The sequence below is a fragment of the Azospirillum sp. A23 genome (assembly GCF_042938965.1).
GTDB lineage: Bacteria > Pseudomonadota > Alphaproteobacteria > Azospirillales > Azospirillaceae > Azospirillum > Azospirillum melinis.
This window is the reverse complement of record NZ_CP170667.1, coordinates 2,230,001-2,283,713: the sequence shown is the minus strand read 5'-3', so window position 1 is coordinate 2,283,713 and position 53,713 is coordinate 2,230,001. Positions and strand designations below refer to the sequence as shown.

Sequence of the window (53,713 nt, the reverse complement as noted above, 5' to 3'; positions counted from 1 at the left end):
CCGGGCGGGGTGGTGCCGCCCGTATCGGCGGCGATCCTATGCGGAATTCGCGCAAGGCGGGAGTATCGATTTAAATTTGTCGCGAATTGCGGAGATGTGGCTGCGGAGAATGCGCAACAGGAGAAACGAGTGCGGGATCGGGCCGAGAGACTCAGGGCGATAGGGTTTGGGCGGCGCCGAACAGCACGAACAGGGCGAACAGCAGGGCGAACAGGCCGGCGATGGTGGTGAACTCCAGCAGAGCCTCCACCAGCCGGTTCTCGTGATCCCGCCACCGTGCCCGCTTGCCCGATCCGGGAGCGGAGGCGATTCGGGCCGGCCGCTTGTATTGGAGGCGGTCGGCCGTATGAGTCCCGGTCCAGCCGTCCGCCCGCCGCTTCGCCATCATCGCGCCCTCCACCTCTCCAGTGCCGATTTCTCTAAAATTTTAGGAAATTCCGGCGGGTGGCGCTGTGACGGCAATCACAGGCGTGACGTGCGGGAGGCGAGGGGGCAATTGGGGGATCGCGTGGAGTTGCCGGTGTTCGGTTCCGTCCTTTCGCTGTCCCGGCGATGCGTCCGCTGCCGGAAGGGTCGGCTTCTTCTGTGACCGTTCGAAGAAATTTGCCCGCACCGGCTGTCTGCCGCAATGAGGGGATATGATTTGAAATCAATGTGTTATAGACGGGGCTGGAGGAGTGTTGCAGGCATTTGCGGCAAATTCCGAAACGAGCCTCTTGAATCCACAATCCGCTTCGATTAGCTGTCTGGCACTCGCCGGGATGGAGTGCTAACAGCCGCCGCCCGCGCCAATTTCCGTCAGAACCAAGCCTTGATCCAAGGAGGCATTCCATGAAGTTCCGCCCGCTGCACGACCGCGTCGTCGTCAAGCGTCTGGAGTCCGACACCAAGACCAAGGGTGGGATCATCATCCCCGACACGGCCAAGGAAAAGCCGCAGGAAGGCGAGATCATCGCCGTCGGCCCGGGCGCCCGTGACGAGTCGGGCAAGGTCGTGGCGCTGGACGTCAAGGCCGGCGACCGCATCCTGTTCGGCAAGTGGTCGGGCACTGAAGTGAAGATCGAAGGCGTCGATTACCTGATCATGAAGGAATCCGACATCATGGGCGTCATCGAGGCCTAAGTCCTCCGCCTGTACCCTTCGAAATTTACACGTTAAAGGAATCGAGACATGGCTGCCAAAGACGTCAAGTTCGGCCCCTCCGCGCGCGAAAAGCTGCTGCGTGGCGTTGACATCCTCGCCGACGCCGTGAAGGTCACGCTGGGCCCGAAGGGCCGCAACGTCGTGATCGAGAAGTCCTTCGGCGCTCCGCGCATCACCAAGGACGGCGTGTCGGTCGCCAAGGAAATCGAGCTGGCCGACAAGTTCGAGAACATGGGCGCCCAGATGGTCCGCGAGGTCGCCTCGAAGACCAACGATCTGGCCGGTGACGGCACCACCACCGCCACCGTCCTGGCCCAGGCCATCGTCCGCGAAGGCGTGACCAAGGTCGCCGCCGGCCTGAACCCGATGGACCTGAAGCGCGGCATCGATCTGGCCGTCTCGACCGTCGTCGCCGACATCCAGGCCCGCGCCAAGAAGGTCACGACCAACGACGAGATCGCCCAGGTCGGCACCATCTCCGCCAACGGCGAAGCCGAGATCGGCAAGATGATCGCCCAGGCGATGGAGCGCGTCGGCAACGAAGGCGTCATCACGGTGGAAGAGGCCAAGAGCCTGGACACCGAGCTGGACGTCGTCGAGGGCATGCAGTTCGACCGCGGCTACCTGTCGCCGTACTTCGTGACCAACGCCGACAAGATGGTCGCGGACCTCGAGAACCCCTTCATCCTGCTGCACGAGAAGAAGCTGTCGGGCCTGCAGCCGCTGCTGCCGGTTCTGGAAGCCGTCGTCCAGTCCTCGCGTCCGCTGCTGATCATCGCCGAGGACATCGAGGGTGAGGCGCTGGCCACGCTCGTCGTGAACAAGCTGCGCGGCGGCCTGAAGATCGCCGCCGTCAAGGCTCCGGGCTTCGGCGACCGCCGCAAGGCGATGCTGGAGGACATGGCCATCCTGACCGGCGGCCAGGTCATCTCCGAAGACCTCGGCATCAAGCTCGAGAACGTCACGCTCGACATGCTGGGCACCGCCAAGAAGGTCGTGATCTCCAAGGAGACCACCACCATCGTCGACGGCGCCGGCGACAAGGCCGACATCGAAGCCCGTTGTGGCCAGATCCGCGCCCAGGCCGAGGAGACCACCTCGGACTACGACCGCGAGAAGCTGCAGGAGCGTCTGGCCAAGCTGGCCGGTGGCGTCGCCGTCATCCGCGTCGGCGGTGCGACCGAGGTCGAGGTGAAGGAGCGCAAGGATCGCGTTGACGACGCGATGCACGCCACCCGCGCCGCGGTGGAAGAGGGTGTGGTCGCCGGCGGCGGCACCGCCCTGCTGTACGCCTCCAAGGCCCTGGACGCCCTGACCCCGGTCAACGACGAGCAGCGCGTCGGCATCGACATCATCCGCCGCGCCCTGCAGGCCCCGGTCCGTCAGATCGCCTACAACGCCGGCACCGACGGCTCGATCGTGGTTGGCAAGCTGCTCGACCAGACCGACACCAACTTCGGCTACGACGCCCAGAAGGGTGAGTTCACCGATCTGGTCGCCGCCGGCATCATCGACCCGGTGAAGGTGGTTCGCACCGCCCTGCAGGATGCGGCCTCGATCGCCGGCCTGCTGATCACCACCGAGGCGATGATCGCCGAGAAGCCGGAGAAGAAGGCTGCTCCGGGCGGCATGCCGGGCGGCATGGGCGGCATGGACGACATGGGCTTCTAATAGCCTGACGTCCGACCGTCCTTCGGTTCGGAAAGGGGCGCCTCCGCAAGGGGGCGCCCTTTTCCTTTGCCCAGATGGCGGGGAGGGAGGCGGAGTGCCACCCCGTTCCTGAAATGGCCCAACCCTCAAATGTCAAGGCGAAGTCCGCCTTGCTTTGCCGCGGTCGCCTCCCAATAATCCGCCCCTCTCTTGCCGGGCACCCCAGCGTGGGGCGCCGGCCTCCTGACTTCCGTATTTTTAAACGAGGGCCTGTTCCATGCGCTCCTTCGAGGGCCAGCATTCCGACAACGTCGCCATCAAGCGCACCCGCGAGCAGAAGCAGCGTCAGCTGGTTCAGCTCAAGGAGCAGCTGGCGACGCTGAAAGCCCACGCGGCCCCCGCCATCCGTGAAGCGTTGGTCAAGCGCATCGCCGAACTCGACGCCGAGATGCGCCAGCCCGCCAAGCCTGCCCGCGAGGGCCGTGAAGGCCGCGAAGGCCGGGGTGGTGAAGGCCGCGAGGACGCGCCGCGCCATCCCCGCCGCGAAGCCCGCGCAAGCGTCTTCCGTGCCGAGGACAGCAGCGACCGCAGCGCCGCCGTGACCGCGGCTAGCGTCTTCGCCTCGCCCCGCCGCCGCAGCTGAACGCACGGGACAGCGCCATGCCCGCCGACCGCACCGCCTCCGTCAAGGGATCCCGTCTCGCCGATCAGGCCTGGCTGCTGATGATGCTGCCGCCCCTGTTCTGGGCGGGCAACGCGGTCCTGGGGCGTGCGGTCGCCGGGTCGGTGCCGCCCATCGGGCTGGCCTTCTGGCGCTGGTTCCTGGGCATGCTGGTGGTGCTGCCCTTCGCCTGGCCGCATCTGCGCCACGACATCACGCCGATCCTGGCGCGGTGGAAGAGCGTGCTGCTGCTGGGCACGCTCGGCATCGGCATCTACAACACCTTCCAATACATCGCGCTCAACACGACGACCGCGCTGAACTGCGTGATGCTGCAGTCGTCGATGCCCGTGATGATCGTGCTGATGAGCCTCGTCCTGTTCCGCGACCGGATCGGGGCGATGCAGGGGGTGGGGATCGCCGTCTCGCTGGTCGGCGCGATGACCCTGATCTCGCACGGCGATCCGGGAACCCTGCTGGGGCTGGAGCTGAATGCCGGCGACGTCTGGATGCTGGCGGCGGTGGTGATCTATGCCGCCTACACCACGCTGCTGCGCCGCCGGCCGGCGATCCACGGGCTGAGCTTCGTCGTCGTCACCTTCGCCATCGGTGCGGTGGAACTGCTGCCCTTCTATGTCTGGGAGAGCGTGAGCGGCCACCCGGTCCAGGCCAGCGGCATCACGCTGCTGGCGGTCGGCTACACCGTGCTGTTCCCGTCCATCGCCGCCTATCTCTGCTTCAACCGGGCGGTGGAGCTTCTCGGCCCCAACACCGCCGGCCTCGCCATCCATCTGGTGCCGGTCTTCGGCAGCCTGCTGGCCATCCTGTTCCTGGGCGAGCAGCCGCACCTCTACCATGGGATCGGCATCGCCCTGATCGCCGCCGGCATCCTCCTGGCGACCCGCCGCCGCGCCTGAGCGGCCACAGGGTTGCAGCCGGAAAGGCTGCGCGGAACGTTAAATTCCCACGAAGATAATTTTTGAACCCGGCGATCACAACAAACGATCCGAGCGGCTTTGCTTGTCTTGTGATAAAGTTTGGCCAGCGTTGCCTGTCGGCGGATAGGTCGTCCGGGTGCGGAGTTTGCGAAAATACTTGTGGTGTTCGCCGTTTGGTTTCGGGGTGCCCCGTGGGATAGCGCATTGATCGGCGTTCTTGTTGTGGTTTTCGCCGGTGTAGTATCCCTGGTATCCTTTTAGACATGCCCGCTATCCCTCGCGATTGCGGCGGTCAATAAGGGATGACCGCTAAAATGTCGGTCATGGCGGCGGTTCGGACACGGATCGGTCGTCATGGAGAGCCGGCGCTGTTCGCCGGCCCGATGTGGTGGAGGTCCCAAGATGCCCCTGCAAATTTCCGCGCCCGCTTATCCGCAAACCACCTGCCTCGTTCACATCGTCGATGGCGACCTGATGTCGCGCAGCACGCTTTCGCGGGCGCTGGGCGCGGTCGGTATCGCCTGCCGTGTCCACAGCACCGCCGCCGATGCGCTGGCCGTGCTGGGCACCGGGTCCTCCTGCATCGTCCTGCGCAGCGACCTGCCGGACATGACCGCCATGGAGTTCATGGCCGAGGCCTCGCTGCACGGTCACGACCTGCCGGTCCTGGTGATGACCGAGCAGGGCGACGTCGACGCCGCCGTCGCCGCGATGAAGGCCGGTGCGGTCGACTGCATCGCCCGTCCCTTCGCCATCCCGGCCTTCCTGGAGCGGCTGCGCGCCTGCCTGGCGTCCGGCAGCCCGCATGCCCAGCAGCGCGACCGCAGCCGCGACGCCGTCCGCCGGCTCGCCCTGCTGAGCCGCCGCGAGTCGGAGGTTCTGGAACTGATCGTCGAGGGCAAGCAGAGCAAGACCATTGCCTGGGAACTGGGGATCAGCATCAAGACGGTGGAGGTCCACCGCGCCCGCATCATGGAAAAGACCGGCTGCCGCTCCATCGTCGGCCTGGGCCGCCTCTGGGAGTCGGCGGAGATCCTGCGCGCACGCGACCTGCCGCATCCCATGTCCATCCGCCAGCCGGCCCCGGCCGCACTGATGGAGGTGGCGGCATCCTGATGCCGCCGTCCTTGCCGGATTGCGGCTCCGTCGGACACGGCCGGTCGAAAATTGCAGGCCGACGAGTGCTTTCCGTGGGCTTGACCGGAAGAGGATTGTAAAGTTCCGGGGAAGAGCAACCAGAGCGCTGACAGGAGCGGTTCTATGTTCCCCGATCATGGTCACCGTCGCATCGCCGTGGCGTCGCCCGACGACATCGCCACGGCGCGTCGGATCGCGGCGGAACGGGCCGACGGGGTGCTGCCGGTGGACGAGGCGGCGCGGCTGGACCGGCTGGTGGCCATGGTGGCCGACTATGCTCTTGGCCGGCCGGACGGGACCATTCTGATTGCCCGGATGCACAGCGGGGCCGGCGTCGAATGCCTGGCCTACGACCGCGATCCCGCCACCGTCGCGCTGACCCCGTCAACGCCGGACGGTGTTCTCCCCGCGCTTGACGCGGTGTTGGAATCCGTTCGCGGCGAGGCCGACCGTTTCCATGTTCATGCCACGCCGGGCATCGGGCTCGCGCTGCTGGCCCGTGTCCTGCGGCCGGGTACGGACGATGCGCCGCCGGCCGACGCCCTGGCCCAGGCCGGGGCGGTGACGGTCGAGCGGAGCGGCGGCGACGCCGCGCGCGGCGGTCCCTTCATCGACCATTGGTTCGTCAGCTGTGCCCCCGCCCGTGGCGGGGACGGTCCCTGCGGCATTGCCTTGATGGTCGACGGCGACACGGCCGCCGATGCCGGCCCCGCCGAGCCCCCCGTCAAAACCGACGCCGGTTCCGGTGCGGAGGACGGCAATGGGCAAGACGGCGCCGCGCAATCCCCCACCGTGCAATCCCCCACCGTGCAATCCCCCACAATAATGACGCCCGCCGTGGTGCGGCAGATGGAGGCGGTGGTCGCCGCCACGGTGCCGGGGCTGCCGGCTCCCGTCGTGGTCAACGCCATCCGGCGCGACCTGAAGGGGCGGCCCGAACTGGGGCTGTCCCACGACCGGACCCTGACGCGGATCGGGCGGTCGGCCGTCGCGGTCCTGCGCTTCGACGCCGGTGCGGTGGATTACACGGCGCTCGGCACCCTGGCCGGGGCGGTGGTGCGTCGGCAGGAGATCACGGCGCTCGGCGCCCGCTGGGCGATGATCGGCTTCAACCCGCTGGCCCCCGCCTCGGTCCATCTGCGCTGGGCACCGGGGGAGCATGTCGTGCTCTACACCGGCGGGTGCGCCCGGCTGCCCGCCCTGTTCATCCACCGTGACCTGCACGGGGTCGAGCCGACGCTGGCGGCGCTGGTTCTGCTGCGCGACGGTGCGGTGAGCGACGACGACCACACCGTGCTGGTGCTGCGCAACTGCGGCGACGGCGTGCCGGCCAACGCGGTCTGAGAACCGTCGGTTCCCTACGATCAACGCCAGCCGCGCGGCCCCCTGCCGGGCCCCCATCCGCGTCCCGGGCCCCAGCCGCGGTCGCCGTGCCAATGGTCGTGCCAGGGGCGGCGGTAATAGCCCGGCCCGACCACCACCGGCGGCGGCACGGCATAGACGGTCGGCGGCGGGACCATCACCGGCTCGCTGTAGGCGGGATAATAGGGATCGTAGGCGACGCAGCCGGTCAGGGCGGCACCCCCCGCAGCCAGGAGCAGGGCGGTCAGGATCCGGAGACGATTGGTGCGCATGGCCGTGCTTCCTGTCTGACGACGGACCGGCGTCGACGGTGAGGCCGGTCATCTGTACGAACACCGCAGCCCGGCCGGCTATTCCATACCTCTTTGGCGTCATGAGTCTCGAAGCCGTTTGGCCGGGGCTGCGTCCATCCCGGAATCCGATGGATGAAACAAGAACTATGAATTTCACATATCGGGGCGGCGCCGCCATCTTGTGTCTCGACTTCTTCCCCATTCAGAAGACCCATTTAGAAGACGAGGCCATCATGAAAGCCGTTGGTTTCCGCAAGTCCCTGCCCATCGCCGATACCGGCGCGCTGATCGACGTCGAGATCGACCGCCCGGCCCCCGCCGGCCGCGACCTGCTGGTCCGGGTGGAGGCGGTGTCGGTCAACCCGGTGGACACCAAGGTGCGCCGCAACGCTTTGCCGACCGAGGGCGACCTGCGCATCCTGGGCTTCGATGCCGCCGGCATCGTCGAGGCGGTCGGGCCGGATGTGACCCTGTTCCGTCCCGGTGACGCGGTGTTCTATGCCGGCTCCATCGACCGTCCCGGCACCAACAGCGAATATCATCTGGTCGACGAGCGCATCGTCGGCGCCCGTCCGGCCAGCCTGAGCGTTGCCGAGGCCGCCGCCCTGCCGCTGACCGCAATCACCGCCTGGGAAATGCTGTTCCACCGGCTGGGCCTGCCGCGGGATGGCGACGGGAAAAATGGGGGCGAGGGCAAGTCGCTGCTGATCGTCGGCGGGGCCGGTGGCGTCGGCTCCATCGCCATCCAACTGGCCCGCCGGCTGAGCAAGGTGCGGGTGCTGGCCACCGCGTCGCGTCCCGAGACCGCCGATTGGGTGCGCGACCTGGGCGCCCATGACGTGATCGACCACAGCCGGCCGATGGCGGAACAGGTGAAGGCGCTGGGGCTGGCCGGGGTCGATTACATTTTCTCCACCAACGCGACCGACCGCCATTTCCAGGATCTGGTCGAGCTGGTGGCGCCGCAGGGTCACATCGGCCTGATCGACGATCCGGAGCCCATCGACGTTCGCCTGCTGAAGCGCAAGAGCGTCTCGCTGCACTGGGAGCTGATGTTCACCCGGCCGCTGTTCCAGACCGACGACATGATCGCCCAGCACGAGCTGCTGACCGAAGTGTCGCGGCTGGTCGATGCCGGCACGCTGCGCACCACCCTGACCGAGACGCTGGGCCGCATCGATGCCGCCACCCTGCGCAAGGCCCATGCCCTGATCGAATCCGGCAAGGCCCGCGGCAAGGTGGTGCTGGAAGGCTTCTGATCCGTCCGGTGCGCCCGGTCTGCCGCCTTACCCTGCCAGGGCGAGTGGCGGGCGGGCCGGGCGCATCGCCGCCAGACTTTCCACAATGAAGCCGACCAGCGGTTCGGCGAGGCGGCGGTTGCGCGGCGTCTCGCCGAAGATCGCCATCTCGACGTCGCCCAGTTCGGGCAGTCCGTCCTCCACCCCCAGCCGGCGCACGCCCTCGGGCACCGAGGATTCGCTGAGCACCGCCACCCCCAGCCCGGCGCGGACGGCGGCCTGCACCCCCATGACGCTGGCGCTGGTATAGACCACCCGCCAGGACCGTCCGGTTTCGCCGAGCGCCGCCAGTCCGCGGTTGCGGAAGACGCAGGGCGCCGGCAGGGCGCAGAAGGGCAGCGGGCCGTCGGCCGGGATCTCCAGCCCGGGGGCGGCGATCCAGCGCATCGGCTCGGTCCAGATGGCCCGGCCGCGGGTGTCGCCGGCATCGCGGCGGGAGATGACGAGGTCCAGTTCGCCGCCATCCAGCGCCGAGACCAGATCGCTGCACATGCCCACCCGCACGTCGATGTGCAGCCGCGGATGCAGCTTGGCGAAGCGGCGCAGCACATGGGGCAGGTGGTCGGACAGGAAATATTCGGCCACGCCCAGCCGCAGCTCGCCCTCCGCCGCCGGTTCGGCGAAGCGGCGCACCGTCTCGTCGTTCAGGTCCAGCAGGCGGCGGGCATAGCCCATCAGCAGTTCGCCGTCATGGGTCAGCGCCAGCGACCGGCTGGTGCGTTCGAACACCCGGTGGCCGAGCATATCCTCCAGCTTCTTGATCTTGACGCTGATCGCCGACTGGGTGCGGCCCAGCCGCTCCGCCGCTGCGGTGAAGCCGCCGGCCTCCGCCACCGTGACGAAGGCGCGCAGCGCGTCGATCTCCAGGTCGGGAAGGGACATTGGCAATGCATTCCGTATGGTGATCGTTTCCTGCCATCCTATCGCAATTGTTCATGGATGGCGAGCGGCGCATCGGGACACGGCAATCGGCATATGGCGGGCGTGCCGTTGAAGCAGGCCGGGGGCGTTCTCATTGTCAGAGCCCTCCGGGCCTTGCCGCCCGGCGGCATGACGATCCTTGAGGAGAGAGACGCCCGATGACCCGTTTTTCCGCTCCGGCCGGCAGAGTGGCTTTCAAACATCTGGCCCTCGCACTTGCCGCTGCGGCTTCGCTCGCCGGCTGCCAGATGCCGGGCCTCACGCCGCCGCCGCAACAGACCGCCGCCCTGCCGCCGCCGGCCGTGCCCAAGCCGCCGCCGGAGGCCCGCGGCATCTGGATCGTCGGCAGTCCGGCCCTGCGCGGCACCATCGATCAGGCAGCCGCCAAATACACCGGCGGTCCCGACACCAAGCCGCATCTCGACGCCCGCGGCACCGCCACCGGCTTCCGAGCCTTCTGCGGCGGCGTCGGGCTGGACCATCCCGACATGGTGGCCTCAGACCGCCCGATCGGCGCGGCCGAGTATCAGCGCTGCCGCTCCGCCGGCATCACGATGACCGAATACGGCTTCGGGCCGAAGCGCTTCGTCTACGTCAAGGACTCGCACATGATGGCGGTTCCCGGCGTGAACGACTTCGTCGCCAGCTGGGGCCAGTCCGGCAAGCCGGTGAGCGCGCCGACCGCCGGAAGCTGAATGGCGGTAAGCGGAGTGGGCTCGTTGCCTTTTCCCTGATCGAAGGGCCGCTCCATGGGGCGGCCTTTTCCATTATCCTGGAAATTTGCACGGCAGGGAGCCGAACAAATAGGAGAGACAGCCAATTTAGTGGATTTTATTCCAGCATCATGGAATTCTCGGTCAGGGTGCCGCAGCAGCATCGCATCGGCAACGTCAGGCTCCGGAGAATCGAACCATGACTCACAGGATACGGGCGGCAGAGGAAGCCGACCTTCCGGCAATCCTCGCCATCCTGAACGACGCCATCCTCAACACAACGGCGGTGTGGAGTCTGACACCGGTCACACTGGACCAGCGCCGCGCCTGGATGGCGGATCACCAGGCGAAGGGAATGCCGGTTCTCGTGTGCGAACAGGACGGCGTGGTCGTCGGCTTCGCATCCTATGGTGAGTTCCGGGCTTGGGAAGGGTACAAGCACACGGTCGAGCATTCGATCTATGTGGACTCGACCGTGCGGGGCAGGGGGATCGGGCGAAGCCTGCTGGCCGCATTGCTGGACGATGCAAAGCTGAACGGCAAACATATGATCGTCGCGGGCATCGAAGCGGAAAACACCGCCTCGATCCGATTGCATGCCGGTTTCGGTTTTGTGGAAGCGGGCTGCCTGCGTCAGGTCGGCCGCAAGTTCGACCGCTGGCTCGACCTTCTGCTCATGCAAAAACACCTGGCTGGGTGACGCTCACCCCGCCGCGAACAGCCCGCCCTCGTCGGACGCGTCCGCCGCATTGTCGGCAGCATCTGCGGCGTTGGGATCGCCCAGCGCGGTTTCCCAGCCCAGCGCCGGCAGGGCGATGGCGCGGGTGTTGCCCAGGCCGCTGCGGCTGGCGATGAAGCCGCGCTGTTCCATGTAGGTCAGCAGGCGGCGGCCGCGCCCCTTCGACCGGCTGCCGCAGGCGCGCGCCACGTCGGCGTCGGATGGGCAGGGAGCGTGGTCGAGGGCGGCGCGGGCCAGCAGCAGGAAGACCGGCTGGATGTCCTCCGCCAGCGTCGCGGCGACTTCCGTCGCCCGTTGCCAGGCGGGATCGTCGCCGTTGCCGGCCCCGGCGCGGGCGGTCGCCAGACGGCGGCGGAAGGCGGGCAGGGCCAACCGGTCGCCATCCACCCCGCGGCCCCGGCAGCGCACCAGGAAATCCTGGTACAGAACGGCGAGCGAGCGGTAGGGTGCCTCCGGATCGGCCAGCACCTCGGCCAGCACCTCGCCATACTGGGCCTCGCGCTCGGCCGCCTGTTCGGCGGTTTCCTCCGGCTCCAGCGGCAGCAGGGCCGGCTGTTCGGCGGCGCTGTCGTCGACGGACGGCGGCGGGGCGGTGGGGCGACCGCGCGCCAGCTGCGCCATCAGGTCGGCGCTGGCCGAGGTGGAAGGGCGGCGCACATAGCGCGGCGGTTCCGGCCCGGTGGTGGTGAAGATCAGGTCGCGGGCGTCCTCCACCGGGGTTGTGGGCGGCGGCATCAGCTTCGGGCTGCCGGTGCGGCCTTGCGTTTCCACCGCGCCGATGCGCAGCGGCAGCGGCCGGCGCGACAAAGCGGGGCCGAGCGCGATGAAATGCCCGCGCTCCAGATCGCGGAACATCTCCGCCTGCCGGCGCTCCATGCCCAGCAGGTCGGCGGCGCGCGCCATGTCGATGTCGAGGAAGGTGCGGCCCATCAGGAAGTTCGACGCCTCGGCCGCGACGTTCTTCGCCAGCTTCGCCAGACGCTGGGTGGCGATCACCCCGGCCAGCCCGCGCTTGCGTCCGCGGCACATCAGGTTGGTCATGGCGCCGAGCGAGACCTTGCGCGCCTCGTCCGACACCTCGCCGGCCGCCGAGGGGGCGAACAGCTGCGCCTCGTCGACCACCACCAGCATCGGGTACCAGAAATCGCGGTCTGCATCGAACAGCCCGCCCAGGAAGGCGGCGGCGTGGCGCATCTGCATTTCCGCGTCCAGCCCCTCCAGGTTCAGGACGACGGAGACGCGGTGCTGGCGCACGCGGGCGGCGACGGATTGCAGGGCGGCCTCGCTGTGCGCGTCGGCCTCCACCACCACATGGCCGAAGCGCTCGGCCAGCGTGACGAAGTCGCCCTCCGGGTCGATCACCGCCTGCTGCACCCATGGGGCGCTCTGTTCGATCAGCCGGCGCAGCAGGTGCGACTTGCCGGACCCGGAATTGCCCTGGACCAGCAGACGGGTCGCCAGCAGCTCCTCCAGGTCGAGCGTCGCGGCGCTGCCCGCGTTCGTCGCCCCCATGTCGATGCCGACCTTCATCCCGCTCGCCTCCCGCTCACCCGAACCGCCCCCTTGCGAGGGAGGGCCTTCCTATAGCGCAGGCGGGCGCGGCGATACGAGGATTCGATTCGGGACAAGCCGACCAGGATCGGGCGATCACTCTCCGGTCGATTGAGCCGGAGTGGTGTGGATAAGCGCTCCGGTGGTGGGGTGGGTCTTGCGGCGGAGGGCGGTTTGACCATATCCTTGCGGACAGGAGGGTGCGGTGCCAGCCGCACCCCCCGTCCGGTCCGGTTACTTCAGCAGATCGAGGATCGCCTTGATCAACTGATGCACCAGGACCAGGAGTACGAGTGCTTTTTCCACTCCGTGCTCCCCGGTAGGTGGGACGCGGGCGGTGGCCGTTCCGCCGCCCGGTTCCAACCATCGCATGCATAGCGATGGCAGGGGGAGCGGGCAACTCGTATTCCACCACACCGTGTGTATGATCGGAATTCAATCAACCAGATTTTTCGGTCCGATCCGGTTCTTGCCTCTCAGGCGGGTGATCGTATTGCGCAACAACGTGACCCTGCGGTCATGAAACCGCAAACAAGCTCTGTTACAAGTGGATGCCGACCCCATGCGTGATCGGCGCTGGCGGACCGAGCGATGACTGTGCTGACCACCACAAAAGCCGGGTCCAAAACCGCAAGTCCGGAAAGCGACCGTGCCGAGTCCTATGGCGCGGGCTGGGACGCCGTCCCCTCCGGCCGGGACGAGGCCGCATCGTTCGATTGGGCATCGATGGTCGGCGCGCTGCGCTACGCCTTCCAGCCCATCGTTCAGCTGCGGTCCGGCCGCTCCCACGGCTATGAGGCGCTGCTGCGCGGGTTCGAGCGCACCGGCTTCGCCAACGCGGGCGAACTGCTGGACGCCGCCGAGGCCGCCGGCCTGCTGGCGACGGTGGAGACCGCGCTGCACGCCAAGGCGGTCGCCGCCTACCGTGCGCTGTCGGGCTGGAACGAGGCGAAGCTGTTCCTGAACCTTGACGCCCGGCTGGTCGGCCGACCCGATGCGCCCTGGCTTGCCCGCGACCCTGCCGCCTCGCGCAACAGCGGCATCGTGCTGGAGCTGTCGGAAAGCCGCCCGGTGCCCAGCGGCGTCGCGGTGGATGCGGCGGTCGACCGCTTCCGCCAGAGCGGGGCCGGCATCGCCATCGACGATTTCGGCGTCGGCCATTCCGGGCTGCGCACGTTGTACGAGGCGCGGCCGGACTATGTGAAGATCGACCGCTTCTTCATCGCCGGCATCGATGCGGACGCGCGCAAGCGGGCGCTGGTGGCGGCGCTGGCCGGCCATGCCCATGCGCTGGGCATCCAGATCGTGGCGGAGGGGGTCGAGACCGCCACCGAGTTCTACACCTGCCGGGATCTCGGCTGCGACTTCGCCCAGGGCTTCCTGATCGCCCGGCCGCGCGTCGACCTGACTGCCCTGCCCAACCGCTATCCGGTGGTCGAGGATCTGAACCGCAAGGACCGGCGCCAGCCCAGCGACTCGCACCGCCGCCTGTCGGAGGTGATCGAACGGCTGCCGCCGCTGCGGGTCGATTCGCGCAAGACCGAGCTGCTGGACTATTTCCGCCGCGACGGCAGTGCCGCCATCGCGCCCATCATCGACGAGCATGACCGGCCGCTCGGCCTGATCCGCGAGCGCGACCTGAAGCGCTTCGTCTATTCGCGCTTCGGCGGCGAACTGCTGCGCAACCGCGGCCTGGGCAATGGGCTGGACGATCTGGTCATCCGGTCGCCGGTCTGCGACATCTCCACCCCGCTGGACCGGGTGATCGAGGCCTTCTCCACCGAGTCGGCGGCCGACGGCATCGTCATCGTCGAGGGCGGGGCCTATGCCGGCGTGCTGTCGAGCGGTGCGCTGCTGCGGCTGGTGCATGAGCGCAACCTGGCGATGGCGACCGACCAGAACCCGCTGACCCGCCTGCCCGGCAACGCGGCGATCCTGCGCCACATCGAAGGGGCGCTGGCCGACCCGGGCTGCGGCCATGTACTGGCCTATCTGGATTTCGACAACTTCAAACCCTTCAACGACAATTTCGGCTTCCGCCAGGGCGACCGCGCCATCCTGATGTTCAGCGAGCGGCTGAAGGCCTGGGCCGGCAGCGCCGGGGCGGCCATCGACGCCGACGCCTTCGCCGGCCATATCGGCGGCGACGACTTCTTCCTGGGCGTCAGCGGCGGCGGGGAGGGCGAGGTGCTTGCCCGGCTTGCCGAACTGCTGGCCCTGTTCCGCTCCGATGCCGAAAGCCTGTACGACGCCGAAACGCGGGTCAGCGGCGGCTTCCTGGCAAAGGACCGCTATGGCGCGGTGCGGCGCTTCCCTCTGCTGGCGGCCAGCGGGGTTGCCGTGGTGATCCCGCCCGGCAGCCATGGGCTGACCCCCGACGCCATCAACGCCGCCATCGCCGATCACAAGACCGCCGCCAAGGGGGCGGAGGACAAGCTGTTCGTGGTGCGGCTGGGGTGAAAGCCGCTACTGCGGCCCCTCACGCATAATCCCGGAAGCTCTCCGCCGTGGCGCGGTCGTAGCCCTGGCTGGCGCGCAGGAGCTGCAACGTGTAGGGCTCGCGCGCGGCACCGCGGCGCAGCTCATCCACGCTCATCTCCTCGACCAGACGGCCGCGGTTCATCACCGCCAGCCGGTCGCACAGGTTGGCGACGACGGCGAGGTTGTGGGTGACCAGCACCAGGGTCAGGCCATGTTCCGCCCGCAGCCGGCGCAGCAGGTTCAGGATCTCCGCCTGCACCGACACGTCGAGCGCCGAGGTCGGCTCGTCCAGCAGCAGGACGCGGGGTTCCAGCACCAGGGCGCGGGCGATGGCGACGCGCTGACGCTGGCCGCCCGACAGCTGGTGCGGGTAGCGGAAGCGGAAGGCGGGGCCGAGCCCGACATCGCGCAGCACCCGGTCGATACGGGCGTCGGCATCGCCCAGCCCGTGGATGGCGATGGGTTCCGCCAGGATGCGGTCCACCGTGTGGCGCGGGTGCAGCGAGCCGTAGGGATCCTGGAACACCATCTGGCAGAGCTTGTAGAAGCCCTTCTGCCGCACCGGTCCCTGCTCCGCGCCGGCGACGGCGATGCGGCCGGTCCAGTCGTCGTTCAGGCCGCTGACCGCGCGCAGGACCGTCGATTTGCCGGAGCCGGATTCGCCGACGAGGCCGAAGCTCTCCCCTTCCCGTACCGACAGGGTGACGCCGTCCACCGCGGTGACGGCGTCGGCGCCCTGGCCGAAGCGGACCCGCAAATCCTGGATGTCGATCATCGTCCTTACGCCTCCAACCACATCGGATCGCGGCTCAGCACCGGCAGGTCGCCGGGCGGCTCGTCGATCCTGGGCAGGCTGGCCAGCAGGCCGCGGGTGTAGGGGTGCTGCGCCGCGTGCAGCTCCGACGCGCGGCAGCTCTCCACCACCCGGCCGGCATACATGATCAGGATGCGGTCGCAGAAGGAGGCGACGAGGTTCAGATCGTGGCTGACGAAGATCATGCCCATGCCGCGCTGGGAGCAGAGGTCGTCGAGGATCGCCAGCACCTGCATCTGCACGGTGACGTCGAGCGCCGAGGTCGGCTCGTCGGCAATCAGCAGGTCGGGGTCGGGGATCAGCATCATCGCGATCATGATGCGCTGGCCCATGCCGCCCGACACCTCGTGCGGGTAGCGGTCATAGACCCGCTCCGGGTCGCGGATGCGCACGGCGGCCAGCATTTCCAGCGCGCGGCGCTTCGCCTCGGCGGCGCCTGCCTTGCTGTGGACGCGGTAGGCCTCGGCGATCTGGCGGCCGACGGTCATCACCGGGTTCAGCGAGTATTTCGGGTCCTGCATCACCATGGCGATGCGCCGGCCGCGGATGTCGCGCATGCGCCTTGGCGACGCCGCCAGCAAATCCTCGCCGTTGAAGGCCAGCCGGTCGGCGGTGACCCGGCCCGGTGAGGGCACGAGGCGCAGGATGGAGCGGCCGGTCATCGACTTGCCGGAGCCCGACTCGCCGACGATGCCCAGCTTCTCCCGGCCGAGCGTGAAGGAGACGCCGCGCACCGCCTCGGCCATGCCGGTGCGGGTGGGGAATGCGACGCGCAGGTTGGAGACGTCCAGCAGGGGGGCGTCGTCCGCCATCTTTTTGTCGGCCATGGCTTCAGTCCCCCTTCGGGTCCAGCACGTCGCGCAGCCCGTCGCCCAGCAGGTTGAAGCCCAGGCTGACGATGAAGATGGCAAGGCCCGGCATGGCGGCGACCCACCATTGCTCCAGCACATATTGCCGGCCGCTGGCGATCATCGCCCCCCATTCCGGCAGCGGCGGCTGGGCGCCGAGCCCGAGGAAGCCGAGGCCGGCGGCGGTCAGGATGACGCCGGCCATGTCCAGCGTCGTCCGCACGATCAGCGAGGCGATGCAGAGCGGCATGATATGGCCGAGGATGATGCGCAGGCTGGACGCCCCTTGCAGCCGGGCGGCGCTGATGAAGTCGGCGCGGCGGACGGTCAGCGTCTCCGCCCGCGCGATGCGGGCATAGGGCGGCCAGGAGGTGATGGCGATGGCGATCACCGCATTCTCGATGCCGGGGCCAAGTGCGGCGACGAAGGCCAGCGCCAGGATCAGCTTGGGGAAGGCGAGAGCGATGTCGGTGATGCGCATCAGCACGGTGTCGACCCAGCCGCCGAAATAGCCGGCGGCCGTGCCGATCACCAGCCCGGCCAGCGGCGCCGTCGCCGCCACCAGCGCCACGATCATCAGCGTCAGCCGCGCGCCGTGGATCAGGCGGGACAGGATGTCGCGGCCGAAGGCGTCGGTTCCCAGCCAGTGGGCCGCACTGGGCGGCAGCAGCCGGCCGTTCAGGTCCTGTGCATAGGGGTGATAGGGCGCCAGCACCGGCGCCAGTGCGGCGACGACGACCAGGGCCAGCACGATCAGCAGCCCGGCGACGGCCAGCCGGTTGCGGCGGAAGGCGGTCCAGCCGGCCCAGGCGCGGCCCAGCCGGGCTTGCGCCCGCGACTGCGGCGTGTCGGTGGTCAGCCAGTCCCGCCAGCCGGTGGATTGGGTGTCGGTGCGCGCGGTCATCGGGCTCGCGGATCCAGAAGGCGGTAGAGCAGGTCGGACAGCAGGTTCAGCGCGATGAAAACCGTGCCGACCACCAGCGTCCCGCCCAGCACCGCGTTCATGTCGGCGCTGAGCAGCGAATTGGTGATGTAGAGGCCGAGGCCGGGCCAGGCGAACACCATCTCGGTCAGCACCGATCCTTCCAGCAGGCTGGCATAGGACAGGGCGATGACGGTGATCAGCGGCACGGTGATGTTACGCAGCGCATGGCCCCAGACAACGCGGGTTTCGGACAGGCCCTTCACCCTGGCGGTGGTGATGTATTCCTGGCGCAGCTGGTCCAGCATGAATCCGCGGGTCATCCGCGCGATGTAGGCGACGCAATAGAGGCCGAGGATCGCCGAGGGCAGGACCAGATGCCCGACCGCGTTCCAGAAGATGTCGGTCTCGCCGGCCAGCAGGGCGTCCACCGTGACGAGGCCGGTCACCGGATCGACCATCCCCTCGTAGAAGACGTCGACCCGTCCGGGCCCCGGCGCCCAGTCCAGCTTGGCGTAGAACAGCAGCAGCGCCATCAGCCCGAGCCAGAAGATCGGCACCGAATGGCCGAGCAGACCGAGCAGGCGGATGGCATGGTCGGGCCAGCGCCCGCGGTTGGTGGCGGCGAACACCCCGGCGGGAATGCCCAGCACCGCCCCGATGATGGCGGCGACGGTCGCCAGTTCCAGCGTCGCCGGGAAGACGCGCAGCACATCCTCCAGCACCGGCCGGGAAGTCAGCACCGAGGTGCCGAGGTCGCCTTGCAGCACGTCGCCGACATAGCGGAGGAACTGCTGCCACAGCGGCAGGTCGAGGCCGAGCTGCGTGCGCATCTGCGCGTAGCTGTCGGCATTCGCGCGGTCGCCGAGCGCCGACAGCACCGGATCGATCGGAACGACGCGGCCGATCAGGAACGTGACCAGCAGCAGGCCCAGCAGGGTGGCGGCCACCGTGACCAGCAGGGTCAGGCCGCGTTTCAGCGTAGGCAAGAGGACTCCCTCGCGATTGGACGCATCAGGGAATCACAGTCGGGGCTTTGTGGAAAGACCGTCAAGGGCATAAGGGGGGCCCCCTCTCCCGGACGGGGGAGGGGGTGGGCCGCTTCAGCTCACCAGGTCCCGGCCGGGCTGGGATCGCCGTGCGCACCGGCGGCCGGCTCGTGGTGGGCGAGCCAGCGCTCGGCCTCCAGCGCGGCCATGCAACCCATGCCGGCGGCGGTGACGGCCTGGCGGTAGACCTTGTCCTTCACGTCGCCGGCGGCGAAGACGCCGGGGATGTTGGTGGCGGTCGAGTCGGGCACCGTGACGATGTAGCCCGAATCGTCCATCTCCACCTTGCCCTGGAAGATGCCGGTTGCCGGCACATGGCCGATGGCGACGAAGACGCCGGCCACCGGGATGACGCGCTCGTCGCCCGACTTGACGTTCTTGATGCGGACGCCGGTGACGGCGCGCGGGTTGCCCATGGTGCCGTCGCCCTCGCCGACGATCTCCTCGACCGTGCTGTCCCACACCACCTCGATCTTCGGGTGGCGGAACAGGCGGTCCTGCATGATGCGTTCGGCGCGGAAGCCGTCGCGGCGGTGGATGACCGTGACCTTGCTGGCGTGGTTGGTCAGGTATAGCGCCTCCTCGACCGCCGAGTTGCCGCCGCCGACGACCGCCACCTCCTTGCCGCGGAAGAAGAAGCCGTCGCAGGTGGCGCAGGCCGACACGCCGAAGCCGCGGTAGATCTCTTCGGTCGAGATGCCGAGCCAGCGCGCCTGGGCGCCGGTGGCGATGATGACGCTGTCGGCGGTGTAGGTGTCGCCGCTGTCACCCTTGCAGACGAAGGGGCGCTTGGTGAAGTCGACGTCGGTGATCAGGTCGAACACCATCTTGGTGCCGACATGCTCCGCCTGCTTCTGCATCTGCTCCATCAGCCAGGGGCCCTGGATCGGATCGGCGAAGCCGGGGAAATTCTCCACATCGGTGGTGATCATCAGCTGGCCGCCCGGCTGCATGCCCTGGACCATCAGCGGCTCCAGGTTGGCGCGCGCGGCATAGATGGCGGCGGTGTAGCCGGCCGGGCCGGCGCCGATGATGAGAACCTTGGTGTGGTGCGTGGTGGCCATGGGTCTGATCCCGCAAATTCCCCGCGAACGGAGTCGTGATTAAAACGGTTCTAGAAGCCGAACATATGGTCGAGGCTGAAGGCGGTGTCACCGGCCGCAAGGCAGCCATGGTAGCCGAACAGGCGGCAGGTGGTGTCGCGGATCAGCACATAGGCATGATCGCCGGCCGCCAACCGTTCCGCTTCCGTAAACATCTTGCGATAGCGCCAGAAATGCGAGCCGCCACAGGGGATCGCCAGCCGCTTGCGCGCCACTTCCACCCCGTCGCGCCGCACCAGCACGAGGCTGGTGTCGGAGGTGGCATGCCATTGGGTCGAGGCAGGGTAGACGAGGTGGCAGAGCGTGTCCCACGGATCGGTGCCCAGCCGCAGGAACAGACGGGTCGACAGGCCGGGCGGCCGGCCATGGTAGCTCTGCGGCTCGTCGCGGTAGACCATCGCCATGTTGAACATGTGACTGCCGAAGCTGGTCTCCGCCACATGGCCGGTCGTTACGTCCTCGTAACGGACCAGCGCGTGCAGCCAGCCGTCTGCAATCGTTCCGGCTTCGAAATCATAGACCAGTTCGACATGGCCCCAGCCATCCACAACGGTCTTGTCGGCGACCAGCCCGGTGACGTCCAGCGCCACGCTGTCGGAGCGCTTCAGGTTGCCGAAGCGGTGTTCAGCCACGGCGGCGCCGTTGCGGTCGTAGACCACCGCCTTCACCGGCAACTCGGTCTGCGCCGTGCTCATCGGCGTCGGCAGCAGAACGGTGCGCCAGCGGCCCATCGGCAGCAGCGGCGCCGGCAGGATGTGGCCCTTGCCCACCACGCCCTTGTCCACCGCACCGCCGGTCAGCAGCGGCAGCTTGGGGTCCGGCTTCAGGTCGGTGCGCTCGACATTGGCGTGGGCCATGCGGCGGCGGCCGTCGGCGGCGGCGATCTCGTAGCGCGGGCGGACGAAATGCTTGCCGGCCTGCACCTCGAACTGCTGGGGCCAGCGCGCTTCGGGGAACAGGCTGGCGACGTCCAGTTCAAGGGTGGCGAAGGCCGGGACCGCTCGGTCGAGCGTGCGGATGTCGGACGAGCCCATCGGGTTCAGCCCGACCGCGCCGGCCGGAATCGGGGTGGGGTGGCTGTTCTGGATCCACAACGATACGCGCTCACCCTCGCGCGGGGCGGGCAGGCCGGCATAGAGGTCGGCCGGCCAGGCGTTGGCGTCGTGGGTGCAGGACAGCACCGTGCCGTCGTCGCCATAGGTGTCGAGCGCGTATTTCACCACGTCATGCCCGGCGGCGCCGATGATGTGCAGGAACAGCGACCCGCAGAAGGGCGACAGGTCGAAGCGCTCGCGCACCTGCCGGCTGTCGATCACCACGGTGCCGTCGGTCGGCGGCATCGGCTCCGTCCAGTCGGCGATGGGGCGGCCCTCGCCGTCGAACAGGCAGGCCCACAGCCGGGTGCCCTTGGCGCCGTAGCGCGGCCAGTAGTTGGCCGACACCACGCGGGTGTGGTGGCCGTCGCCGTCGCGGAACCAAGCGAAGTTGGTCGCCCAGTTGAACTTCGACAGGTAATGGCCGGGATCGTTCAGCATGTCTTCCGGCACGCGCATGGCGTCGAGCGAGACGACGCCGGCCTGCTTCGGGATCAGGTGGGCGATGTGGCCTTCCAAGCGCTGCGAATCGAAGGCGACGACGAAGACGGTGCGGGCGCCGCTGGACGGCAGGTCGGTGACCGGGCGGGCGGCATGGCCGAACACCTCCTGTCCGACCTTCTCGACGTCCTGGACATAGATGCCGCAGACGTCGATCGACGACAGGTCATAGAACTCCGCCAGCCCCGACAGCAGGCCCAGCGGGTCGTAGACCGCCACCGGGCCGAAGGAGGCCAGCCGCGCGATCAGGATCGCCGCCTTGGGTGCCGCCAGCGGGTGGCCCACCGCCTTGAAGAAGCTGGAACCGCCGGTGACGTTGGAAAAGGTCTCGATCCGAAGGGGCATCAGGGCACACACGCGCGAAAGCAAAGCCAGGGCGTCGGTTATAGCCGCTTCGGCCGGGCGGGCGACAGTGATTTGCAGGCGAACGTGATTTGTCGCGGCCCGCGGACGCCCGCAGCGTATCGCGGCGAATGCTTCCCCCTTGTCAGAGAGCGTGTTTCGATATATCTAAGTTTTCGTTATATCGAAACTGCATCAGATGAGGGTTTCATGTTTCGGCATCTGTTTCACAAACACGGCCGCCGCTTCTCGCGTCCCGACTTCGAGGACGAGGCTCCGGAAGGGCGAGGCCGTCACGGCCGTCCTGGGCATCGCGGCGGCTGGGAAGGCTGGGGCGGCCCTGGTTGGGGCGGTCAAGGCCGCGGCGGCCGCGGCGAGCGGCGGGTCTTCGACCATGGCGACCTGCGCTTCGTCCTCTTGTGGCTGATCGCGGAGAAGCCGCGCTCCGGCTACGATCTGATCAAGACGGTCGAGGAGATGGTCGGCGGCGCCTACAGCCCCAGCCCCGGCGTCGTCTACCCGACCCTGACCCTGCTGGAAGAGCAGGGCCACATCCGCGTCGGCGCCACCGAGGGCAACAAGAAGCTCTACGAGATCACGACGGAAGGCTCGGAGGCGTTGAAGGCGGCGGAGCCGTCGGTCGCCGCGGTGCGCGAGCGCATCGCCCATGCGCGGGCCCGGCAGCAGCGCGAATCCTCGCCGCAGATCCACCGCGCCATCGAGAATTTCAAGTTGGCCCTGCGGCTGCGCCTGTCGCGCGGCGACCTGACGGCGGAGCAGACCCAGGCCATCGCCGACATCATCGATGACGCCGCCCGCCGTGTCGAACGTATCTGAGCGTCGAACGCATCCGACCGGACAGGAGACAAGGATCATGGCCGCATCCACCGCACGCGTCGCCACCCCGAACGGGCGCCGCTACATGACCCAGCTGTGCAAGCACTGGGCGCACAAGTTCGAGGTCGTCTATGACGAGACCCAGGGGCTCGTCCCCTTCGCCGCCGACCGCCGCTGCCGGATGGCGGCCGACGACGGGGGGCTGACCCTGACGATTGAAATCGAGGATGCCGGACAGATGGAGCGCATGCAGGAGGTCGTGATCGACCACCTGAAACGCTTCGCCTTCCGCGAGGATTTGGGGGAGGTGGTCTGGACGCCGGTTGGCTGACGGCACCTCGCCGGACGAGGCGGCGCATTTTCCCGAGTCTGTCTGCGACAAATCCTGTTGAGAATTACCGCATCAGCGGTGTAAAACGGTTCTTAACCAACAGGCGGAAGTGGGGGAGGGGATGGTGGTTCCACCGTCGGCCACCCACGGTCAGAATACCGGGAGTCGTTCGTGATGCTCCGCATCTCCAAGAAGCTGATGTTCGCCATCGAGGCGGTCCTCGACATCGCCTACAACGCGGGCACCGAGCCGGTGCAGTCCGGCGAGATCACCCGGCGCCAGGGCATTCCGAAGCGCTATCTGGAACAGGTTCTGCAACAGCTGGTGCGCGAAGGCGTGCTGGCCGGTGTGCGGGGCCCTCGCGGCGGCTACCGGCTGGCGCGCGAGCGGCGGCGGATCACGCTGGGCGAGATCGTGAAGGTCGTCCGCGCGATGGAGACCGCCACCGACCCCATCGAGGAACCGGCGGGTTCGGTGCTGGGCCATCAGGTGGTGCGCCCGCTGTGGGGCGAACTCCAGGACGAATGCATGGCCAAGCTCGACACCATCACCATCGAGGATCTGTGCATGCGGGCGCGGCGCGCCGGGGTGGAGAGCGAGACCGAGGACCGCATCGACTTCACCATCTGATGTAGGGGACTTGGTGGCACCACTTCCCGTTTGACAGGCTCCCTGTGCTGGATAATGCTCCGCCTGGGGTGTTGAAATCACATATAACACAAATCTCAGAGGTGGAATCATGGCTGCACCGGAGTTCCGCGGCAAGATCTACGACAGCATCCTCGACACGATCGGCGCCACGCCGCTGGTGCGGCTGGACCGTCTCGCCGCAGAGTCGGGGGTGAAGGCCCAGATCATCGGCAAGCTGGAGTTCTTCAACCCGCTGGCCAGCGTCAAGGACCGCATCGGCCGCGCCATGATCGAGGCCGCCGAGGCCGCCGGCACCATCGCCCCCGGCCGCACCACGCTGGTCGAGCCCACCTCCGGCAACACCGGCATCGCGCTGGCCTTCGTCGCCGCCGCCAAGGGCTACAAGCTGATCCTGACCATGCCGGAAAGCATGTCGGTGGAACGGCGCAAGATGCTGAAGCTGCTGGGCGCCGAGCTGGTGCTGACCCCGGCGGCGGAGGGCATGAAGGGCGCCATCCGCAAGGCGGAGGAGATCCTGTCCGCCGACCCGAACGCCTATCTGCTGCAGCAGTTCAAGAACACCGCCAATCCGGCCGTTCACCGCGCCACCACGGCGGAGGAGATCTGGAAGGACACCGACGGTCAGGTCGATTTCCTGATCTCCGGCGTCGGCACCGGCGGCACGCTGACCGGCACCGCCGAGGTCCTGAAGGCCCGCAAGCCCTCCTTCAAGGCGGTGGCGGTCGAGCCGGAGGACAGCCCCGTCCTGTCCGGCGGCATGCCCGGTCCGCACAAGATCCAGGGCATCGGCGCCGGCTTCGTGCCCGACATCCTGAAGAAGGAGCTGATCGACGAGGTGGTGCGCATCTCCAACCAGCGCGCCTTCGAGACCGCCCGCGCCGTTGCCCGTCTGGAGGGCGTGCCGGTCGGCATCTCGTCGGGTGCGGCGCTGGCCGCCGCGCTGGAAATCGGTGCCCGTCCGGAGAATGAGGGCAAGCAGATCGTCGTGATCCTGCCGTCCTTCGCCGAGCGCTACCTGTCGACCGCCCTGTTCGAAGGGCTGGAATAAGAAAGGGTTGCCGCCGATAGGGGCGGGCGGGGACGTGTTCCGTCCCCGCTCCGCAGCCTGAAGATGAAAATCCGGTCCGAAATTTGACGGATTTTGCGAATTCGGTTAAACTCCCCGGCATCAACAACGCCGTTTCCGTCCGTGCCGACGCAGGGGAGTGACCGCCATGTCGGATATTTCCACGTCCACCTACGTCCCGAACCTGTCGAGCAGCGCCTTCTCCCAGTTCAAGGGGAGAACGACGGGTGTGGGTGCCGACGGAGCGAACGCCGACAGCCAGACCTTCACGGTCAGCAAGGCCGGCGAATACAACTTCAAGATCAACAACAGCTTCACCAACGTCGAGATCCGCAACGACCGCAACGAGGTGGTGACCAGCCTCCGGTCGAACGAATCGACTGCGGATGCCAGCGCGCGGCTCGGTCCCGGCACCTACACCGCGACCTTTTCCCAGGCCAACCGCGCGGCGGGCGTGCGCGACTACTCAATGGACGTCACGGAACGGCAGAACGTTCTGGTGACGGCCGGCGGCGCGAGCTTGAAGGGCACTGCCCAGCCACCGGGGAACGGCGACACCGGCGTCCAGAAGCACACCTTCAACGTCGTGCAGGGTGGCACCTTCACCGCCGACATCTCGCTGCCCAACACGCGCTGGGCGATGATGGACAAGGACGGCAAGGTGGTCGCCGCCAGCGACTCGGGCAAGCCCGATTCCCAGCAGAACTTCCTGCAGAAGCCGACCTACAAGCTGCAACCCGGCCAGTACACCATGGTGGTGGTGCCGCCGTCCGATCTGAAGTCGCCGACCGATTTCCGGCTGGGACTGGTGCCGCGCAATCCGGACCTGTCGGACTCCGGCACCAATCAGGAAAGCGCCATCCAGAAGACGCTGCGCGAGCGGCAGGCCCGCCTGCAGCAATGGGCGGCCCAGGGGGCGACGACCTCGACCAAGGCCTGAGGGAGCTCCATCGCGGCGATTGCGCGCTGCCGGCTTTCCGGAAATCGCGGCATCGAATGTTGCTGCAACGGCCCGTCCTTGCGCTATGCTGCGGGCCATGGACTTCACGGACACCCAGCTTCACCGCTATTCCCGCCACATCGTGCTGCCGGAAGTCGGCGGCATCGGCCAGGAAAAGCTGTTGCGATCCAAGGTGCTGGTCGTCGGTGCCGGCGGCCTGGGCGCGCCCTTGCTGCTCTATCTGGCGGCGGCCGGCGTCGGCACCATCGGCATCGTCGACGACGACACGGTCGATCTGTCGAACCTGCAACGGCAGGTGATCCACGACGAATCGACGCTGGGCCTCGCGAAGGTGGAGAGTGCCGCCGCCCGCATCCATGCGCTGAATCCCGACGTGCGGGTCGAGGCGCACCGCACGCGGATCAACCGCGACAACGCGATGGATCTGATCGCCGGCTACGACCTCGTCGCCGACGGGTCGGACAATTTCGCCACGCGCTTCCTGCTGAACGACGCCTGCTTCCTGGCCGGCAAGACGCTGGTGTCGGCGGCGATCCTGCGCTTCGACGGGCAGCTGACCACCTTCAAGGCGCATCTGGGGGCGCCGCACCCCTGCTATCGCTGCCTGTTCCCCGAACCGCCGCCGCGCGGCACCGTGCCGTCCTGTTCGGAAGGCGGCGTTCTGGGGGCGCTGGCCGGTTCCGTCGGCTCGCTGCAAGCGACGGAGGTGCTGAAAGAACTGCTGGGGTTGGGCGAAAGCCTGTCGGGCAGCCTGCTGATGATGGACACGCTCTATGCGTCCTATCAGCGCATCGCCATCAAGCGGGATCCCGACTGCGCGCTTTGCGGCGATCATCGGACGATCCACGACCTCTCCGCCCACTGACGGGCGCCGTGGCAAACATGGGAGGCGGCCATCATGTCCACTGCCCTGCCTGAGACCATGCCAAATCCTGCGCCGAATCCTGTGCCGGCGACTGGAGCCGGCGGGACATCGGCCCTGTCCATCGTGCTGTTCGCCGGCGGCTTCGACCGGGTCCATTACGCGCTGGTGATGGCCAGCGCCGCGGCGGCCACCAACCGCAAGGTCACGCTGTTCTTCACCGGCCGCGCGCTGCGCGCCCTGGTCCACGAGACGGAGCCGGGCGTGCTGGGCTGGCACGACCTGGACCCGGCCGACGACGGCAGCACGCCGGTGGCGCGCGACCGCTATTTCGCCACCCACGGCCTCGCCACCTTCGAGGAACTGCTGGAGGCCTGCGTCGCCATGGGCGTCACGGTGATGGCCTGCGAGATGGGGCTGCGGGCGCTGGGGCTGCCACCCGGCGTCTCCCTGCGTGCGGACGTGCCGGTCGCCACCGGCGGCGTCGTCACCTTCCTGAATGAGGCGCCCGGCGGCGGCGCCATGCTGTTCGTCTGACAATGCTGGAACGCGCATGAGCGACAACCGCGAGATCCTCGACCTCGCCAACCGATTCGAGTCAATCGCCACCGACGGATTCGAGGGGCGACCCTACCGGCCGGCACTGGCCGCGCTTGCCACCCGCGTGCGGGAGCGGCCGGGGATGGCGCCGCGGGTCGCCCATGCCCTTGGCATCATGATCCAACTGATCGGCGAGAGCGACCCGGAAGGGCGGTTCGCCGCCAAGGTCGCCATCCTGCGCGACGCGGTGGGAATGCTGAGCGACGCTTGAAAGCCAGGGCTTGAGTGGAGCGCGGACCAGCCATGCGTCACGCCGGAGCGGTCTGTCCCGTCATGGGGGCGAAGACACTCCACACGAGGATGAACACCATGGCTTTCCGTTTCACCGTCGCCGCCGACGCGCCGTCCCTGTACACGCCGATGCTCGCCATCACCAAGGCCATCCGCGGCAGCGGCCTGCCGACCGGGCTGATCCACCTGATCGACCTGCGCGTGTCGCAGATCAACGGCTGCACCTATTGCATCGACATGCACAGCAAGGAGGCGCGCCACGACGGCCAGTCCGACCAGCGCATCGCCGCCGTGGCGGAGTGGGAGCGGTCGGACCTGTTCCTGCCGGACGAGCGTGCCGCCTTCGCCTGGGCCGAGGTGCTGACCCGCACCCAGCATGACCGCATCGACGAGGCGTACCGGGGGCTGCAACGCCATTTCAACGTCGAGCAGATCGCCCAACTGACGGCGACGGTGGCGCAGATCAACGCCTGGAACCGCATCGGCATCGCCCAGCATATCGAGGGCACCGCCGTCGGGATGGCGGCGTGACGGCGCTGGCCGACCCGGACACCGCGCTCGCCGCCTTCGCGGGCGAGCGGGCGCGGCTGCGCGCCCTGGCCTACCGGCTGCTCGGCTCGGTGGCCGAGGCGGAAGACACGCTGCAGGACGCCTGGCTGCGCTGGTCGGCCGTGGCGCCCGGCAGCGTCGGGTCGGCCCCCGCCTATCTCACCACCCTGGTGACGCGGCTGGCGCTCGACCGGCTGCGGTCCGCCCGGGTGGCGCGTGAGCGCTATTACGGTCTGTGGCTGCCCGAACCGGAGGTCGCCGGCTGGGACTCCGAGCCGGAGGACGGCATGGAGCCCGAGTCGGTGCCGCTGGCGATGCTGCTGCTGCTGGAACGGCTGGCGCCGGACCAGCGGGCGGTCTTCGTCCTGCGCGAGGCGATGGACCTCGATTATGCGGAGATCGCGGCGATGCTCGGCAAGTCGGTGGAGGCCTGCCGCCAGATCATGCGGCGTGCCCGCGCCAGGCTGGCCGAGCCTGCCGCCTGGGGCCAGCCGGCCGACTCCGTGGATGCCGGGCGGCGTCTGGCCGATGCCTTCGCCGAGGCCAGCGTCCGGCGAGACTATGCCGCCATCGTCGCCCTGCTGTCCGATGACGCCCAGTGGCTGAGCGACGGCGGCGGGATGGTGCGGACGGCGGTCAACCCGCTGTTCGGTGCCGACCGCATCGCCCGCTTCCTGATCGGCGTCCAGCGCAAGCGCGGCGTCAGCTTCGGCTTCATCCCGGTGCGGGTGAATGGCGGGCCGGGCCTGCTGGCCGACCTTGGCGGGGCGTTCCGCAGCGTTCTGGCCTTCGACATGGCCCCCTGCGGCGACACCGGGAACAGAATCCTGCGGGTCTATCAGATCGCCAACCCGGAAAAGCTGGAGCGCGTCGCCGTCATTTATAGCTCCGTGCGTTTAATATGAAACGCACGGAGCTATAGCTTTATATTTAACGATCGGATTCACGCTTCAAATCGATCCCGATTTTACGCGATCCGATCTAAGCCGTCGCCTCGTCCAGCCAGCGGTCAAGCGCGGTCAGATCGACCGGGCGGGGCAGGATGTGGAAGGGCAGGTTCGGCATGCGCGGGCCGGTCATCAGGATGCGAGTCTGCGGATAGAGCATGGCCGCCAGCGCCGCGGCGCGGTCGCCGTCGTCGCCCTCATGGTCGAGCGGAAGCAGGGCCACGGCCGGCGCCTCCGCACCGATGATGGTCAGCGCCTCCAGCGCGTCGTCGGTCTGCGAGACCTGAAAGCCGCGGCCGGACAGATGGCCGGCCAGCGCCTCGCGCTGGACACGGTCGGCATCGGCGATCACCGCACGGCGTCCGCCATAGCCCGGCATCCGGATGTCGGCATCGATGCTGAAAGCCACGTTTCCCCTCCGTCCATCATGTTTTTATTATGGACAGACGGAGTATGCGGGCCGGCGCCGGGGTTGTAAACGCCTGCTACCTGTGGTTCGACCTTCGTCGAATACGGACCACTTCGCCCTTGTGCATCAGCGCCAGCATCGGCAGGTCGCTGGGATGGTTGCCATAGCCCCAGGTGGCGGCGACCGGGCCATGGCCGGCGATCCATCCGGTCACCCGGTCCGCCTTGTCCAGCCGCACGCAGTTGGCGGTGCTGAGCCGTCCGGTCAGCCTGCCGTCCACCACCTCCATGCCGGTCGCCAGCAGATCGTCCACCTCCAGCCCGCGCAGCAGCGCCGGCATGTAGAGGTCGAGCGCGCCGGTGGCGATCACCACGCGGCGGCCCTGGCGGCGATGCTCCTTCAGCACGTCCAGCATCGGCTGGTGCCAGCGCACGCGCGGCACCATGCGTTCGGCCGCGGCCGACGCGTCGGCCACCGGCAGCCCGCGCAGCGTGCGCTTCAGGTAGATCGCCTTGACCGACCCCGGAAAGTCGCAGCCTGGCCCACGGCCGCGGAAATGGCGGTGCAGGGCCGAACGGATGGCATCGGCCAGCGCCAGGGCCGCGCGGCGCCGGCCGATCACCTCGCCGACGAACATCGGCAGGCTGTCGCCATGGATCAGCGTCCCGTCGAAGTCGAAGAAGGCGACGCCTGCCGGCCCGGAGACCGGCGACTCCGGCGTCGCCGCCGGCATGGACTCCGGCATTGCCGCCGACGGCGGCGTGGGCGGCGCGATGCCGGTCTGAGGCTCCAGGCCATGCGGCTGGGATGACGTCGTTTGCATGACCGCAGTTATCCGGCCGCCACAGGGCGGCGGGCAAGGAGTTTCAGGTCGACATCAAGGAAGACCTGACCCGATGCGGAGGCGGATAAGCTCGTCGGGATCAATGCAGCATGTTCGGGCCGCAGGGCACCTCGAACAGCGGTCCGTCTTCGGAGCCATCGTCGGAGCCGTCATCCTGCCCGGTGCCATCGTCGGCTTCCTCCAGCTGGGCGATCAGGTCGCCTGACGCTTCCTCCAGCCCGGCCTTGACGGCGATCAGCAGGTTGATGATCTCGCCATTGTCCTGCTCCAGGCTGCGGACCCGTTCCTCCAGCCGGTCGATGCGGCGCATCAGCAGATCCGACAGGCGGTCGAGCCGCTCCAGGACGGGGTCGAGGATCGGGGAGGCGGGCCCGGCCGTGCTCGGCGGGCTCTCGGGCCGGGTGTGGGGGGGCTGGCCCTGGCGGTTGTTGGGACGGTCATCCATGGTGCGGCCGGTTCCGGTCTGTGTGAGGTTTGCTCCTCGCCTAACCTTGGGCCAGCGCCCCGCAAGGTCCAGACCGGCACCCGATGCACCCCGCAAGCGATGATCGCCTGACCCACCCGTCATGCGGGTGGCGATTCCGGATGGTGGCGATGTCAGCCGCCACCCCTTGTGCGCATCGAAAACAAGTTCCGTATATAGTTAAGACTCAGATTTATCGGCACGGCGTTTGCGCGGGACGCCGTACAGTTCCAACCGATGGCCGATCAGGTCATAGCCCAACTCGCGGGCTATGCTTTCCTTCAGCCGTTCCATTTCATCGTTGGTGAACTCGATCACTTCACCCGAGTCGACATCTATCAGATGATGGTGATGATCGGTCCTGGTTTCTTCGTAACGGGCGCGGCCGTCACCGAAATCGAGCCGGTCGATGACGTGCGCCTCCTCGAAGAGCCGCATCGTCCGGTAGACGGTGGCGATGGAAATGCGCGGGTCGATGGCGGATGCACGGCGATGCACCTCCTCCACATCGGGATGGTCCGTCGCCTCCGACAGCACGCGCGAGATCACGCGGCGCTGGTCGGTCATCTTCAATCCCTTCTTCACGCACAATTCTTCGAGGCGCGAGGGCATGGACATCCCCTGTAATCCTGTCTTCGTTGACGGGCGGCGGTTCGCCCCTCCGGTCTCCCTGATGCCCGGAACGCCAGCGGAACGAGCCGGCAACGGAGGCGATCGTTCAGTTCGCCCCGGCCAGCCGTTCGCGGCACCCCGAATACCCGACCATCATACTGTGTTTCGGAGACATTCTCAAACACCCACGTTCCCGCCGGACGGCCGAGCGGAGGGCGCTTTCCTCGCCAAGGGCATAATACTTTCAGACTATTGGGCGATGCCGTCATGGAGCGGGGTAGAAACCAATTGCTCATAATCCGCTGCTAGGTTTTCCCCTTGGGCAAGCGCCGTCCGATCCGGGCGGCGCGCCTGCCGGACATCCACCGGGCCCGACAACGCCCGACAGGAGGGAGGGAAGCCGCAGTGACGCCGTTCGATTTCCCGCCTTCCACCTCTTCGTTCACGGCGGAGCCGCATATGGACGAACCCGCCTTCACCGCCGCCGGCTTGGCCGTTCCGGTCACTCCGCTCTCCTCCTCGCAGGATTGCGCCGCCGCCCTTGCCCGTTTCCAGCGCCAGCCGGAGCTTGCCGCCCTGCCGGTGGTCGACGGCGACGGCCGCGTCGCCGGACTGCTGGAGCGCGGCCGGCTGCTGCTGGACGGCAGCGGCGAGGGGGGCGGCGAGAGGATCGGCACGCGGACGGCCGCCGACCTGATGGATCCGCATCCGCTGCTGATCGACGGCGCTACTCCGCTGGCGGAGATCGGGCGGCGGTTGGCGCGGCTGAAGCCGGCGGCGCTGGTGACCGGCTTCCTGGTGGTGGAGCAGGACCGCTATCTGGGCGTCGGCACGGTCACCGGGCTGATGGCGCGCTCTGCCGAACAGACGGAACTGCGCGCCCGCCAGCTGGACGAGGCGCGCCGGCAGGCAGAGCAGGCGATCCGTGCCAAGACCGCCTTCCTCGCCAACATGAGCCACGAGATCCGCACGCCGCTGACGGCGATGATGGGCTTCGCCGAACTGCTGGAGCAGGAGGTGCTGGGACCGCACGCCATTCCGCTCTATCGCGAATATGCCCGCGACATCGCCGAAAGCGGCCGGCACCTGATGGAGCTGATCAACGACCTGCTCGACCTGTCGAAGGCCGATGCCGACCGGCTGGAACTGGTGGACGGGACGGTGGATGTGGTGCGGGTGGCGATCGGCACGGCGCGGCTGCTGGCCGAACGGGCCGCGCGCCATGGCGTCAGCATCGCCACCGCGGTGCCGCTGGATCTGCCGCCGCTGCGGGCGGACGAGCGCAAGCTGCGCCAGATGCTGCTGAACCTGCTGTCCAACGCGGTGAAGTTCACGCCGGCCGATGGAATCGTAACGCTGCGCGGCCGCGTGGCAGCGGACGGTGAGCTCTGGCTGTCGGTCTACGACACCGGTATCGGCATGACCGGGGAGGAACTTGCCAAGGCGCTGGAGCCCTGGGGACAGGTGGACAGTGCGCTGGCCCGCAGCCAGGTCGGCACCGGGCTGGGCCTGCCCCTGACCAAGCGGCTGATCGAGCTGCATGGCGGCCGGCTGGACGTGGTCAGCCGCCGCGACGAGGGCACCACCATCTCGCTGGTCTTCCCACCCCGGCGGGTGGGGCGGGGCTAGAGTGTGATCGGTTCAAGCGGAAGCGCTTGAAGCGTGAATCACACGGAGAACCAAAAGCCTAGCGTCTGTCTGGTGCTTCAATAAGCATCAGACAGACGCTGGAACGGAAAAGCCCCCTTCTCCGGAGAGAACGGGGCTTTCCTTCAGACTTTCCCGGCGCTGGCGATCCTTACGCCAGCCCCTTCTCCATCGCGCTCGCCAGACGGCGGGCGAAGGCGGCGGGGTCGGGCAGGGGTTCGCCCTCGACGATGCGGGCCTGGTCGAGCAGGAGCCAGGCCGCATCCTCCAGCGCGTCGGTGGCGCCGCTGCCCTTGGCCCGGTCGGCCAGCCGCTTGATCAGGGCGTGCGACGGGTTGATCTCCAGGATGCGCTTGCCGACCTCGCCGTTCAGCTGCTTGTGCTGCTTCAGCAGGCGCTCCAGATGCATGTCCATGTCGTTGTCGTCGGCCACCAGACAGACGGCGCTGTCGGTCAGGCGTTCGGACTTGCGGACATCCTTCACCGCATCGGACAGGGTCAGCTTCAGCAGGGCCAGCAGGTCGGTCAGCTCACCCTCCGGCGTCTTCTCCTCCGGCTTCTCGGCCTCTTCGCCCTTGATCTTGCCGAGATCGGCGCCGCCGCGGGTCACCGACTTGAAGGGCTTGCCGTCATAGACGCCGACCGACGGCATCCAGAACTCGTCCACCGGGTCGGTCAGCAGCAGAACCTCGACGCCCTTGGCCTTGAAGCCTTCCAGCTGCGGGCTGCGCAGCAGGGTGTCGATGTCGTCGCCGCTGATGGTGAAGATGGCGTCCTGGCCCTCCTTCATGCGGGCGACATACTGCTCCAGCGACACCAGCTCGTCGCCGGCGGTGGTGCGGAAGCGCAGCAGCTTCAGCAGCTCGTCCCGGTGCTCGTAGTCCTCGTAGAGGCCTTCCTTCAGCACCGCGCCGAAGTTTTCCCAGAAGCTGTCGTACTCGGCCGCGTTCTCGCCGTCCTTGGCCTTCTTCGACAGCTCCGACAGGACGCGCCGCGTGATGCCGGCCTTGATCTTGGCCAGCATCGGGTTGTGCTGCAGCATCTCGCGGCTGATGTTCAGCGGCAGATCCTCGCTGTCGACCACGCCGCGCAGGAAGCGCAGGTAGGGCGGGATCAGCCCTTCGGCCGCGTCGGTGATGAAGACGCGCTTGACGTACAGCTTCACCCGATGGGCGCGCTTGGGGTCGAACAGGTCGAAGGGCTTGGTCGAGGGCACATAGAGCAGGTTGGTGTATTCCAGCGCCCCTTCGGCCCGCCAGTGCAGGGTCAGCCACGGATCGTCGAAGGCGTGGCCGACATGGTGGTAGAATTCCTTGTACTGGTCGGCGGAGATCTCCGACTTCGACCGGGTCCACAGGGCCGACGCGCTGTTCAGCGCCTTGGCCTCGTCACCCTCGCCGAACAGGATCGGGATGGCGATGTGGTCGGAATATTTGCGGACGATGCCGCCGAGACGGGCCTCGTCGAGATACTCGTCGTCGCCCGCGCGCAGATGCAGGACGATCTGCGTGCCGCGCGGCAGGCCGTCGGCCTCGGCAACGGTGAACTCGCCCTTGCCGTCGGACTCCCAGCGCCAGCCGGTGGGCTCGCCGGCCTTGCGGGTCAGGACCGTCACCTTGTCGGCGGCCATGAAGGCGGAATAGAAGCCGACGCCGAACTGGCCGATCAGGTTGACGTCCTTCTTGCCGTCGCCCTTCTCCGCACCGTCCAGCGACTTCATGAAGGCGGCGGTGCCGGAGCGGGCGATGGTGCCGAGATTCTCGACCAGATCGTCGCGGTTCATGCCGATGCCGTTGTCGGCGACGGTCAGGGTCCGCGCGTCCTTGTCGACCAGCAGGCGGACCTTGAGGTTCGGATCGTCGGCCGAGAGTTCCGGCTGGGTCAGCGCCGCGTAGCGCAGGCGGTCGCAGGCGTCCGACGCGTTGGAGACCAGTTCGCGCAGGAACACTTCCTTCTCGCTGTAGAGCGAGTGGGCGACGATGTCGAGCAGACGGCTGACCTCGGCTTGAAAACTGAGCCGTTCCTCGGTCATGGGGGCACCTTCGTTGGTTTTTGCACGGGTGTTGGCGTCAAGACGGCGGAGATATGTGAAAGCATCCCGGCCGTTCAAGAGGCTTGTGCCGTGCAACCGCGGGAGGTGTGCGGCGGGGTGTCGCGGTGGAGGGACCTGAACCGGAGGTCCCGTTTCCTTCCTCCCGCCTTCTGCCTCCGTTCGCCGCGTCCGGCGTGACGGCCTTCATTCCATGTGCGGGGATTCGCTGTAGAGCTGTTCCGCCAGCCCTTTCCGGTACATGGCGTCGATCTGCTCGACCGTCAGATCCGCCAGTCCCGCCTGGTCCTTCACCATCTGGCCGGGAGACGGCATGTCGTGCGGCACCGACCAGGCGTCCGGTTGCCACAGATGGGACCGGCGCAGCGCCTTGCCGCAATGGAGGAAGGCTTCCCGCACTGACAGGCGGATGGCGGCCTTCGGGGTGCGTCCCTCCTCCCTCAGCCGTTCGAGCAGGGACGGGGCCGTGGTGACGGTGGCGATGCCGTTGACCCGCAGGAAGATATCCACCTCCGGCACCAGGAACACCAGTCCGCAGCCGCCGTCGGAGGTGAGGATGTTGGTGATCGACGAAAGCTTGTTGTTGCCGGGCCAGTCGGGCAGAGCCAGCGTGTGGCGGTCCTCGGCATGGACAAAGCCCGGACGCCCGCCGCGCGGCGAACAATCCATCCCGCTTTCCGCCATGGTGGCGACGAAGACCAGCGGCGATTCGGCGACGAAGCGCAGGCAGTGATCGTCCAGGAAGGGAAAACTCATCTTCACGATGCGCTCGGACGGCATGTCGTAGAGCTGCCGCAGCGCCTCGACCGTGTGGATGCGATGAGGATCCATGGGCGTTCCTCTGCTGGGCCGCGGTACGCGGCGACGGGTAAACTAACGTTGTTAGATTTGACCTAACGGCGTTAGTTTGTCAATCCCGGCAGGAAGAAGCGGACTCAAGAGCCATGCGTGTGCAGCGACAGGACATCATCGACGCCGCGATGACGCTGCTGGATGAGGTGGGGATCGAGGGGCTGACGATGCGGCGCCTCGCCGGGGCGCTGCGGATCCAGGCGCCGTCGCTCTATTGGCATTTCGCCGGCAAGCAGGCGCTTCTCGACGCGATGGCCGACGCCCTGCTGGCGGAGATGAAGCTTCCTGCCGAATCCGGCCTGCCCTGGGACGAGTGGCTGCGGGAGATGGCGACGGAGTTCCGCCGTGCCTTGAAGTCCAGGCGCGACGGGGCGCGTGTCTATGCCGGAACCTTCCCGGTCATGGACAATGTTCTGCGCATCAGCGACCGCACCATTGCGACCCTGCGTGCCGCCGGCGCCGACGAGCGCACGGCCGCCCATATGCTGTTCACGGTGCTGTATTTCGTGATCGGCTTCACCATCGAGGAACAGGCGACCCTGCCGTCTCCCGGTGGAAACGGCGAGGGGATCGACCTGAAACGGGTGGCGCAGCAGCTGACGGCGGAGCAGGAGGCACGCTATCCCCACGCCGCCGCCACGGTGAGGCTGCTCATCGCCGACAATGATGACGACGCCCGCTTCCGGTTCGGTCTGGACCGTCTGATCGACGGGTTGAGGGCTGCCGTCCCTGTTTCCGGCTCCAATTCAAAAAAAGCCCCCGATTCCGGTTTGCCGGAATCGGGGGCTTTGCTGGTCTGAAGCTTCGGCGTGCCGTCTGCCGGGCTTACTTCTTCTTCGGCTTTTCCGCCGGGGCCGGGGCGGGTTCGCTGCCGCCGGCCAGCAGGGCGGTCATGTCGGCGCCGTTCAGCAGGAGCTGTCCGGCCTCCGTGATGTCGATCTTGTAGGTGCGGGTGTCGGCGCCGGTGTCGTCCTTGCCGGCCTGCCCCAGGGCCTGCACCATCGCCAGACCGGCGAGCAGATCCTGGGTCTCCTTATCGGGCTTGGCGCCGGGGGCCGGCTGCATCGCCTTTACCGCGGCGTCGATGCCGCGCAGCAAGACGGTGGCGCCGCCGGTGACGCCGAAGGCGGCCTGGGTCGCGACCTTGACCGCGCCGGTGGCGGTGGCGGCCGTCGCCGGGGTGTCGAGGTTCAGCGCGTCGATGCGCAGCTCGGTCCCGGCTTCGCCCATCGCGGCCATCGCCTGCTGCATGACCACGTCCGCCGAGGGCGACGCGGGCGCGGCCGCCTTGGCCTTGGCGCCCTTCTTCGCCGGCGGGGCCTCTTCGGCCTCGGCTGACTTGGCCAGCTCGGTGAAGGCCTTCCACAGGGCGCTGTTCGGCAGCTTGGCGACCGACAGCTTCATTTCGAAGGCGCGCGGGGTGAAGGCGACCGGAGCCGGCGACGGCGTCATGGTGAAGTCGCGCGCCTCGATGCCCATGCTGACGGTGGACATCGCCTGATCGAGATCGGTCAGGCCGCTGCGGAAGGCGAGATGGCCGAGAGCCACCGCGGTGCCGTCCTCCGGATTGACGAAGGACAGGTTGGACAGGCGCATCGCGCCGCTGATGCCGCCGAACATACCCTGGAGCTTGGGCAGCAGTTCGGAGCTGGTCGGCGCCACGCCCTTGGCGGCGGTCTGTTCGGACAGCTTCTGCAGCGCGCTGACCTTGGTCAGGTCGACGCGGCTGTAGGTCGCCTCGGTGGTGACGCCGCCGATCTTCATCAGCTCCTTGTTCTTGTCGTCCTGCACCGACAGACCGCCGAAGGCGAAGGCGGCCGGGCCGCTCCACAGGGTGGCGCCGCCGGTCCCGGTCTCCGGCTTCAGATCCTGCACCATGGTCATGGTGGCGATGGACACCTTGCCCTTGCCGCCGGCGGCGGTGACCGCCAGATCGTTGAAGGCGCCGTCGACCGTCAGCAGGGTTTCCAGCGCACCCGACCAGGTGCTGGTGAAGGACTGCTTGCCGATGGTGATGGTGGCGGCATCGACATATTCGTCGTTGTCGTCGAGGTTCTGCACCTTCATGGCGCTGGGCAGCGTGATCGACACGCCGTACTGGCTGTCGTCCTTCGGCGTCACCGCCAGCAGGATGGTGCCGATGTCGAACAGGGTGCCTTCCGCATCCTCGGCTGACAGGCGCGGCAGGGCGACGTCGTAATGGTCGCCGGCCGGCTTGACCGTCGGTTCGCCCTCCCATTCGAATCCGATGCCCTCGCCATCCTCGGCGGGCGGCGGGAACCAGCGCGGCAGATCCTTCTTCAGCGACGCGGCGAGCGCCTTGGCACCGGCGTCGTCGACGGCCGGGGCGGCCTGGGCAGGCGACCAGCCGGCCACCAGAGCCAGCATGCCGCCGGCGATCAGGGCGGGCCTGAGGGAACGGACCGGCAGGGCCGGAACGGGCAAAGAACGGCGGAGACGCATCGAGCACCTACTCCCAACTACGATTTAGGGAGCACGTTAAGCTTGATACGCTCGGCCGGTCCATGCCCCTCTTGGGCGAAATCCCAACAGGATATTAAAAATCCAGGTCGGCATAGTGCTTGGGCGGCGGGCAGCCGGTGATGTTGTCGGCCAGCAGCGCGCGGAAGCTGGGGCGCGACTTGATACGGGCGTACCAGTCCTTGGCCTCCGGGCTGCGGTCCCACGGCACGTTGTCGATGTAGTCGAGGCAGGACAGCTGCACCGCGGCGGCGATGTCGGCCAGGGTGAAGGACGACCCGGCCAGCCAGGGCCGGCGCTCCGACAGGAAGGCGATGTAGTCGAGGTGGTAGGTGACGTTGGCCAGCCCGGCGCGAATCGCCGGTGCGAAGGGGTGGCCCTGGCCGGACAGCCGCTTGATCAGCTTTTCGCCGACGAGGTTTTCCGCCACCTCGCGTTCGAACTTGTGGAGGAACCAGTCGGCGACCCGCCGAACCTCGGCCCGTGCCGCGATCTCGCGCGGCAGCAGGGGGGTGTCGGGATAGGCCTCCTCCAGATATTCGATGACGGCGAGGCCGCCGGCGACGACCGTCCCGTCCTCCTCCACCAGCACCGGAACCTCGGCGGCCGGGTTCAGCTTCAGGAATTCGGTCCGCCGTTCCCACGGCCTTTCGACCACGGGTTCGAAGGGCAGGCCCTTCTCGGCGAGCATCACGCGCGCGGTGCGCGACAGGGCGTGGATCGGGTGGTGGTACAAGGTTCGCATGGCGGCGGGACTTTACCGCAACGCCGCAAACGAAAACAGCCCGCGCATCCGAGCCAGATCGTCTCGTTGGAGGAAGTTTCGCGGGGCAAGCGGGAGGACGGGGGGAGCAGCCATCTACCCCGCCCGCGACAGGCGGTAGAGCACCAGCGCGTCGGGCTGGTTCGACGCTTCGCCGACCGGAGTCCAGCCGTTGCGTTCGTAGAAGGCGCGGGCGTCGGCGTTGCGGGCGGCACAGGCCAGCTCGGCCGGCCGGGCACCGCCCTGCAACAGGCCCAGCGCCTCGCGCAGCAGGGCCGATCCGATGCCGCGCTTGCGCCAGCCGGGGTCGATGAACAGGTTGTGGATGATGCCGGCCTTGGGATCGAGCGAGACGAAGCCGACTACCGTCCCGTCCGTCTCGGCCACCAGCACCGAATCCTCGCGGACGCAGTCGTAGTAATCGTCCAGCCCGAACCGGTCGGCGGGCTGCCAGGAGAAGGCCTGGCGGCGGCCGTGCAGGAAGATCTCGGCACATCGGGTGGCGTCGGCGTCGCGGGCGGAACGGATCGCGATGCGCACCCCTTCGCCGGCCGGCATGCCTGTCTCCTTCCGTCCGTTGCGCCCGATCGCGAGGATCAACCGGATACCGGTCAGACTATTCCACCGGCGGGGCGTGCGGAAACGGTCCTTTCGTCCTGTCCGGCCAGCGGGCGATCAACAGGCGATCAGCGCTGCGGCTTGTCTTCGCCGCTTTTCCCGGTGGTGCCCTTGTCGGCAGGAGGCTTGCCGTTCGCCGCCTTGTCCCCGGCGGCGGAGGGGGAGTCGGTCGCGCTGTCCGGCGCGCGCGCCGGCTCGTTGGCGGCGTTGCCGAGTAGCCCGGCCTCGCGGTAAAAGCGCTCCGCCCCCGGATGCAGGGGAACCGAGACGTTGGCGACCGCGCGGGCGGGATCGAAATTGCGGCCCTGCGGATGCCCGTCGGCCAGGACGCGACGGGTGTTCTCGTGCCACAGAGCGCGGACGACGCCATAGATCAGGTCGGGATCTCGATCGGCGCGGGTCAGCAGCTCCGCCCCCAGGCTCAGCGTCGGGGTGGTGGCGCTGCCGGGATAGGCGTTGGCCGGGATTTCCTGCTCGATGTAGAAGCGCTGGCTGCGCAGCAGCCGGTCGGCCGGTTCGCCGTCCAGCGGCACCAAGCGGATGGGAACCCGCGCCGCCACGTCGCTGACCGCCGCCACCGGATAGCCGCCGACCATGAAGAAGCCGTCCAGCTCGCCCTTCGCCAGCCGGTCGGCCGCGGTGCCGGGCTTGAGGTAGAGCGGGGTGATCGTGCTTTCCGACAGGCCGTAGGCGTCCAGGATCAGCCGCGCCTCGACCAGCGTGCCGGAGCCTTCCTCGCCGAGCGAGATGCTGCGGCCCTTCAGGTCGGCCATGCGGTCGATGAAGCCGTCGGAGCGGACGACGATCTGGATCGCCTCCGCATAGAGCATGCCGAGCGAGCGCAGCTCGGTGAACGGGCGCTTGCCAGTGAAGCTGCCGGTGCCGCTGTAGGCCCAATAGGCGACGTCGGCCTGGGCGAACCCGGCCTCCACCGTGCCGGCGCGCAGCATCTCGACATTGTCGACCGAACCGTTGCTGGCCTGCGCCACCACGATCAGGCCGGGGATGCCGCAGCTTCCGCCCTTGTCGCAGGGGCGGGAGCCCGGCGGGTTGGAGATGGCGTTGGCGATCAGCCCGCCGATCGGGAAATAGGTGCCGGAGGTGGTGCCGGTGCCGATGCGGAAATAACGGAGGTCCTGCGCAGCGGCCGGACCGCTCAACAGTCCGCCGCCCAGCAGCGGGGCCAGGGCCACCCCTCCCATCAGCCCGCCCAGCAGATGGCGGCGGGTCAGAACGGGTTGAGTCAGGGGAGCCGCATCGGAATGCGGCCCAGGTCCCGGAGAGTGGAGCCCCGGCGGGGGTGGGCAGGCTTTTGCGGCTGCGCGGGGCACCGGATCGTTCCGTTCGTCTGGCCCGTGCGTCCCGAGCGGGAAGGGCGGGGAGGGGAAGGTCGTGCCTTCAAAGATTTCCGCGCAACCCGGTCATTTCAAGGCGCATCCGGTCAAATCACGCCGACGAGGTCGAGAACGCCGGCGACTGCTACCGCACCGCCACACAGACGCACGGCGCGGTCCGACTCGGCCTGCGTCACCGCAATCGACAGACCCAGCCCGCCGCAGGCCACCAGCATCAACCCTGACGCGAAACCGGCCCAATAGAGCGGCGGTCCCTGATGCGCATGGCCGTGGAACACCGCGGCAACCGCAGCAACCAGCACCGCCACCACCGCCGGGGCGCGCACCCCCAGCGCCACCAGCGACCCGACCACCACCAGCGAGGCGGCCAACCCCGGCCCGGCATAGGGCAGCCGCACGCCCATCTGGGCGGCGAAGCCCGCGGCCAGCGCGGCGGTCACCGCGGCGGCCGGCACCTGCCACACCGCGGTGCCGCCGGACTGTCCGGCCCACATGCCGATGCCGAGGATGCCCAGCAGATGCTGCAACACCCACACCGGCGTGGTCAGCCCGTTGCCGAAGGCCCCCGTCACCGTCGTCATGCGCCCGCATCCCCCGTCCGTTCAGCTCCAGCTGCCGGTATGGCGGCTGAGCGGGTGCAGGGTCAAGTCGTCAGGACCGGCGCTGACACCGGCGCCGAAGGGGGGAGGCGGGGTTGCCGCTACCGCGCCAGCGGGTCGCCGAATTGGCGCAGGTCGTTCTCGCGCCGCATCAGGTCGCGCTGGCCCAGCGGGTCGAGCCGGCCCATGGCGTCGTCGGTGCGCATGCGGTCGACCTCCGGCCGGATCAGGTCGCGCTTGAAGGCGTCTGTGGCGCTCTGGGACGAGGGCGGGGGCGGCACCGGGATCGGGCGCGGCGGCTGGGGCAGGGCGGCCGGGTCGGGCGGCGGCGACGAACTGCCGCGGCGGCGTTTGGGCGGCGGCTGGTCGGTGCTGTCCGGGTCGCGGCGGATTTGCCGGTCGTCGGTCTGCCGTGACTCGGTCTGCCGGGACTGGGCCGCGGCGGCGGGTCTGGAGTCGGTCCGTGACTGCTCCGCCTGGATCTGGCTCCAGGTTCGTCGCTCGCCCCCGCCGGGAACGACCGTCTGGTTGTAGACGGGCGGAAAGGCCTGGGCGCGGCCGGGCGTGTCGTCGCGCAGGTCCGACGGCGCGCAGGCGCCGGCCGCCAACAGGAGAAGGAGCGGAGCCAGACGGCTGACGACCGGATGGCGGGCGAAGGGCGGGGGATGTGGGGTCATGTACGGAATGTCGGCACTACCGAACGTTTCGGCAAGATGACCCCAAAGGAGGGACTCCCCTTGCGGCCGAGCCAGCGCTAGAATGTTCTTTGTTTGTTCTTTTCTGTAGGGTTTTCTATGACGCATCCCCCTCACCACATGCCCTTGTCCCCCTCTCCCCCCCGGGGAGAGGGTCGGGGTGAGGGGGATGCACCGCGTGCCTGCCCCGAAGGTCCCGCAGCGCGTCCCCCTCACCCTAACCCTCTCCCCGCCTTTCGGCGAAGCACAGCTTCGCCTGTCGGCGCCGTAAGCCAAGCTTACGGCGGGGGGGAGAGGGGATTTTGGAACGGGAGAAAAGGGAGCCGCCGCATGCTCGCCCTGTGGCTGCCGCGCCTGCCGACCGACGCGCGGGAGCGGCTCATGCCGCCGGAGTTGCGCGCACGTCCCTTCGTCCTGCTGCGGACGGAGCGCCAGCGGCGGATGGTGGTCGCGGTCAACCGGGCGGCGGCAATGCTGGGGATCGCTCCCGGCCACACCCTCAGCGATGCCCGTGCGCTGGAACCGATGCTGGAGGCGGCGGAGGCGACGCCGGAGGCCGATTCGGTCCTGCTCGGCCGCATTGCCGACTGGGCGCGGCGCTACAGCCCCTGGACCGCGGCGGACGAACCGGACGGGGTGGTGATCGACCTCACCGGCTGCGCCCATCTCTTTGGGGGCGAGCCGGCGCTGGCCGCCGACCTGACCGGCCGGCTGCGCGCCGCCGGCTTCGCCGCCCGCGCCGCCATCGCCGACACCCCGGCCGCCGCCTGGGGGCTGGTGCGGTTCGGCAGTCCGGAGCAGCGTCGTCACGAGGTGTTGGACGGCCTGCCGCTCGCTGCCCTGCGGTTGCCGGCGGAGACGGTGGAGGGGCTGCATGCGCTGGGCCTGCGCCGGATCGGCGATTTGCATGCCATGCCGCGGGCGGGGTTGGCGGCGCGGTTCGGGGCCGGGTTGATGCAACGGTACGATCAGGCCTTCGGCCGGCTGGACGAGCCGATCTCCCCGCGCTGGCCGGTGCCGGACCATCGCGAGCGCCTGACCTTCGCCGAACCGATCGCCACGCCCGAATCGATCGCCAGGGCGCTGCGCCATCTGCTAGGGAGGCTGTGCAAGGGGCTGGAGGCGGCAGGGCAGGGGGCGCGCCGGCTGCGGCTGGATGCCCACCGCACCGACCAGCGGGTGGACGACGAACCGCAGAGCCTGACGCTCGGCACCAGCCGCCCGGCGCGCGACCCGGCGGCGCTCGCCCGGCTGTTCGCCCCGCTGCTGGAGCGGATCGAACTTGGGTCGGGGCCGGGGCTGGAAACCCTGGTGCTGTCGGCGACCGAGACGGGACCGCTGTCCGCCGTCCAGACCGCAATCGACGGAGGGGAGGCCGGGGACCAGGGGAATGACGACCAACTGGCCGAACTGGTCGACCGGCTGACGTTGCGGCTGGGGGAGCGGGCGGTGCTGCGGCTGGTGCCGCGGGAAAGCTGGCTGCCGGAGCGCTGCGTGGCGCCGCATCCGCCGATGGAGCGCCTGCCGGCGCCGAAGCCCTGGCCCGCCGGGCAGCCGCGCCCCCTGCGCCTGCTGACCCCGCCCGAGCCGGTGGAGGCCACCGCCCCGCTGCCCGACGACCCGCCGCTGCTGTTCGTCTGGCGCGGCGTGCCCCACCGTGTGCGCCGGGCCGAAGGGCCGGAGCGGATCGAATGCGAATGGTGGCGTGGGCAGGGGTCGCTGGGGCTGGCGGTGCGCGACTACTACCGTGTGGAGGATGACGGCGGCCGGCGGTTCTGGCTGTTCCGCGCCGGCCTGTACCGCCCTGACGAGACCCCGCGCTGGTTCCTGCACGGGTTTTTGGCGTGAGGTGTCGGGCAGCCGCCCGCTTACCCTGCCCGGTCGAGCTGCTTCAGGAAGGCGATGTAGCGGTTGATGTCCTCCATGCGGCGGGCGTGGTCGTTCATGTCGGACAGGCGGCCTTCGATGGACTTCTGGGCGCCCTCCACCTCGTCGATCACCGCATGGATGTCGGTCTGCAACTCCTGCGAGGCGGTGGCGGCCTCGTCCATGCGGGCGCTGGTGTCGTCCAGCTGGCCGCCGACGGAGCGGACGGAGGTCACCACCTGGTCGATGGCGCGGCGGGTGTCGGCCAGAGTCTGCTTGGTGTCGTTGGCCAGCTTGCGCACCTCCGCCGCCACCACGGCGAAGCCCTTTCCGGCCTCGCCGGCGCGGGCGGCCTCGATGGTGGCGTTCAGCGCCAGCAGGTTGGTCTGGCTGGCGATGCCGTCGATCACCGCCAGCACCTTCTCGATGCTCTTGACCACGGTGGACAGCTGGTTGAACTCGCGGACCAGAGCCTCCTTGCGGTCGGCGTGGCCGTCGAACAGGGTGGCGTGGCGGTTCAGCGTCGCCTCGATCGCCGACATCGAGCCGCCGATGCGCGCGGCATAGCTGGCGGTCTCCTGCACGCCGCCGGTCAGCGTCACCAGCGCGTCGAGATAGCTGTGCATCCGCTCGATCACGCTGTTGCGGATGCGGCTCAGCAGCTCAAGCCGGTTGTAGCGGGTGGCGATGAAATAGCTCTGGAACCGGGCGTAATGCACCGGGAAACGGTCGACCATGTCGTCGGAGAAGGCGGTGCCGGGCGGCACCTCGAAGAACATCAGCGCCGACAGGGTCTGGTTGATGTTGATGCCCAGCAGCTCGCCGAAGGTGGAGAAGCCGGCGGCGGCCAGCCCGTCGAAGGCATGAACACGCGAGAGCTGGTCGGGGTTGTTCAGCCGGCGCAGGATGCAGTCGTTCAGGATGGCGCCGACCGGCCGCGGCTTGTTGCGCAGATAGGCCGAGAGGTCGTCCTCCGTCTGGCGGACGAAATCGGTCGCCTCCACCAGGCACAGCGAGTCGCCGGGATTGACGTCGCAGTAGAAGGCGACCTCCCCCTTCTCGAAATCGAAGCCGGAGATGGAGCGGACGAACAGCTCTCCCTCCATTTCGATGGCGAAGGTGTTCTTCGCCAGCTTGCCCGGCAGTTCCTGCGGCTTGCAGCGCAGGGATTTGGCGAGCGCGTCGATGAAGCCGACGACTTCGAAGCCGTCGCAGTCGATCACGCTGCGCACGATGCGGCGCATCGGGTCGGCGTCGACCACGGCGAAGCGGGTCTGGGTCGGCCGGAAATTCTGCGACTTGAAGATGCCGTAGCGGATGCCGGGCGCCATCTTCAGGAAGATCGTCACCGCCACGTTCTCCAGCACGCGCTGGCCGTCGAACAGATGGGTGTTGCGGAAGTCGAGCTTGCCGCCGGCCGAGCCGCCGATGAACAGGCAGGGGAAATGGCCGGAACGGTAGACCGCCTCCATGAACCAGCTTTCGCTGGCCGATAGCCCGTCGATGAAGGTCAGCGCCACCGTGTCGTGGCTGTCGACCGGGAAGGGGACGCGGATGCGGTCGAGCTCGCCGCGGATCGCCTCCACCCGTGCCGCCACGTCGCGGGTCGGGCGGCCGCCGCGCAGATCGTCGCAATGCAGCGGGACCGTCTGGACGCTGACCCCGGCGAACAGGCGCGGGCTGAAGGATTGCAGCACCACGCTGTCCCAGCGGTCGCCGGCCTTGCGGTAGAGCGGCTGGCCCTCGGCCGCGCACAGCTCGCCCGCGGTGGAGACCAGCACCAGCTGGGTCGCCGCCGGCAGGGCGGAGCGGACCGCCCGCGCGGTGGCGGCGAAATCGACATGCGGCGACACGAAGCCGACGACCAGCGCCGGTGCCCCGTCGGCGAAACTCAGCCCGTCCAGCGCCGCGGCGCCGATCTGCCCCGCCGGCAGGCACAGGCTGCGGATCGGCTGTTCCGCCGGTCCGTCGGCGTGCGCTGCCGGTTCGGACCTGCCGACCGGGGTGCCGGGGATGGGGGAGGTCGGGGAGTCCGAGCGGAAGAAAGACAGCATGCTGGCGAATCCTCGGTCGTCTTTGTTGTTCATTCCGCGCACCGGCGGTGCCCGTTTTCTGCTGTGAATGCCCGGGTATGGCTCATTTTGCCGACAATTTAGCTGCCGATTGGTAGCGTTTCCTGTCGGGGGGACTCCGTATCCGGCTGCGGCCTGTCGCCGCATCCATCGTCAGGTTGGGCTGTAGGCAGATGCGGCGGGCTGGAGTGGCGGGCCGGGCGGCGGTCGATTCCGCTTGTGGGGCCAGCGGAACATTGGCATAAGGCAATCCATAGGCCTGGGGTGCCGTGCGGTGGTCGCGCGGCTGAGAACACACCCATCGAACCTGTCTGGGTAATTCCAGCGAAGGGAGCCGCCGCATGATCCATGCGCCAGAACCGCATCCATATTCCGTTTCCGCGCCGGGACTCCGCCCGTCCGCCGCCCGTCCTTCCGTTGCCATCGTCGGCGCCGGCTGCATCGGCCTCGCCATCGCCTGGAGGCTGGCGTCGGCCGGCTGCCGCGTCGATGTCTTCGAGCGGGGGGAGGCCGGGCGCGGCGCCACCCATGCCGCCGGAGGCATGCTGGCCGCCTGTGTCGAAACCGAGCCGGGCGAGGAGGGGCTGCTGCCGCTGACCCGCGCGTCGCAGGCCCTGTGGCCGGACTTCGCCCGCGATCTCGAAGCGGCGGGCGGCATGGCCGTCGATCTGCGCAGCGAAGGCACGATGGTCATCGCGCTGACCGCCGACGATGCCGCGAAGGTCCGCTTCCTGCACGGTTTCCAGCGCGATCTGGGATTGCCGGTGGAGTGGCTGAGCGGGGCCGAGGTGCGGCGACGCGAACCCTTCCTGCAACCGGGTGTCGCCGGCGCCCTGTTCTGTGCCGGCGACCATCAGGTCGACAACCGCAAGGTCGCAGCCGCCTTGCGCCGCGCCGCCGAGGCTGCCGGCGCCCATCTGCATGAGCGGTGCGGCGAGGTGGCGCTGGCGGTGGAGGGCGGGCGCGCCGTGGGGGTGCGGGTTGCCGAGACGCTGCACCGGGCCGACCGGGTGGTGCTGGCCGCCGGGGCGTGGTCGGCCGGGGTGCCTGGGCTGCCACCCGCCGCCCGGCCGCCGGTACGTCCGGTGAAGGGCCAGATGGTCTGCCTGCGCATGGACCCCCGTCTGCCGCTGCTGCGCCATGTGGTGTGGACGCCCGGCACCTATCTGATCCCGCGGCTGGACGGCCGGCTGCTGATCGGCGCCACGACGGAGGAGCGCGGCTTCGACGACCGCCTGACCGCCGGCGGCCAGTTCGCCCTGCTGGACGGGGCGTGGCGGGCGCTGCCGGGCATCGCCGAGCTGCCCATCGAGGAAGCCTGGGCGGGTTTCCGTCCCGGCAGCCGCGACGATGCGCCGATCCTGGGTGAGAGCGGCATTCCCGGCCTGATCCACGCCACCGGCCACCACCGCAACGGCATCCTGCTGACCCCGGTGACCGCCGACGGCATCGCCCGTCTGGTGCTGACCGGCGAGACCGACCCGCTGCTGCGCCCCTTCGCCGCCGACCGCTTCGTCGCTGCGGGAGCCGCCGCATGAGCGCCGTTTCACGTGAAGCCATCCGCGTCAACGGCCGCGAAGAGCCGCTGTCCGCCGCCTCCGTCGCCGAGTTCCTGGCCGGGCGCGGCATCGCCGCCGGAACGCTCGGCGTCGCGGTCGCTTTGAACGGCGCTGTGGTCCCCCGCCGCCGCTGGCCGGAGACTCCGCTCCAGCCCGGCGACAGCCTGGAAATCGTCCGCCCCATCCAGGGCGGCTGACCGTCACATTTCCCTCTCCATCGCCACCGGATGCGCACATCCCGCAACATAGGAAGCGGAATTCCGGTGGTGCGAAGCGGGAGAGGGCCTTTGCAAAAGGCTTCCCCCATGTCCCCAACCGACATGTCCCAAACCGACACCCTCACCATCGCCGGGCGCAGCCTCGGCTCGCGGCTGTTCCTCGGCACCGCCGGCTATCCGAACCAGCAGGTGATGCTCGACGCGCTGGCGGCCAGCGGCAGCGAGCTGGTCACGCTGGCGATCCGCCGCATCAGCCTGGACGGCTATTCGGAAAGCCTCGTCGACGTGCTGGCCCGCGCCACCGCCGGGCGGGCGGCCGGGCCGGTCGGGCTGCTGCCCAACACCGCCGGCTGCATGACCGCCAAGGAGGCCGTGCTGACCGCCCAGCTGTCGCGCGAGGCGCTGGACACCACCTGGATCAAGCTGGAGGTCATCGGCGACCGCGAACTGCTCTATCCCGATGTGGAGGAACTGCTGCGCGCGACGGAGGAATTGGTGAATGACGGCTTCGTCGTGCTGCCCTATTGCAACGACGATCCGGTGACCTGCCGCAAGCTGGCCGACCTGGGGGCCGCGGCAGTGATGCCGCTGGGGGCCTTCATCGGGTCGGGCATGGGCATCCGCAACCCGCACGCCATCGAGACGATCTGCGCCCGCAGCCCGGTGCCGGTGGTGCTGGATGCCGGCATCGGCACCGCCTCCGACGCGGCGCTGGCGATGGAGCTCGGCTGCGCCGCCGTTCTGCTGAACACGGCGGTGTCGAAGGCGCGCGACCCGGTGCGGATGGCGGCGGCGATGCGCGATGCGGTCAATGCCGGCCGCGCCGCCCATCTGGCCGGCCGCATGCCGATGCGCGCCCATGCCGAACCGTCCAGCCCGCAGATGGGCCTGATCGGCGGCTGATACCGGCCAATTGCGGAGCAACCGGAGGGCGGCCGGGGTGGGCAAGGTGACGCGCACTCCGTTCGGCCGCTTGATCCGGCGGGGCGGCTGACGCAGGCTGTGGCGCACCGCCTCCCTTGGCGCACCGCCTCCCATGGCGTCCATCTGCCGGAGACCCTTCCCTTGCCCGCCACCTTCGAACCCCGCACTCCCGATTGGAAGGCGCGCTGCTTCGCGTCCTTCGAACAGCAGCCGATCTGCAAGACGCTCGGCATCGAACTGGCGGCGATGGAGCCGGGCTTCTGCGAGATGCGCTTGCCCTTCCGTGCCGACCTGACGCAGCAGCACGGCTTCTTCCATGCCGGCATGGTCAGCACGCTGGCCGACAATGCCGGCGGCTATGCGGCGCTGAGCTTGATGCCGGCCGGGGCGGAAGTGCTGGCGGTGGAGTTCAAGATCAACCTGATGTCGCCGGCCAAGGGCGACGTCATGATCGCCCGCGCCCGCGTGGTGAAGCCGGGCCGCACCCTGGTCATCACCCAGGTCGAGGTGTCGATGCTGGACGGCGGTGTCGAGAAGGACTGCGCCCTGATGCAGCAGACCACCTTCTGCGTGATGCCGAAATGACGTTTCAACCGGTTCGAAAGGGCTTTTCCATGCTGTCTGCCCGTCTGTTGTCCGTGCCCGCCGCCCTGCTGCTGGCCGGCGGTATCGCCGTGCTGGCCGCCGCCCCGGCCGAGGCCAAGGACCCGCCCTCCTGCGCCGCCATTTCCTTCCGCTCGCTGCCCAGCGGCGCGCCGGACGGCGAACAGGATGCCGGCCTCTACAAGTCGCGCTTCGGCAAGATCGAGGTGAAGGCCGACGTCAAGGGCGGGCAGGCCACCAGCTATTACATGGTGCTGAACGGCAAGAAGGTGGACGGCCCGGCCAACCCGCCGAAGATGTCGGAAGCCTGCCTGAAGTCCAAGCACGTCAAGGTCCCGGTCGCCAAGCAGACCCAGGGCACCTGCACCGGCACCCGCTTCCGCGTCGTCGTCGACCGGTCCAGTGGCAAGCCGGTCGCCGCCTTCTTCGGCCTGCAGGGCGAGGATTGGGCCTATTGCAGCGCGACGACGCTGTAGGGACGGAAGCCTGAAAGGGGGGCGGCCCCCGCCCCCTCGACTTCTCAGATCGCCAAAGCCTTCACCCGCTCCCGCAAGGTCTGTCGTGCCGCTTCCAACTCGGTGCGGGCGGTGGTCAGGTCGCGGGCCAGGGCATCCAGGCGGTTTTCCGCCTCCGCCATCTTCGTCAGCGTGCGCTTGTGCAGGTCGCTGCCGGCCGGCAGGGCCTTCAGGTTCTCGCGCAGCCGGTCCTGGTCGGCGATGCGCTCGGTCCGCTCGCGCTCCAGTTCGGCGATGCGGCGCTCCTTCTCGGCGACGGCGGACCGCAGGCCGGCGAGCGTGGTCAGCGCCTGACGCACCTCCGGCGGCAGTTCGGGGGCGGCGGCGCGGGCGGCGATCTGGTCGGCGCTCAGGTCGGTCAGCACGATCCGCTCCTGCCGCGGCCGTTCCAACGTCGCGGTCAGCGTCACCGTCTTGCCGGCCGGCACCGCCAGCGGCAGGCGGTAGGCGCCGGCCGTCGCCTCCGTCTTGTCGTCCGCCGGCTCGGCGAGGTCCCAGCCGGGGCGGCGCGGATGCTCGATCACCACGCTGCGGTCGGTGTCCGGGGCGCCCGCCACCGTGTAGGTGGTGCTCTGCCGGTCGGTGACCGACAGGGTCAGCACGCCATCGGCAAGGGCGGCGCGGGACAGCCGGCGGCTCGGCTTCTCCTCGCGGTCGATTGTCACCGCCTGGTCGACGGCGAAGGACAGCAGACGGCTGTCGCCCGCCGGCAGGGTCGCCATGCGCGCGTCGCCGACATAGGCGCTGGTCTCCGCCCCGGTGCCGCCGGTCCGGTCATAGAAGGTCAGCAGCCCCGGCGGCAGGGCGGTGTCGCCGTCGTTGCGCAGCCGCAGCGACGCCAGCGGGTGACGGGCGTCGGTGCCCGGCTGGTAGAGCGCCACCCGCTCGACCGGCAGGCTGCGGACGGCGATCGGCATCATCAGCGTCCCGCCGTTCGGCACGCTGACCGGCTGCGGGTAATGGAACAGCACCTGCGCGCCTTCCGCGGCACCGGCCTCGGCACCGCGCACCGCGGCCATCGCCGGCGTCCCGGCGGCGCTGCCGTAGGGCGCCACCTTCGCCAGCGGCTCGCCCATCGGTGCCGGTGCCATGGCCGGGGCGGGGGGCGGCGGAGCGGCCATCGCCGCGGCGGGCGGCACCCCGGCACGCGAGGCTTCGGACTGCGCCCGCATCGCCGGATGGGCATCGTTCAGCGTCACCGTGCCCTCGTCCGCGGTGGGCAGCACCCGGCCCAGCACCTCAACCGGCACCTCGGGCCGTTCGACGAAGTAGGGGGTGTAGAGCGCTTGGCGCAGGGTAACCGGATTGCCCGACACCACCGTCAGATCGACACCTTTCCAGTCCTCGCCGCTGAGATTCTCCAGCACCGCCCAGCCCTGCAGGGCGCCGTTGCCCTCCTTCGCCGCCCCGGTTTGCGGCTGCCCGCCCTGCGTCATGCTGAGCCGGTAGGTCGCCTTCCACAGCGGCATCTCCGCGACATAGCCGACCCGGACCCGCCGCTCGCCGGCGGCTTGGCCATCCTGCGGCGTCCCTTGCGGCGCCCGGCTGTGCACGGTCAGTTGCCGCCGCTCGCGCCGGGCATTCTCCGCCACCGCCGACAGCGCCCGGTCGATCTGGGCCTGCACTGCCGGATCGGTGAAGCGCAGCGCATCCGCCTCCTCCAGCACCAGCTGGCGCAGTCCGTCGGCGGTCATCAGCGTCACCCGGTGGCGCGTGGCGGTGGCGCCGTCGCCGCCCGGCAGCCGCACCGTCTCCTCCGTCACCGACATCAGCCGGCCGGTCAGCTGGCGGGAGCCGCCGGACGTTACCTCCGCCCCGCGCATCGCGTTCAGCAGAGCAGCGGGGGAGGTGAGGTCGCCCGCCGAGAAGGGCAGTTCGCGGAAGGCGGTGTCCAGCGGTTCGGCGCCGGCCAAACCGATGGTGCCGACGCCGCCCTTGTCGTCATAGACGACGATGCTTTTCAGCACGTCGTCGACCTGATCGCGCCGCACCTCCAGCGACAGGTCGGCATCGCCGCTGACCGTCGCCTCATATTCGAAATAGCCGACGCCGCCGGTGGACAGCAGAACCCGAGTCAGCGCCAGCTGCCCGCCGGTTGGTCCGTCCGCCGCGGCCCAGGCGGCCGGGGTCGCCATCAGCAGGGCGGTGGAGGCGAGAAGGATGGCACGGGTCATGATTGTCTCTCCGGTTCTGTTGCTCCCGACCGTCGGCATAAGCGCGAATTCGGGCGGGATTAGGGAGAGCGTTGCCGGAGGGGTCGGATAAGGCCGGCAGGGTGGGGCCCGTGCGTCAGGGCGCCGCCGTCAGCCAGCGTTCCATCATCGTGCGCCACAGCGGTGCGCCGTTATGGGCCGTGACCTGTGCCACGTTCGGCGCGCAACCAGGATTGCAGTCCTGATGGTGGCTGCAACGTTCCGCCACCGGACGGCGGTTGCCGTCGGCCGGCAGGCGCCTCGCGGTCCTGGAGTGGGCCGGGGAGTGGGCCGTGGCGTGCGATGCGGGGCGCTGGTGCGGCATCGGCAGTGCCGGGGCGGTGCAGCCGGACATGATCGTGGTCTTGTCCCAGTCTTTCGGGGTCCAGTCTTTCGGTCGGGCCGTCAGCCCGGCCGCCCGACCGAGCGCGCCGAGTCGAGGTGGCGCCGCGCCTCGCCCAGCAGCAGCCGGTGCTGCGCCAGCGTTTCGCGGATCGGGCCATGCTGCCCATAGACCCGCACCTCGTTCAGCAGACGGTCGGCGCGGTCGAGCAGGGCCAGACGCTCCAGACAATGATCGATGTTCGACATGGCGGCGCATTCCCCATCACGGCATTGGTCCGGCGCTCCGTGGCGGGCAACCGTCCCCTGTTCGATGGTCTGGATTTAAACCGCAGCGTGTTTCCGGTTAATGTCTGCGCAAGGGTACTTTTGTGTCGCCGGATCGGCAGGGGGTTTCAACCAACTCACGCGGTGGGCGAAAGAGCCGCGGCTGTTACGGGGTTGTAACGCATTGCGTGGCGCTCGCGCGTGAGATAAGAAGGTTTGGGGAGGTAACAGGCATGCATATTCTCGCGGTCGACGACGACGAGCCGATTCGGGAGCTTTTGGCCTCATATCTGGCGGGAGAGGGGTACCGGGTCACGACGGCGCAGGATACCGCATCGGCCCGGCAGGCCCTGGATGGCGAACCTGTCGATCTCGTGGTCTGCGACCTGCGTCTGCCCGACGGTGACGGTCTGGGGCTTGTCCGCCAGATCCGCACCGAATCGCAGATCCCCGTCATCATCCTGTCTTCCAAGGATCAGGATGTCGACCGCATCGTCGGGCTGGAGCTGGGCGCCGACGATTACCTGACCAAGCCCTTCAACCCGCGCGAACTGCTGGCCCGCATCAAGGCGGTGCTGCGCCGCGTCTCCAACGACGCCCGCCCGGCCCGCAGCCCCGAAGAGCTGCGCGCCGTCGTGCAGTTCGCCAATTGGGAACTCGACCTCACCGCCCAGCGCCTGCGCGGCCAGGAGGGGCGCGAGGTGGAGCTGACCAAGGCGGAGTTCGGCCTGCTCGCCGCCTTCGTCAAGCGGCCGCAGCGGGTGCTGACCCGCGACCAACTGCTCGACCTCACGCGGGTCGACGGGGCGGAGGTGTTCGACCGCTCCATCGACGTGCTGATCCTGCGCTTGCGCCGCAAGATCGAGGCGAACCCGAAGGAACCCCGCATCATCAAGACCGAGCGCGGCGCCGGCTACGTCTTCGACGCCAAGGTCCGTACCGTCTGACAGGTACACGGTGCCCGTCCGGCCTCCTCCCCCTAGCTGCCCCGGACGCCCCCTGGACGCCTTCCCACGCCCGCGTTAGCCTTTTCTGAAAATCTTCGGAGAGGAAACGCGCGTGTCTGATCCCATCGATTTCTATTTCGACTTCGGCTCGCCCTACGGTTACTTCGCCAGCCTGCGCATCGACGAGCTGGCGGCGAAGCATGGCCGCACCGTCATCTGGCACCC

Annotated in this window: 55 protein-coding genes and 1 riboswitch (1 of these 56 only partly in view); of the genes, 30 read left to right on the top strand and 25 right to left on the bottom strand. The window is 68.7% G+C overall.

The window, feature by feature from the left end:
• Positions 1-151: 151 nt before the first annotated feature.
• Entirely contained in the window at positions 152-388 is a 237-nt protein-coding gene (locus tag ABNQ40_RS28185; protein ID WP_109048078.1) for a hypothetical protein, read from the bottom strand.
• A 443-nt stretch (positions 389-831) separates the two neighbouring features.
• Between ABNQ40_RS28185 and groES the strand changes: the two genes are divergently transcribed.
• The 6 genes from groES (at position 832) to ABNQ40_RS28155 (ending at position 6,873) form a co-directional block, all read left to right on the top strand.
• Positions 832-1,122 (top strand): co-chaperone GroES, encoded by a 291-nt coding sequence (gene groES, locus ABNQ40_RS28180; protein ID WP_042702035.1) that lies wholly within the window; start codon positions 832-834, stop codon positions 1,120-1,122.
• Between the two features lie 48 nt (positions 1,123-1,170).
• Positions 1,171-2,814 carry a chaperonin GroEL gene (groL, locus tag ABNQ40_RS28175; protein ID WP_109048077.1) on the top strand — a complete coding sequence of 548 codons (1,644 nt, stop codon included), beginning with the start codon at positions 1,171-1,173 and terminating at the stop codon, positions 2,812-2,814.
• A gap of 256 nt (positions 2,815-3,070) precedes the next feature.
• Positions 3,071-3,436, top strand: a complete 366-nt coding sequence (locus tag ABNQ40_RS28170; protein WP_109048076.1) for a hypothetical protein — start codon at positions 3,071-3,073, stop codon at positions 3,434-3,436.
• A gap of 17 nt (positions 3,437-3,453) precedes the next feature.
• Positions 3,454-4,371, top strand: a complete 918-nt coding sequence (locus ABNQ40_RS28165; RefSeq protein WP_109048075.1) for a DMT family transporter — start codon at positions 3,454-3,456, stop codon at positions 4,369-4,371.
• A gap of 423 nt (positions 4,372-4,794) precedes the next feature.
• Complete coding sequence (locus ABNQ40_RS28160; protein WP_109048074.1) at positions 4,795-5,508, top strand: response regulator transcription factor; 714 nt, start codon at positions 4,795-4,797, stop codon at positions 5,506-5,508.
• A 144-nt stretch (positions 5,509-5,652) separates the two neighbouring features.
• Complete coding sequence (locus ABNQ40_RS28155) at positions 5,653-6,873, top strand: hypothetical protein (RefSeq protein WP_109048073.1); 1,221 nt, start codon at positions 5,653-5,655, stop codon at positions 6,871-6,873.
• A gap of 20 nt (positions 6,874-6,893) precedes the next feature.
• Here the strand turns inward: ABNQ40_RS28155 and ABNQ40_RS28150 are convergent, their stop codons facing one another.
• Positions 6,894-7,163 carry a hypothetical protein gene (locus ABNQ40_RS28150; RefSeq protein WP_109048072.1) on the bottom strand — a complete coding sequence of 90 codons (270 nt, stop codon included), beginning with the start codon at positions 7,161-7,163 and terminating at the stop codon, positions 6,894-6,896.
• 254 nt (positions 7,164-7,417) lie between these two features.
• On the opposite strand from ABNQ40_RS28150, the gene ABNQ40_RS28145 reads away from it, so the two are divergent.
• Positions 7,418-8,443 carry a zinc-binding alcohol dehydrogenase family protein gene (locus ABNQ40_RS28145; RefSeq protein ID WP_109490730.1) on the top strand — a complete coding sequence of 342 codons (1,026 nt, stop codon included), beginning with the start codon at positions 7,418-7,420 and terminating at the stop codon, positions 8,441-8,443.
• 27 nt (positions 8,444-8,470) lie between these two features.
• On the opposite strand, the gene ABNQ40_RS28140 is transcribed toward ABNQ40_RS28145, so the two are convergent.
• Complete coding sequence (locus tag ABNQ40_RS28140; protein ID WP_109048071.1) at positions 8,471-9,364, bottom strand: LysR substrate-binding domain-containing protein; 894 nt, start codon at positions 9,362-9,364, stop codon at positions 8,471-8,473.
• A 197-nt stretch (positions 9,365-9,561) separates the two neighbouring features.
• On the opposite strand from ABNQ40_RS28140, the gene ABNQ40_RS28135 reads away from it, so the two are divergent.
• Both ABNQ40_RS28135 and ABNQ40_RS28130 read left to right on the top strand, forming a co-directional pair.
• On the top strand, positions 9,562-10,098 hold the full coding sequence (locus ABNQ40_RS28135) for a substrate-binding domain-containing protein (RefSeq protein WP_109048070.1): 537 nt from the start codon (positions 9,562-9,564) through the stop codon (positions 10,096-10,098).
• A gap of 217 nt (positions 10,099-10,315) precedes the next feature.
• A complete protein-coding gene (locus ABNQ40_RS28130) occupies positions 10,316-10,816 on the top strand; it encodes a GNAT family N-acetyltransferase (protein WP_109048069.1) in 501 nt (166 codons plus the stop codon).
• Positions 10,817-10,819: 3 nt separating this feature from the next.
• Here the strand turns inward: ABNQ40_RS28130 and ABNQ40_RS28125 are convergent, their stop codons facing one another.
• Complete coding sequence (locus ABNQ40_RS28125) at positions 10,820-12,385, bottom strand: ATP-binding protein (RefSeq protein ID WP_109048068.1); 1,566 nt, start codon at positions 12,383-12,385, stop codon at positions 10,820-10,822.
• 612 nt (positions 12,386-12,997) lie between these two features.
• Between ABNQ40_RS28125 and ABNQ40_RS28120 the strand changes: the two genes are divergently transcribed.
• Complete coding sequence (locus ABNQ40_RS28120) at positions 12,998-14,866, top strand: GGDEF domain-containing protein (RefSeq protein ID WP_109048067.1); 1,869 nt, start codon at positions 12,998-13,000, stop codon at positions 14,864-14,866.
• 19 nt (positions 14,867-14,885) lie between these two features.
• Here the strand turns inward: ABNQ40_RS28120 and ABNQ40_RS28115 are convergent, their stop codons facing one another.
• From ABNQ40_RS28115 to ABNQ40_RS28090, 6 genes are all read right to left on the bottom strand, one after another.
• Positions 14,886-15,662 carry an ABC transporter ATP-binding protein gene (locus ABNQ40_RS28115; RefSeq protein ID WP_109048066.1) on the bottom strand — a complete coding sequence of 259 codons (777 nt, stop codon included), beginning with the start codon at positions 15,660-15,662 and terminating at the stop codon, positions 14,886-14,888.
• 5 nt (positions 15,663-15,667) lie between these two features.
• The gene (locus tag ABNQ40_RS28110) at positions 15,668-16,528 is read right to left on the bottom strand and encodes an ABC transporter ATP-binding protein (protein WP_247879579.1); all 861 of its coding nucleotides are present in this window, start codon (positions 16,526-16,528) and stop codon (positions 15,668-15,670) included.
• Positions 16,529-16,532: 4 nt separating this feature from the next.
• A complete protein-coding gene (gene nikC, locus ABNQ40_RS28105; RefSeq protein WP_109048065.1) occupies positions 16,533-17,453 on the bottom strand; it encodes a nickel transporter permease in 921 nt (306 codons plus the stop codon).
• A complete protein-coding gene (locus ABNQ40_RS28100; RefSeq protein WP_109048064.1) occupies positions 17,450-18,460 on the bottom strand; it encodes an ABC transporter permease in 1,011 nt (336 codons plus the stop codon). Before ABNQ40_RS28100 ends, nikC begins: the two co-directional genes overlap by 4 nt.
• 119 nt (positions 18,461-18,579) lie before the next feature.
• A complete protein-coding gene (trxB, locus tag ABNQ40_RS28095; protein ID WP_109048063.1) occupies positions 18,580-19,584 on the bottom strand; it encodes a thioredoxin-disulfide reductase in 1,005 nt (334 codons plus the stop codon).
• A 50-nt stretch (positions 19,585-19,634) separates the two neighbouring features.
• Complete coding sequence (locus ABNQ40_RS28090) at positions 19,635-21,563, bottom strand: hypothetical protein (RefSeq protein WP_109048062.1); 1,929 nt, start codon at positions 21,561-21,563, stop codon at positions 19,635-19,637.
• A gap of 207 nt (positions 21,564-21,770) precedes the next feature.
• Between ABNQ40_RS28090 and ABNQ40_RS28085 the strand changes: the two genes are divergently transcribed.
• From ABNQ40_RS28085 to sigJ, 10 genes are all read left to right on the top strand, one after another.
• Positions 21,771-22,397: a PadR family transcriptional regulator gene (locus ABNQ40_RS28085; RefSeq protein WP_109048061.1), complete on the top strand. Its 627-nt coding sequence runs from the start codon at positions 21,771-21,773 to the stop codon at positions 22,395-22,397.
• Positions 22,398-22,434: 37 nt separating this feature from the next.
• Positions 22,435-22,728 carry a DUF2218 domain-containing protein gene (locus ABNQ40_RS28080; protein ID WP_109048060.1) on the top strand — a complete coding sequence of 98 codons (294 nt, stop codon included), beginning with the start codon at positions 22,435-22,437 and terminating at the stop codon, positions 22,726-22,728.
• A gap of 174 nt (positions 22,729-22,902) precedes the next feature.
• Positions 22,903-23,358: an Rrf2 family transcriptional regulator gene (locus ABNQ40_RS28075; RefSeq protein WP_012972993.1), complete on the top strand. Its 456-nt coding sequence runs from the start codon at positions 22,903-22,905 to the stop codon at positions 23,356-23,358.
• Between the two features lie 109 nt (positions 23,359-23,467).
• Positions 23,468-24,427 carry a cysteine synthase A gene (gene cysK, locus ABNQ40_RS28070; RefSeq protein ID WP_109048059.1) on the top strand — a complete coding sequence of 320 codons (960 nt, stop codon included), beginning with the start codon at positions 23,468-23,470 and terminating at the stop codon, positions 24,425-24,427.
• Positions 24,428-24,593: 166 nt separating this feature from the next.
• Entirely contained in the window at positions 24,594-25,385 is a 792-nt protein-coding gene (locus ABNQ40_RS28065; RefSeq protein WP_109048058.1) for a hypothetical protein, read from the top strand.
• Positions 25,386-25,482: 97 nt separating this feature from the next.
• Positions 25,483-26,271, top strand: coding sequence for a molybdopterin-synthase adenylyltransferase MoeB (locus ABNQ40_RS28060; RefSeq protein ID WP_247879578.1), 789 nt, complete (start codon positions 25,483-25,485; stop codon positions 26,269-26,271).
• A gap of 57 nt (positions 26,272-26,328) precedes the next feature.
• Positions 26,329-26,805 carry a DsrE family protein gene (locus ABNQ40_RS28055; RefSeq protein WP_109490728.1) on the top strand — a complete coding sequence of 159 codons (477 nt, stop codon included), beginning with the start codon at positions 26,329-26,331 and terminating at the stop codon, positions 26,803-26,805.
• Positions 26,806-26,821: 16 nt separating this feature from the next.
• Positions 26,822-27,079, top strand: a complete 258-nt coding sequence (locus ABNQ40_RS28050) for a hypothetical protein (RefSeq protein ID WP_109048056.1) — start codon at positions 26,822-26,824, stop codon at positions 27,077-27,079.
• A 98-nt stretch (positions 27,080-27,177) separates the two neighbouring features.
• The gene (locus tag ABNQ40_RS28045) at positions 27,178-27,630 is read left to right on the top strand and encodes a carboxymuconolactone decarboxylase family protein (RefSeq protein WP_109490727.1); all 453 of its coding nucleotides are present in this window, start codon (positions 27,178-27,180) and stop codon (positions 27,628-27,630) included.
• Positions 27,627-28,553 (top strand): RNA polymerase sigma factor SigJ, encoded by a 927-nt coding sequence (gene sigJ / locus ABNQ40_RS28040; protein ID WP_109048055.1) that lies wholly within the window; start codon positions 27,627-27,629, stop codon positions 28,551-28,553. Before ABNQ40_RS28045 ends, sigJ begins: the two co-directional genes overlap by 4 nt.
• Before the next feature lie 76 nt (positions 28,554-28,629).
• Here sigJ and ABNQ40_RS28035 read toward each other — a convergent pair whose 3' ends face one another.
• The 4 genes from ABNQ40_RS28035 to ABNQ40_RS28020 all read right to left on the bottom strand — a co-directional run bounded on the left by ABNQ40_RS28035 (position 28,630) and on the right by ABNQ40_RS28020 (position 30,923).
• The gene (locus ABNQ40_RS28035; RefSeq protein WP_109048054.1) at positions 28,630-29,004 is read right to left on the bottom strand and encodes a response regulator; all 375 of its coding nucleotides are present in this window, start codon (positions 29,002-29,004) and stop codon (positions 28,630-28,632) included.
• Positions 29,005-29,080: 76 nt separating this feature from the next.
• A complete protein-coding gene (locus ABNQ40_RS28030; RefSeq protein ID WP_109048053.1) occupies positions 29,081-29,827 on the bottom strand; it encodes an HAD family hydrolase in 747 nt (248 codons plus the stop codon).
• Positions 29,828-29,927: 100 nt separating this feature from the next.
• A complete protein-coding gene (locus tag ABNQ40_RS28025; protein ID WP_109048052.1) occupies positions 29,928-30,293 on the bottom strand; it encodes a hypothetical protein in 366 nt (121 codons plus the stop codon).
• A gap of 198 nt (positions 30,294-30,491) precedes the next feature.
• Positions 30,492-30,923, bottom strand: a complete 432-nt coding sequence (locus ABNQ40_RS28020; RefSeq protein WP_042701979.1) for a Fur family transcriptional regulator — start codon at positions 30,921-30,923, stop codon at positions 30,492-30,494.
• Positions 30,924-31,382: 459 nt separating this feature from the next.
• On the opposite strand from ABNQ40_RS28020, the gene ABNQ40_RS28015 reads away from it, so the two are divergent.
• Positions 31,383-32,552 (top strand): HAMP domain-containing sensor histidine kinase, encoded by a 1,170-nt coding sequence (locus tag ABNQ40_RS28015; RefSeq protein WP_109048051.1) that lies wholly within the window; start codon positions 31,383-31,385, stop codon positions 32,550-32,552.
• Positions 32,553-32,721: 169 nt separating this feature from the next.
• On the opposite strand, the gene htpG is transcribed toward ABNQ40_RS28015, so the two are convergent.
• The gene (gene htpG, locus ABNQ40_RS28010; RefSeq protein ID WP_109048050.1) at positions 32,722-34,602 is read right to left on the bottom strand and encodes a molecular chaperone HtpG; all 1,881 of its coding nucleotides are present in this window, start codon (positions 34,600-34,602) and stop codon (positions 32,722-32,724) included.
• 204 nt (positions 34,603-34,806) lie between these two features.
• On the bottom strand, positions 34,807-35,451 hold the full coding sequence (locus tag ABNQ40_RS28005; RefSeq protein ID WP_391348040.1) for an MSMEG_1061 family FMN-dependent PPOX-type flavoprotein: 645 nt from the start codon (positions 35,449-35,451) through the stop codon (positions 34,807-34,809).
• A 113-nt stretch (positions 35,452-35,564) separates the two neighbouring features.
• On the opposite strand from ABNQ40_RS28005, the gene ABNQ40_RS28000 reads away from it, so the two are divergent.
• Positions 35,565-36,272: a TetR/AcrR family transcriptional regulator C-terminal domain-containing protein gene (locus ABNQ40_RS28000; protein WP_109048048.1), complete on the top strand. Its 708-nt coding sequence runs from the start codon at positions 35,565-35,567 to the stop codon at positions 36,270-36,272.
• Positions 36,273-36,297: 25 nt separating this feature from the next.
• Here ABNQ40_RS28000 and ABNQ40_RS27995 read toward each other — a convergent pair whose 3' ends face one another.
• From ABNQ40_RS27995 to ABNQ40_RS27970, 6 genes are all read right to left on the bottom strand, one after another.
• Entirely contained in the window at positions 36,298-37,935 is a 1,638-nt protein-coding gene (locus ABNQ40_RS27995; RefSeq protein ID WP_391348037.1) for a hypothetical protein, read from the bottom strand.
• Positions 37,936-38,029: 94 nt separating this feature from the next.
• Positions 38,030-38,698, bottom strand: coding sequence for a glutathione S-transferase family protein (locus tag ABNQ40_RS27990; protein WP_109048046.1), 669 nt, complete (start codon positions 38,696-38,698; stop codon positions 38,030-38,032).
• A 114-nt stretch (positions 38,699-38,812) separates the two neighbouring features.
• Positions 38,813-39,274, bottom strand: coding sequence for a GNAT family N-acetyltransferase (locus ABNQ40_RS27985; RefSeq protein ID WP_109490726.1), 462 nt, complete (start codon positions 39,272-39,274; stop codon positions 38,813-38,815).
• A gap of 128 nt (positions 39,275-39,402) precedes the next feature.
• The gene (locus tag ABNQ40_RS27980; protein ID WP_109048045.1) at positions 39,403-40,536 is read right to left on the bottom strand and encodes a TAXI family TRAP transporter solute-binding subunit; all 1,134 of its coding nucleotides are present in this window, start codon (positions 40,534-40,536) and stop codon (positions 39,403-39,405) included.
• A 239-nt stretch (positions 40,537-40,775) separates the two neighbouring features.
• On the bottom strand, positions 40,776-41,270 hold the full coding sequence (locus tag ABNQ40_RS27975; RefSeq protein ID WP_377810063.1) for a HupE/UreJ family protein: 495 nt from the start codon (positions 41,268-41,270) through the stop codon (positions 40,776-40,778).
• Positions 41,271-41,389: 119 nt separating this feature from the next.
• Positions 41,390-41,965 (bottom strand): hypothetical protein, encoded by a 576-nt coding sequence (locus tag ABNQ40_RS27970; RefSeq protein ID WP_391348033.1) that lies wholly within the window; start codon positions 41,963-41,965, stop codon positions 41,390-41,392.
• 348 nt (positions 41,966-42,313) lie between these two features.
• Here ABNQ40_RS27970 and ABNQ40_RS27965 point away from each other — a divergent pair, with 348 nt between their 5' ends.
• Positions 42,314-43,831, top strand: a complete 1,518-nt coding sequence (locus ABNQ40_RS27965) for a DNA polymerase Y family protein (RefSeq protein ID WP_109048042.1) — start codon at positions 42,314-42,316, stop codon at positions 43,829-43,831.
• Between the two features lie 20 nt (positions 43,832-43,851).
• On the opposite strand, the gene ABNQ40_RS27960 is transcribed toward ABNQ40_RS27965, so the two are convergent.
• A complete protein-coding gene (locus tag ABNQ40_RS27960) occupies positions 43,852-45,903 on the bottom strand; it encodes a methyl-accepting chemotaxis protein (protein ID WP_391348030.1) in 2,052 nt (683 codons plus the stop codon).
• Positions 45,904-46,171: 268 nt separating this feature from the next.
• A riboswitch (TPP riboswitch) is annotated at positions 46,172-46,271 on the top strand.
• Here ABNQ40_RS27960 and thiO point away from each other — a divergent pair.
• The 5 genes from thiO to ABNQ40_RS27935 all read left to right on the top strand — a co-directional run bounded on the left by thiO (position 46,263) and on the right by ABNQ40_RS27935 (position 49,701).
• Positions 46,263-47,459 (top strand): glycine oxidase ThiO, encoded by a 1,197-nt coding sequence (gene thiO / locus ABNQ40_RS27955; protein WP_199235431.1) that lies wholly within the window; start codon positions 46,263-46,265, stop codon positions 47,457-47,459. (Overlaps the previous riboswitch by 9 nt.)
• Positions 47,456-47,677: a sulfur carrier protein ThiS gene (thiS, locus tag ABNQ40_RS27950; protein WP_109052009.1), complete on the top strand. Its 222-nt coding sequence runs from the start codon at positions 47,456-47,458 to the stop codon at positions 47,675-47,677. Before thiO ends, thiS begins: the two co-directional genes overlap by 4 nt.
• A gap of 123 nt (positions 47,678-47,800) precedes the next feature.
• On the top strand, positions 47,801-48,601 hold the full coding sequence (locus tag ABNQ40_RS27945) for a thiazole synthase (RefSeq protein WP_109491194.1): 801 nt from the start codon (positions 47,801-47,803) through the stop codon (positions 48,599-48,601).
• A gap of 162 nt (positions 48,602-48,763) precedes the next feature.
• The gene (locus ABNQ40_RS27940; RefSeq protein ID WP_098740586.1) at positions 48,764-49,207 is read left to right on the top strand and encodes a PaaI family thioesterase; all 444 of its coding nucleotides are present in this window, start codon (positions 48,764-48,766) and stop codon (positions 49,205-49,207) included.
• A gap of 29 nt (positions 49,208-49,236) precedes the next feature.
• Complete coding sequence (locus ABNQ40_RS27935; RefSeq protein ID WP_247880082.1) at positions 49,237-49,701, top strand: hypothetical protein; 465 nt, start codon at positions 49,237-49,239, stop codon at positions 49,699-49,701.
• Between the two features lie 44 nt (positions 49,702-49,745).
• On the opposite strand, the gene ABNQ40_RS27930 is transcribed toward ABNQ40_RS27935, so the two are convergent.
• Positions 49,746-51,914, bottom strand: coding sequence for a hypothetical protein (locus tag ABNQ40_RS27930; RefSeq protein ID WP_109052011.1), 2,169 nt, complete (start codon positions 51,912-51,914; stop codon positions 49,746-49,748).
• Positions 51,915-52,337: 423 nt separating this feature from the next.
• Positions 52,338-52,523, bottom strand: coding sequence for a hypothetical protein (locus tag ABNQ40_RS27925; protein WP_109052013.1), 186 nt, complete (start codon positions 52,521-52,523; stop codon positions 52,338-52,340).
• Between the two features lie 251 nt (positions 52,524-52,774).
• Between ABNQ40_RS27925 and ABNQ40_RS27920 the strand changes: the two genes are divergently transcribed.
• Together ABNQ40_RS27920 and ABNQ40_RS27915 are read left to right on the top strand one after the other, a co-directional pair.
• Positions 52,775-53,488 (top strand): response regulator, encoded by a 714-nt coding sequence (locus tag ABNQ40_RS27920; RefSeq protein ID WP_042696260.1) that lies wholly within the window; start codon positions 52,775-52,777, stop codon positions 53,486-53,488.
• 112 nt (positions 53,489-53,600) lie between these two features.
• Positions 53,601-53,713, top strand: partial view of a 2-hydroxychromene-2-carboxylate isomerase gene (locus ABNQ40_RS27915; RefSeq protein ID WP_109052014.1) — the 5' portion only. Its footprint extends 502 nt past the window's final position; the window shows 113 of its 615 coding nt (coding positions 1-113); the start codon lies at positions 53,601-53,603; its stop codon lies off the right edge, out of view.

Excerpts from the sequence above, each read along its gene's own strand:
- ABNQ40_RS28185 (WP_109048078.1), bottom strand. The coding sequence starts at position 388 with ATGATGGCGAAGCGGCGGGCGGACGGCTGGACCGGGACTCATACGGCC.
- groES (WP_042702035.1), top strand. The coding sequence starts at position 832 with ATGAAGTTCCGCCCGCTGCACGACCGCGTCGTCGTCAAGCGTCTGGAG.
- groL (WP_109048077.1), top strand. The coding sequence starts at position 1,171 with ATGGCTGCCAAAGACGTCAAGTTCGGCCCCTCCGCGCGCGAAAAGCTG.
- ABNQ40_RS28170 (WP_109048076.1), top strand. The coding sequence starts at position 3,071 with ATGCGCTCCTTCGAGGGCCAGCATTCCGACAACGTCGCCATCAAGCGC.
- ABNQ40_RS28165 (WP_109048075.1), top strand. The coding sequence starts at position 3,454 with ATGCCCGCCGACCGCACCGCCTCCGTCAAGGGATCCCGTCTCGCCGAT.
- ABNQ40_RS28160 (WP_109048074.1), top strand. The coding sequence starts at position 4,795 with ATGCCCCTGCAAATTTCCGCGCCCGCTTATCCGCAAACCACCTGCCTC.
- ABNQ40_RS28155 (WP_109048073.1), top strand. The coding sequence starts at position 5,653 with ATGTTCCCCGATCATGGTCACCGTCGCATCGCCGTGGCGTCGCCCGAC.
- ABNQ40_RS28150 (WP_109048072.1), bottom strand. The coding sequence starts at position 7,163 with ATGCGCACCAATCGTCTCCGGATCCTGACCGCCCTGCTCCTGGCTGCG.
- ABNQ40_RS28145 (WP_109490730.1), top strand. The coding sequence starts at position 7,418 with ATGAAAGCCGTTGGTTTCCGCAAGTCCCTGCCCATCGCCGATACCGGC.
- ABNQ40_RS28140 (WP_109048071.1), bottom strand. The coding sequence starts at position 9,364 with ATGTCCCTTCCCGACCTGGAGATCGACGCGCTGCGCGCCTTCGTCACG.
- ABNQ40_RS28135 (WP_109048070.1), top strand. The coding sequence starts at position 9,562 with ATGACCCGTTTTTCCGCTCCGGCCGGCAGAGTGGCTTTCAAACATCTG.
- ABNQ40_RS28130 (WP_109048069.1), top strand. The coding sequence starts at position 10,316 with ATGACTCACAGGATACGGGCGGCAGAGGAAGCCGACCTTCCGGCAATC.
- ABNQ40_RS28125 (WP_109048068.1), bottom strand. The coding sequence starts at position 12,385 with ATGAAGGTCGGCATCGACATGGGGGCGACGAACGCGGGCAGCGCCGCG.
- ABNQ40_RS28120 (WP_109048067.1), top strand. The coding sequence starts at position 12,998 with ATGACTGTGCTGACCACCACAAAAGCCGGGTCCAAAACCGCAAGTCCG.
- ABNQ40_RS28115 (WP_109048066.1), bottom strand. The coding sequence starts at position 15,662 with ATGATCGACATCCAGGATTTGCGGGTCCGCTTCGGCCAGGGCGCCGAC.
- ABNQ40_RS28110 (WP_247879579.1), bottom strand. The coding sequence starts at position 16,528 with ATGGCCGACAAAAAGATGGCGGACGACGCCCCCCTGCTGGACGTCTCC.
- nikC (WP_109048065.1), bottom strand. The coding sequence starts at position 17,453 with ATGACCGCGCGCACCGACACCCAATCCACCGGCTGGCGGGACTGGCTG.
- trxB (WP_109048063.1), bottom strand. The coding sequence starts at position 19,584 with ATGGCCACCACGCACCACACCAAGGTTCTCATCATCGGCGCCGGCCCG.
- ABNQ40_RS28090 (WP_109048062.1), bottom strand. The coding sequence starts at position 21,563 with ATGCCCCTTCGGATCGAGACCTTTTCCAACGTCACCGGCGGTTCCAGC.
- ABNQ40_RS28085 (WP_109048061.1), top strand. The coding sequence starts at position 21,771 with ATGTTTCGGCATCTGTTTCACAAACACGGCCGCCGCTTCTCGCGTCCC.
- ABNQ40_RS28080 (WP_109048060.1), top strand. The coding sequence starts at position 22,435 with ATGGCCGCATCCACCGCACGCGTCGCCACCCCGAACGGGCGCCGCTAC.
- ABNQ40_RS28075 (WP_012972993.1), top strand. The coding sequence starts at position 22,903 with ATGCTCCGCATCTCCAAGAAGCTGATGTTCGCCATCGAGGCGGTCCTC.
- cysK (WP_109048059.1), top strand. The coding sequence starts at position 23,468 with ATGGCTGCACCGGAGTTCCGCGGCAAGATCTACGACAGCATCCTCGAC.
- ABNQ40_RS28065 (WP_109048058.1), top strand. The coding sequence starts at position 24,594 with ATGTCGGATATTTCCACGTCCACCTACGTCCCGAACCTGTCGAGCAGC.
- ABNQ40_RS28060 (WP_247879578.1), top strand. The coding sequence starts at position 25,483 with ATGGACTTCACGGACACCCAGCTTCACCGCTATTCCCGCCACATCGTG.
- ABNQ40_RS28055 (WP_109490728.1), top strand. The coding sequence starts at position 26,329 with ATGCCAAATCCTGCGCCGAATCCTGTGCCGGCGACTGGAGCCGGCGGG.
- ABNQ40_RS28050 (WP_109048056.1), top strand. The coding sequence starts at position 26,822 with ATGAGCGACAACCGCGAGATCCTCGACCTCGCCAACCGATTCGAGTCA.
- ABNQ40_RS28045 (WP_109490727.1), top strand. The coding sequence starts at position 27,178 with ATGGCTTTCCGTTTCACCGTCGCCGCCGACGCGCCGTCCCTGTACACG.
- ABNQ40_RS28030 (WP_109048053.1), bottom strand. The coding sequence starts at position 29,827 with ATGCAAACGACGTCATCCCAGCCGCATGGCCTGGAGCCTCAGACCGGC.
- ABNQ40_RS28025 (WP_109048052.1), bottom strand. The coding sequence starts at position 30,293 with ATGGATGACCGTCCCAACAACCGCCAGGGCCAGCCCCCCCACACCCGG.
- ABNQ40_RS28020 (WP_042701979.1), bottom strand. The coding sequence starts at position 30,923 with ATGCCCTCGCGCCTCGAAGAATTGTGCGTGAAGAAGGGATTGAAGATG.
- ABNQ40_RS28015 (WP_109048051.1), top strand. The coding sequence starts at position 31,383 with ATGGACGAACCCGCCTTCACCGCCGCCGGCTTGGCCGTTCCGGTCACT.
- htpG (WP_109048050.1), bottom strand. The coding sequence starts at position 34,602 with ATGACCGAGGAACGGCTCAGTTTTCAAGCCGAGGTCAGCCGTCTGCTC.
- ABNQ40_RS28005 (WP_391348040.1), bottom strand. The coding sequence starts at position 35,451 with ATGGATCCTCATCGCATCCACACGGTCGAGGCGCTGCGGCAGCTCTAC.
- ABNQ40_RS28000 (WP_109048048.1), top strand. The coding sequence starts at position 35,565 with ATGCGTGTGCAGCGACAGGACATCATCGACGCCGCGATGACGCTGCTG.
- ABNQ40_RS27995 (WP_391348037.1), bottom strand. The coding sequence starts at position 37,935 with ATGCGTCTCCGCCGTTCTTTGCCCGTTCCGGCCCTGCCGGTCCGTTCC.
- ABNQ40_RS27990 (WP_109048046.1), bottom strand. The coding sequence starts at position 38,698 with ATGCGAACCTTGTACCACCACCCGATCCACGCCCTGTCGCGCACCGCG.
- ABNQ40_RS27985 (WP_109490726.1), bottom strand. The coding sequence starts at position 39,274 with ATGCCGGCCGGCGAAGGGGTGCGCATCGCGATCCGTTCCGCCCGCGAC.
- ABNQ40_RS27980 (WP_109048045.1), bottom strand. The coding sequence starts at position 40,536 with ATGGGAGGGGTGGCCCTGGCCCCGCTGCTGGGCGGCGGACTGTTGAGC.
- ABNQ40_RS27975 (WP_377810063.1), bottom strand. The coding sequence starts at position 41,270 with ATGACGACGGTGACGGGGGCCTTCGGCAACGGGCTGACCACGCCGGTG.
- ABNQ40_RS27970 (WP_391348033.1), bottom strand. The coding sequence starts at position 41,965 with ATGACCCCACATCCCCCGCCCTTCGCCCGCCATCCGGTCGTCAGCCGT.
- ABNQ40_RS27965 (WP_109048042.1), top strand. The coding sequence starts at position 42,314 with ATGCTCGCCCTGTGGCTGCCGCGCCTGCCGACCGACGCGCGGGAGCGG.
- ABNQ40_RS27960 (WP_391348030.1), bottom strand. The coding sequence starts at position 45,903 with ATGCTGTCTTTCTTCCGCTCGGACTCCCCGACCTCCCCCATCCCCGGC.
- thiO (WP_199235431.1), top strand. The coding sequence starts at position 46,263 with ATGATCCATGCGCCAGAACCGCATCCATATTCCGTTTCCGCGCCGGGA.
- thiS (WP_109052009.1), top strand. The coding sequence starts at position 47,456 with ATGAGCGCCGTTTCACGTGAAGCCATCCGCGTCAACGGCCGCGAAGAG.
- ABNQ40_RS27945 (WP_109491194.1), top strand. The coding sequence starts at position 47,801 with ATGTCCCAAACCGACACCCTCACCATCGCCGGGCGCAGCCTCGGCTCG.
- ABNQ40_RS27935 (WP_247880082.1), top strand. The coding sequence starts at position 49,237 with ATGCTGTCTGCCCGTCTGTTGTCCGTGCCCGCCGCCCTGCTGCTGGCC.
- ABNQ40_RS27930 (WP_109052011.1), bottom strand. The coding sequence starts at position 51,914 with ATGACCCGTGCCATCCTTCTCGCCTCCACCGCCCTGCTGATGGCGACC.
- ABNQ40_RS27925 (WP_109052013.1), bottom strand. The coding sequence starts at position 52,523 with ATGTCGAACATCGATCATTGTCTGGAGCGTCTGGCCCTGCTCGACCGC.
- ABNQ40_RS27920 (WP_042696260.1), top strand. The coding sequence starts at position 52,775 with ATGCATATTCTCGCGGTCGACGACGACGAGCCGATTCGGGAGCTTTTG.